The sequence below is a fragment of the Streptomyces sp. NPDC001717 genome (assembly GCF_042892775.1).
In the GTDB taxonomy this organism is placed as follows: Bacteria; Actinomycetota; Actinomycetes; order Streptomycetales; family Streptomycetaceae; genus Streptomyces.
Genome location: NZ_JBIAUK010000003.1, coordinates 1 through 56,116 on the forward strand (window position 1 = coordinate 1; position 56,116 = coordinate 56,116).

Sequence of the window (56,116 nt, forward strand, 5' to 3'; positions counted from 1 at the left end):
GCCGGAAGGGGGGGGGGGGGGGGGGGGCGGCCCCCCCCCCCCCCCCCCCCGGGGCGCCCCCCCCCCCCCCCCCCCGCGCCCGGGGGCCCCCCCCCCCGCCCGCCGGCCCCCCCCCCCCCCCCCCCCCCCCCCCCCCCCCCCCCCCGGTTCCCCGGCGCGGGAACCGGACGAGCCCAGGAGAGCAGACACCCCATGCAGTTCGGCATCTTCACCGTCGGGGACGTGACCCCCGACCCCACCAACGGTCGCACTCCGACCGAACGCGAGCGCATCAAGGCGATGGTCGCCATCGCGCTCAAGGCCGAGGAGGTCGGCCTGGACGTCTTCGCGACCGGCGAGCACCACAACCCGCCGTTCGTCCCCTCGTCGCCGACGACCATGCTCGGCTACATCGCCGCCCGCACCGAGAAACTGATCCTGTCCACGTCCACGACGCTGATCACCACGAACGACCCGGTGAAGATCGCCGAGGACTACGCGATGCTCCAGCACCTGGCCGACGGCCGGGTCGACCTCATGCTGGGCCGCGGCAACACCGGCCCGGTCTACCCGTGGTTCGGACAGGACATCCGCCAGGGCATCAACCTCGCCAAGGAGAACCACGCGCTGCTGCGCCGGCTGTGGCGCGAGGACGTCGTGGACTGGGAGGGCACGTTCCGTACGCCGCTCCAGGCCTTCACCTCGACACCGCGGCCCCTGGACGGCGTCCCGCCCTTCGTCTGGCACGGGTCCATCAGGTCCCCCGAGATCGCGGAGCAGGCCGCCTTCTACGGCGACGGCTTCTTCCACAACAACATCTTCTGGCCGGCCGACCACACCCGGCGCATGGTGCAGCTCTACCGGCGCCGGTTCGCGCACCACGGCCACGGCCGGCCGCAGGACGCCATCGTCGGCCTGGGCGGACAGGTCTTCATGCGCAAGAACTCCCAGGACGCCGTGCGGGAGTTCCGGCCCTACTTCGACAACGCGCCGGTCTACGGCCACGGCCCGTCGCTCGAGGACTTCACCGAGCAGACCCCGCTGACCGTGGGTTCCCCCCAGCAGGTCATCGACCGGACCCTGTCGTTCCGGGAGACCGTCGGCGACTACCAGCGCCAGCTGTTCCTGATGGACCACGCGGGCCTGCCCCTGAAGACCGTACTGGAGCAGCTCGACCTCCTCGGTGAAGAGGTCGTGCCCGTCCTGCGCAGGGAATTCGCCAAGGGCCGTCCGGCCGACGTGCCGCAGGCCCCCACGCACCCGTCCCTCCGAGCCGTCCGGGAGGTGTCCGCCGCATGAAGCTGATCGTCGTCTCCGCGGGCCTGAGCACCCCCTCCTCCACCCGCCTGCTCGCGGACCGGCTGGCCGAATCGGTCCGCGACGAACTCGCCGCCCGGGGGCGGGCACCGTCGACCGAGGTCGTGGAGCTGCGCGAACTGGCCGGCGACATCGCCCACCACCTCGTGACCGGATTTCCACCGCCGCGACTGAGCGCCGCGATCGACGCGGTGACGGCGGCCGACGGCCTGATCGTCGTGACTCCCGTGTTCGCGGCCTCCTACAGCGGTCTCTTCAAGTCCTTCTTCGACGTGATCGATCCGGACGCCCTCTCCGGGAAGCCGACCCTGATCGCGGCGACGGGCGGTACCGCCCGCCACTCCCTGGCCCTCGAGCACGCCGTGCGCCCGCTCTTCGCCTACCTCCGCGCCGTCGTCGTCCCCACCGCCGTGTTCGCGGCCTCCGAGGACTGGGGCTCGGGGGGAGACGAGTACACCGGCGGCCTGCCCGGCCGCGTCCGCCGGGCGGGCGCCGAGCTCGCCGCGCTCATGGCGGCGCGCCCGGTCGGCGAAGAGCCCGAGGACGACGTCACGGTCCTCGAACGGCAACTCGCCGACCTGCGCTTCGACTGAGGCGGGCCCGTGGGCCGGGCGACGGCGGGGTGGTGCACGTGGTTCATACTGTTCCGCCGTATGAGCGTGAACCGAGTGACGACGAGGACCGTGCCCGAAGACGCCGACGGTGTACGGACGCCGCTGCGCGGCAGGGACGCCGAACTGGCCTTCATCGAGGCGCGGCTCGACGCGCTCGACCGGGGCGAAGGCGGGATCGTCCGCGTCGGGGGCCCCGCCGGCATCGGCAGGTCCAGGATCCTCGCGGAGGCCGCGGCAGCCGCGAGGCGGCGCGGGACGAGGGTGTTCGAGGGAGCGGCGGACCCGGACGGACAGTTCGTGCCGCTCGGCCCGCTCCTCGACGGCGTGCTCGCCGGCACGGGGCAGCCGCGGTCCGGCGCCGTCCGTCTCCGGGACCTCGCCACGACACCCGGCCAGCGGTTCTGGCTGCTCCAGGAACTGGGCGACCGCTTGCGGGAGACCGCGCGAAAGGGCCCCCTGCTCGTCGTCCTCGACGACCTCCAGTGGTGCGACGACCTGACCCTCCTCACCTTCCACACCCTCGCGGCCGGACTCTCGTCGCACGCCATCCTCTGGCTGGTCGCCGTGCGCGGCGGCAGCGTGCCCTCGGTGGTGCGCACCACTCTGGACAGGATCCGGCAGGCGGGCGCACACGAGCTGGCGCTGGGAGCGCTGGGGGACCGGGCGACCACGCAGATCAGCGAGGACGTCCTGGGCGCCGCTCCCGGCCCGGACGTCCTGCGCGTCGCACGCCGCGCCGAGGGGGTGCCACAGCTGCTGATCGAGCTGATCGGCTCGCTGCGGGAGGACCAGTCGGTGACGATCGCGAACGGCACGGCCGGGCTGTCCGACGGACCCCCGGCCCCACGGGTGCTGCCCTCCGTCGTCCGCCGCCTCGACCAGCTGTCGGACGAGGCCCGGGAGTTGGTGCGGACGGCGGCCGCCACGGGCGGCCCCGTCACCGTCGCAGAACTCGCCGAACTGCTCGGCAGGTCCTCCGCGGCGCTCATCACGGCGGTCCAGGAATCCCTCGACGCCGATCTGCTCGCCGAAAGCGGCGACCGCCTCGCCTTCCGCCAGGACCTGATCCGCGAGTCGGTCGAAGCCGGTCTGCCCCTGCCCCTGCGCCAGGCCCTTCGCCGGCAGACCGCCGGACCGCCGCCGGGAGGCACGGCCGGCCCCGTCGACCGTCCCGGGCCGGCGGAAGGACCGGAGGGATGGGACGGAACCGTGGGGCCGGGAGACGCGGCGGAGGCCGACCGGCTGCGCACCGAAGCGGCGGAACTCGCGGCCACCGCTCCCGGACCCGCCGCGGACCGCAGCCTCAAGGCCCTGGAGCTCACCACCGCGGCCGCTCCGGAGCGGCCCCGGATCATCGCCGAGACGATCCCGCTGCTCTGGCAGACGGGCCGGGCCGCCCAGGCGCGTGAGCTGGGAGCCTCCGCCCTGGCGGCCGGCGGTCTCGGACCCGAGGACGAGGCGCTCCTACGCCTTGCCCTGGCACGCCTCGCCGTGCCGTTCGACTTCTCCGAGGCCGTCCGGCAGGCCCGCGCCGGCGCGGAACTGCCCGGGACGTCCGCGACCGTGAGGGGGCGGCTGCTCGCCATGCTCGCCGTCGGCCTGTCGATGTCGGGCGAGCACGCGGCGGCGGAGCAGGTCGCCGAGCAGGCGTGGGAGACCGCGGCGGCGGCGGGGGACCGCGCCGCCGAGGCCACGCTGACGACGGTCCGCTCCGCGGTCAGCTTCCACCGCATGGACCTGACCGAGGCGTTCCGGCAGGCCGAGCGGTCCGCCGCGCTGGCCGACGCCCTCGGGGTCAGCACCTCGCTGTGGGTTCCGGAGGCCCTGTGGTACGCCCTCCTGTCGAACACCACCGGACGCACCGCGGAGGCGCTCGCCGTCGCGGAGGAGGGCATCCGGATCACCGGGGACCAGGGCAGGACGGCCGCCACCCGCATGTGGCTCATGACCCGCTCCCGCATCCACCTGGAAACCGGACGGCTGGCGGACGCCCGGGCCGACGCCGAGGCCGCGTCCCCGGGGACCGACGATCCAGGCCCGGGCAACCTCGCCGACGTCACGCTCCGGTACGTGATGCTGCGCGTCGCCCTCCACACCGGCGACCGGCGGACCGCACGGGCGTACGCGGCGGAGGCGAGACGCATGCGCAGCGACGGCGCACCCGTCGTGCGGCACTTCGGCACCTGGATGCTCGCGCTGATGGCCGACTTCGAAGGCCGGCCCGACCGTGCCATGGCCGAACTCGACGAGGTGATGACGTCACCCGCCGCGTCCCGGCCCGCCTACGCCGGCCTGATCGACCCCGCCGACGCCCCGGTGCTCGTCCGTCTCGCGCTGCGCGCGGGCAGGCACGAACCGGCCGTGCAGGCGGTCGTTCTGGCGGAGGAGCGAGCCGTCCTCAACCCCGGGCTCACGTTCCTCGCCGCCACCGCCGCGCACGCCCGGGGGCTCCTCGACAACGACCTCGCCTCCCTCGTACGCGCCGTCCGGCTGTACGAGGACTGCCCTCGCGTGTTGGCCCGGGCGTCGGCGCTGGAGGACACCGGACGCAAGCTCGCGGCCACCCGTGGGCCCGAGGCGGTCCCGTACTTCGAGAGGGCCCTCGCGCTCTACGCGCGAGCCGGCGCCGAACGGGACGTCGCCCGCGTCCGTCGGCGCCTGCGGGCCGTCGGCGTCCGCCGCAGGCCCTCGACGCCCGGACTGTCCGATGCGTGGCCCGAGTTGACGGCCGCGGAGCTGCGGGTGGTACGGCTCGTGGCCCGAGGGCTGACCAACCAGCAGGCGGCCGAGCACCTCTCCCTCTCACCGCACACGGTGAGCTCGCACCTGCGCCGGGCCTTCGCCAAGCTGGACGTCACCTCGCGCGCCGAGCTGCCCCGGCTGGTCAAGCGCCGCGACAGCGGAGAGTAGTCGCTTCGTATCCCACGCGGGCGTCGTGGCAATGGACGATTCATGTGATGTGCCGACGTGGTCGTTTCCTCAGACTGATCAAGAACCGCGGAACGAAGAAGTCCGCGGGGAACGGTTGATCGAGAGAGGAACGACGCATGACCGCAAGGCTCCAGCGAGCCCGCCCCGGCAGCCCCGAGCTCCAGGCACTCGTCGACGAGCTCGCGGAGCGGCTCGGCCGGTCCGTCGCCGTCGACGACCCGCTGGTCCGCATGATCTGCACGAGCCGCCACTTCGGCGACGAGGACCCGGTCCGCATCGGCACCCTGTTGCAGGGCCGCGCCGACAACGCGGCCATCCGCCACGTCCTCGCCCAGGGCGTGACCCGGTGGTCCCGGGCCGGATTCATCGACGGCCGTGACGATCTCGGACTGCTGCCCCGTTACGTCGTGCCCCTGCGCGAGCGCGGGCACCTCCTCGGACTGCTCGTGGTGGTCGTGCCCGAGAAGACGCTCGCGGAGCACGAGACACGTGCCATCGCCCATGCCGCGGACGCCATGGCCGCCCAGATGTACGGAGAGCACATCGCCGCCGACACCCGCAAGGCCGACGAGCGCGACCTCGTCCTCGAACTCGTGGGCACCGACGTCGCCGCCCGCACCGCCGCACGTCGCCGGGGCAGGGAACTCGGACTGCTCGGAGCGGCCGAGCACGTCCTGGTCACCGTCGTCCGGCTGAGCTGCGCGGCCGAGCCGCGACAGTCCGAGGCGGCCCTGTGGGGATCCCTGGAGGGGTTCCGGCAGACGCGTTCGGCCCAGGGCCTCATCGCGATCGGCAGGGAGCGGGCGACCCTGCTCCAGCTCCGCGACCGCCCACCCGGCCCGGACGAGGTCGCCGCCCAGTCCGCCCGCATCCTCGACGAACTCCGCACCTTCCTGGGCCCGTCGGCGGATCCCGTGGTCGGCGTCGGCGGCCGCCACCCCGACCTGGACGGCGCGTGGACGTCGTACGAGCAGGCGCTCGTGGCGGCGCGCGCGGCACGCCGACTGCCCACCCTGAAGAGCGCCGGTGACTGGGAACTCCTCGGGGAACTCACCGTGCTGCTCCAACTCCCCGAGCACGTCCTGAACACGTCCCTGGTCCCGAAGTCGCTCCGCACCCTGACCGAGGGGCACGGCGGCGACCGCCTGCGGGACACCCTGCGCTGCTACCTCGAACACGCGGGATCGATTCCCAGGACCGCGGACACGCTGGGAATCCACCGCACCTCGCTCTACTACCGCCTGCGCCGGATCCAGGAGATCACCGGGCTCGACCTCGACGACGGCGCCAACCGGCTCACCCTGCACCTCGGCCTCAGGGTCGGGGAACTCCTCGCCCCGGGCGCCGGCGCAGCCGCCTGACCTCCTCCTCGCTTCGACAAAGCGAGGAGGATCCACGGCCCGATTCCTACAGCTCGCGGTGGTGCGGGCGACGGGCCCCATTCGAAGATGTTCGGGACGGGCGGGGGCGATCCACCGCCCGGCCGAGGCGCCGGCCAACGGGGCGTGGACGCCCCTCCGCCCTCCGCCCTCCGCCCTCCACCCGCACGAACCTACGGCCAGGAATCCCCATGCCGCTCACACTGATGTCACGTGGGCCCTCCTCCCGCTCGGGTTGGCTGGTCCAGGTGCTTTCCGAGATGCCGGACACGAACGACCGCAACCACGTCTATCTCGGCGTCCACGTCCGTGGGCCCGTCACCGTCGTCCACGAGCGCGCCAAGACCTTGTTGGAGCCGAACGACCTGGTCTTCTGCGACCCGGCCCGACGGCACCTCCTGCAGTTCGGCGAAGACTGCCGGATGATCTTCTTCTGGGTGCCCCGCTGCTATCTGGGCGTCACGGAGTCGGAACTGAACCGGGTGCTCGGCGTACCCGTACGCGGCGGGGAGGGGATCGGGGCGCTGGCGTCCGAGTTCCTGACCGGGCTCGCCACCAAGGCGGAGCTCCGCCGGTCCGCGATCGGGGACCGGCGTGCCCGGACGGCCGTACGTCTCCTCTCCGTCCTGGTCATGGAGCTCCTCGAAGCGGACACGACGGACGCGGCCGACGACGCGTCCGGGGTCAACGGGATGCTGTCCCGTATCCACGCCTACATCGAAGAACACCTGATGGACCCGGACCTCTCACCGGAGTCGATCGCACGCGCCCACCACATCTCCGTCCGGTACCTGCAGAAGCTCTTCCAGAACGACCGCAGCACGGTGAGCCAATGGGTGCGCCGGCGCAGGCTGGAGTTCTGCCGGCTCGAACTGGGCCGCTCCAACCGGAGGATCACCATGGCCGCGGTGGCCCACCGGTGGGGCTTCAGCAGCCCCTCGCACTTCAGCCGCACGTTCCGCGGGGCCTACGGCATGAGCCCCAGCGAATGGCAGGCGCTGGCGACCTCGGCCTTCACGCCGACGACGGCCGGTGCCCAGGACGAGCCGAGGCGCCGAGCCTCCTGTGCGCCGTCGTGACAGCGCGGATGCGCACACGTACGCGTGGTTCCACTCGCACGCCCCTACCGTGGGCGACCGTCGCACCGACCTCCTGCCGCCGTGGCGGGCGCCGAGGGGCCGGTGGCCCGTGGCGGGCCGGGCGCCCGCATCCGCCCGGGAGGGGTCAGCCCCCTGTGTGCTGGTGGAGAGCGGCCGCCAGGAGATGGGAGTCGAGCAGGGAGACGTCCGCCGTCCTGTCCGCCCGTGCGTAGCCGGCCAGCATCCGCTTGGTCAGGACGAGTGCTTCGGGCGAGCGTCGGACGAGGGGCCTGGTCCAGGAGTCGATCACCTTGTCCAGCTGGTCGAGCGGGGCGGTCCGGTGCAGCAGACCGATGCGGTGGGCCGTGTCGGCGTCGAAGACGTCGCAGGTGAGCATGAGCTCGCGAATCCTGGAGGCGCCGACCTCGGAGACCAGGCGTCCCATCGCCCCGCCCCACGCCGGCGGCAGCCCTATGCCGACCTCGGGCATGCGAAAGCGGCTGGTGTCGGCACCGGCGCGCAGATCGCAGAAGGAGGCGAGGGCGAGACCCGCGCCGATGACGCGCCCGTGCAGCCGGGCGATGGTGACCGCGTTGGTGTTCTCCAGGGCCTGGCACAGGCGGTGCGCCTTGTCGGCGATGCGGCGCAGGCCCACTCCGGACGGATCGGCGGCCAATGCCTCCTGGTACTCGCCCCGATCGGCACCCAGGCAGAAGTCCGTACCCAGCGACGACAGCGTCAGGATCCGGACGTCGGGTCTCTCGTGGAGGTCGTCGAGCAGGGTGATCAAGTCGTCGAGGACCGTGGTGTCCAGCGTGTCGTCCTGCCCCCAGGGGTTGAGGCTGACGTGCAGGACGGGACCGTCCTGCTCGGCACGGATCGCCTTGGGCGCGGTCCGGGTGCGTACGGGGGAGGGGGTGCATTCGGTCATGCGACTGCCACGTCCAGGTTCAGGAGGCGCCGGAACGCCACACGGGGCGCCATCGACGGGGGGCGTACGAGGGTGAGGCGGGGAAGGCGCCGGATCATCCGGCGGAGCAGGGTCTGGGCTTCGAGGCGGGCCAGCGGCGCGCCGAGGCAGTAGTGGATGCCGCCGCTGAAGGCGAGGTGGCCGGGCACGCGTGCGGGGTCGAACCGGTCCGGGTCGCCGTGCCTGGCGGGGTCCCGGTGCGCCGCCGCGACCATGAGGTGGACCATCTCGTCGCGGCGGATCTCGAAGCCTCCCAGCACGGTGTCCTGCGAGGCGACCCGGCTGATCACGTGGGTGGGCGGGTCGTAGCGAAGCGTTTCTTCCACGAACCCGGGTACGAGATCCGGGTCGTCGGCGACCATGTCCCAGCGCTCCGGGCTCTCGACGAGCCGCAGCGTCATCGTCGAGAGGAGGGTCGCGGTGGTCTCCAGGGCGGCCAGCACGACGAACAGGACCAGGAAGTAGACCGCCTCGTCGGCCTTGTCCCGGTCGGGCTCGATCGCGTCCCACGCCCGGATCCACCCGGTGATGGGGTCGTTCCCGGGGTGGGAGCGCCGGTCGCGCACCAGCTCCGTGAAATAGGTGCGGAGTTCGGCGGTGGCCGCGTCCGACAGGGCCAGCTGGCTGGCCGACGGCAGCAGCTCCTGGGTGAAGACCTGATCGTGCGTCAACTCGCGCAGCATGGGCCAGTCGGCCCGCGGCAGTCCGAGCCATTCACCTATGGTGGCGACGGGCAGCTCCTCGCAGACGAGCTCCGAGAAGTCCGCCTCGCCGGTGCGTATTCGCTCGGTGAAGGCGTCGAGGAGCCGATCCGCGGTCCGTTCCACGGTGTGGCCGATGCGCTCCACGGTGGACCGGTCGAAGGTGCCCGCCGCCCGGCGCACCCTGGTGTGGTCCGGGGCGTTGAGCGCGGCGAGGGTGTGGCTCATCTCGCGCGAGGAGGGCGCGTTCCAGCGCGTCCCGGGCCCCTGGCGCTCCCGCCACTCCCTGTCGGGCTCCAGCCATTGACGGCTGCGCAGCACCTGGTCGCAGGCGGCGAAGCCCGTCACGGCGAAGCCGCCCCAGGGGGCGAGGACCACCTCACCCCGCGAGAGGAGCTCGGCGTATATCGGGAAGGGGTCGGCCTGCCCTCTTGCCGTCCGCAGACGGGAGAAGAGGGAGGCGGACGCCCGGCGGTCGTATGACGGAGTTGTGGCAACCCCCATGATGGCGGCTCCTTTCTGAGGACCAGCCGCCATGCCTACCCACATGATCGTTAGCGCATCCACTACCACTGAGTAATCAGGAGGTTACTAGAATCACATTCGGCTCACTCGCCCCTGGTCCAGGCCAGGAAGCGGCTGAACAGGCCGCCCTTGGGCTGCGGCGCGGCTCCGGTGTTCGTGCGCGAGGGGCCGGCGGTGGGCGAGGAGACCGCCGCCTGCTGCTGCGAGGTCGGGCCCGGGTTCGCTCCGGCCGGCTTGGACGCCTGGGGGGCGACCCTCGGGGTGAAGCGGATCGGGAGCGTGACCAGCGTGCGGCTCCACGGGCTCGGCGCCCAGGTCAGCGTCTTGAACGGGACGCGCATCTCCACGTCGAGCAGCTGGTTGAGCAGCGTCTCCACGGCGGTCACGGTGATCATGAAAGCCGGGTCCTTGGCGGGACAGGCGTGCGGGCCCGCTCCGAAGGCCAGGTGCGCCTTGGCGCTGAGCTGTTCGCGGTGCTCGGTCAGCTTCGGGTCCGTGTTGGCCGCGGCGAACGAGATGAGGACCGGGTCGTTGGCGCGTACCACCCTGTTGCCGAGCTCGATGTCGTGCGTCGGGTAGTGGGCCGCGTAGTTGGCGATCGGCGCGTAGTTCCACAGGGTCTGGGAGACCGCGTCCTCGACCGGGAGGCCGACCTGCCAGTCCTCTCCGAGGTACAGGGCGCTGCTGGTGCCGATGGCCGCGGCCAGCGGCGCGGTGCCGCCGGAGAGCAGGGTCACCAGCTGGTGCAGCACCTCCTCGTCGCTCAGCTGCGCCGGGTGCTCCATCAGACGCGTCGTCAGGTCGTCCTTCGGACGGCGCCGCTTGAGGGCGATCAGCTCGGTGAGCGCCCCGCCGAGCACCTCGTCGGCGCCGGGCGTCCCCTCGAAGATGCCGCTGATCCCGGCGATCACGCGGTCGCCGATCTCGGGCGGGCAGCCGAACAGTTCGCTGAAGACCAGCAGGGGCAGCGGCTGGGCGTACTCGGCCATCAGCTCCGCCTGGCCGCGGATGTCGGTACTGAACTGGCTGATCAGGTAGTTGGCGGACTGCTGCGTCTGCCGGATGAGCTGGTGCTCGTTGACGGTCGCGAGAGCGTCGGTCACCGCCCCGCGCAGCCGGGCGTGTGCCGCACCGTCGCTGAAGAGGGCGTTGGGGCGGTAGCCCAGCATGGGAAGCGCCGGGCTGTCGGCCGGGACGCGCCCTTCGCCCAGGGCGTTCCAGCGGCGGGAGTCGCGCACGAAGGAGGCGGGGTTCTGCAGGACGTACAGGGCGGCGTCGTAGCTGGTGACGAGCTCGGCCTGGACGTCGGGGGCGATGTCCACGGGCGCACTGGGTCCGAAGTGGCGCAGCTGCGCGTAGTGGCTGTCGGGGTCGGCTCCGAACGAGGGACCGTACAGCTGGACGTTCCCGTGCGCGGGGCAGCCGGGAGGTATCTCCATGGGGTCAAGTGGCTGTTGCATTCCTGCGCTCCTAGCCGAGTTGGGACATGAGGTGTTTCACGAGGGTGATGAGGGCCTGCGCCGAGGAGTTCTCGTCCCGTACGTCGCACTCCACGACAGGGGTTTCGGCGGTGAGGTTCAGTGCTTCGCGCACCTCGTCGAGCGGGTAGTGCGTGGTGCCCTCGAAGTGGTTCACGGCGATGGCGTACGTCAGGCCGAAGCGCTCGACGAGGTCCAGGACGGGGAAGGACTCGTGCAGCCGCTCCGGGTCGACCAGGACGAGCGCGCCCAGCGCGCCCCGGGAGAGCTCCTCCCACATCTCCTTGAAGCGCTCCTGGCCGGGCGTACCGAAGAGGTAGAGCACCAGGGTGTCGCTGAGGGTCAGCCGGCCGAAGTCCATGGCGACGGTGGTGGTCGTCTTGTCGGGCGTGCCCGACAGGTCATCGAAGCCCACGCTGGCCTCGGTGATCTCTTCCTCGGTCCGCAGGGGCTCGATCTCGGAGAGGCTGCCGATGCAGGTGGTCTTGCCGACCCCGAAGTGCCCCACAATGAGGATCTTCACCGCGTGGGAGACATCTGGATCCAGGTACACGCGTTTACGCTCCGAATCGATTCTTCAGGCCTTCGAGCACGGCGCTGACCAGTTCTCTGTCGACACGTTCGGCGCGCGGTATCGGTGTCCTCGTGAGGATGAGGCCGTCGTCCTCCAGCTGCGCCAGCAGGATGCGGACGATGCCCAGGGGCAGGTGCGTGTGCCCCGCCACCTCGGCCACGGACAGGAATCCGTCCGCGACCAGGTCCATGACCTGCCCCGCTTCCGGGGACAGCGTGCGCGCCGCGATCGGTCCGTTCTCCGCCCCCGTCGCCGTCACGAGCGTCGTGTGCTCGTACTGGTGGTCCGGGGGCAGCGCCCGCCCGTTCGTGATCACGAACAGGGGGACTAACGGAGACGTCAGTTCCAGCTCTTCGTCCTGTCCGGGCACGTCAGGCATGTCCTGTTCCCTTCGCCGGTGTCGCCGCCGCGGTCAGTCTGGGAACCACCGAGTGCAGCCGGGTGGTGAACTCCTCGATGTCACACGCCTGTTCGGCGGCGGCGGCCAGGAAGGCGTCGGGGCCGGCGGCCAGGAGGAAGATCCAGCCGTGCTCGAACTCGATGACCGTCTGACGCCATTCCGTGTCCTCGGCGACCCCCGCGAACTGGGAGGTGACCCGGCTGTAGGCGTGGATGCCCGTCATGGCCGCGGAGATCGTGTCCGCCAGGTCGCGGCTCATCCCGCTGGTCGCCCCGCGGGGAAGGCCGTCCGATCCCAGCAGCACCGCGTGCCGGGCACCCTTGACCTCGGACACCACCCGGTCGAGCTCGCCGAGGACGAACTTCGCGTCCCCGGGGTTCTGCTGCCGGGGCTCGTTCCCCCGCGCGCCTCCGGCGTCCTCGTGGCCCACGCGCGGCGGCGACGTGAGGTTGTTGCCCAGCCGGGCCACGAGCCGGTGCATGCGGAAGGAGATCTGCTGCATGTCCACGTCGGGCGCGGCCGCGGCGGCGAGGTACGAGCCCTGCCCCGCCCCGATCAGGAAGTTCCAGCCGTGCGAGAACTCGATGATGGTCTGGTTCCACTGCCGGTCCTTCTCCGGTCCGGCGAAGTGGGCCGTCGCCCGGCTGAGCGACTGCATTCCGGCCATGGCGGCGGAGATGGTGCGCACATCGTTCTCGGCCAGGCCTTCCGTCGCACCGCGAGGGAGGCCGTCCGCGGACAGCAGGACGGCGTGACGTGCGCGGGGCACGTTGTGCACGATGTCCTCTAGCATCCACGACAGGTCTGCGGTCATGCGTCTTCGGGCCCTTCGAACGAGGTGGCGTCAAGGTTGCGGCCGGAGAGCGTGCCGCGCTGGAAGGCCCCCAGGCTGCGCCCGGAGGCGCGGCCCGTCTCTTCCGGGCTCCGTGGCGCCGCCCAGGTGGTGTCGGGACGGGTATCGGGACGAGGGTCGGGATCGGGGACGCTGGCGATGGGCGCCTGGCGCGCGCCGCGCTTGGGAAGGCCGTGCATCGTACGCGCCGGGGCACTGTGGGGCGCGCTCTGAGGGGCGCTGTGGGGCCGACTCTCGGGCGCACTGTGGGGCCGGCTCTCGGGGGCGCGCCGGATGTTGCTGACCGGAGCCTCCTGAACGGGCGGTATCTCCTCCATGGTCCACAGCTCCTCGGGCAAGAGGACGACGGCCCTGACGCCGCCGTACCGGGAGACTCCGGTGACGTCCACCTTGAAGCCGTGCTGACGCGCGATCAGGCCGATCACCGGAAAACCGAACTTGGGCTGCGTACCGAGCTGCGACAGGCGGGGCGCGATTTCCCCGGAGAGCAGTGCGGTCGCCCGCTGCCGGTCCTCGTCGTTCATGCTGACGCCGGCGTCGTCGATGACGATGCACAGGTTGTTCTGGACGCGCTGGAACGTCACCTCGATCGGCGCGTCGTGCTGCGAGAAGCTGGCGGCGTTGTCGAGCAGCTCCGCCACGGCGAGCGCGACGGGCGCGACCGCGGACGCCTTGAGGGCGAGACCGGTCTGCTGCATGATCGCGACCCGGTGGAAGTTGCGGATCTGACCCTGGGCGCTGCGCACCACGTCGTAGACGCTGGCGGGCCGGTTGCGCCGGCCGAGCGGCGCACCGCACATGACGGCGATGCCCTGGGCCTTGCGCGCCATCTGGGCGTTGGCGTGGTTGACGTCCAACAGGTCGCTGAGGACGGCGTGTCCACCGTACTTGCGCTGGATGCCGTCCAGCAGCGTCGTCTGCTCGGCGGCGAGGCTCTGGAGGAGACTGGCGGCGCCCTTGAGGACGGACTTGGTGTTCTCCTCCGCCGCTTCCTTGGCCTCGCGGAGCGTGGCGTCCTGCTCGCTGCGGAACCTCTGCAGCTCGGCGCGCGACGCGTGCAGGTGACTGTCCGCCGCGAGCAGCTGATGCCTCAGTTCCGCCTCGGTGTGCTCCTTCTTCGCCTCCAGCGCTCTGTTGCGGGCGACGAGTGCCACGACCGCGGCGACGGCTATCGCCGCAACCGCAACCAAGCACCACACAAGTGCGTCTCGATTCATGGAAACCTTTCCCGGCGCATGGCGTGCGGACGGCTGCAGATACACCTCGCGAGGCCCCGCAACACAGCTGATCGGCGCGGTTCACCCGCTGATACGCGGAGAACGTGACGCCGATCACAATCAGCATCTGCGTGAAAATAGATCAAGATCACAGATGCCGGGATGCTATCACCGGATCTTCGCTCCCTCGGACGCCTGCCGCGGCTCCGCTTCCGCCCAACCAGGCCGCCACAGCAGCGGGTTGACATGGGGTCTTGCCGCCCCGCATCCGCCATCGGCACCCCTCTCTTTGTTGATCTGTCAAGCAGTTCTTCACGAGAGGATCGGCAATTCCTCACATCGCTCCGAGAGTTCGTCAACCGAACCCCGGGCGGCCCTCGTCGGCAGGTTGCGGCGGCGCGTCCACGGCACCCAGTTCATCGGTTCCGGGCGGGTGTTGACCTTTGCGTCGAATCGGGAGGAGTCGCGCTCGGCCGCATCGGCCCGGGCGGGTTCGAGAATGGCTCGATCAGATCAGGTGGCCTGAATTCGATCGCGTGGTGCGCGGACATTCGCATAACGGGCGAAGTTCACGTGCGCGGTCATTCGAATCCCTCTGGGGTCGGAATGCGCATTCTCCCCGCATTCTCCCCGGCCAATCAGCCTCGTCGGCGCCGACGCGGGGATCCGACTGGTCGACACGGTCGGCGACGAGGCGGGCGACGCCCTCGGCGCGCCGTGACAGGACCTCGGGCCCCGCCGGGCATGGCGGCTGTCCTCACCGTCCGCGATGTGACCCGGCGCCGTCCGGCTCGCCGGACGCCGCCGATCGGGAGCCCGCGTTGTGCGCGAAAGGGGTGAGCTTTCGCTTACAGCCAGTCTCGATGCTTGAAAATGAGGTACAAACTTACGCAAACCATCCCCATCAACCCTACCGCGAAGGGGTATCCGAAGCTCCAGCCCAGTTCCGGCATGGAATCGAAGTTCATGCCGTAGATGGTGCCAACGAGCGTGGGTGCAAAGAGAATTGCGGCCCAGGCCGAGATCTTCTTGATCTCCTCGTTCTGTTCGAAGCCGGCCTCCGCCAGGGCGCGCATTTCGGCGTTCTGTTGTTGGGAGACCAGGGTGGCGTTCACCGTCAGGATTTCCGTGAGGGCCTGGCGGAAGCCGTCGACGCGTTCGCTGGTGTGCGTGACGTGGTCCGCCACGTCGCGGAGGTAGCGCTGGAGTTCCTCGTCCGTGCCGTACTTCGCGAAGCCCGCCATCAGGCCGTGCAGCATGCCGACCAGGGGGCGGGTGGCTCGCTGGAACTCGACCATTTCGCGGGAGAGTTCGTAGATGCGGCGGGAGACCGCGGGGTCGCCGCGGAAGACCTCCGTCTCGATCTCGTCGATGTCGGTCTGGACTCCCTCGACGACGGGGGCGTAGCCGTCGACGACCGCGTCGAGGATCGCGTACAGGGCGGCCTCCGGGCCCAGGCGGAGGAGCTCCGGGGTCTCCTCCATGCGGTGGCGGACCGTGGAGAGGTCCGGGGCGCCGCCGTGGCGGACCGTGATCAGGAAGTCCGGGCCGACGAAGACGTGGAGTTCGCCGAAGTCGACCTCCTCCTGGGCGTCCAGGTAGCGGGCCGCGCGCAGGACGACGAAGAGGGTGTCGCCGTACCGCTCCAGCTTCGGGCGCTGGTGGGCTTCGAGGGCGTCCTCGACGGCGAGCTCGTGGAGGTTGAACTCGGCCGCGAGGGAGTGGAGTTCGGGCTCGGTCGGGCGGTGCAGGCCGATCCAGGCCATGCCGCCGGGCTCCTCGCGCAGCCGGCGGAAGGTGTCGGCCAGGGTGGTGGGGGAGGCCACGCGGCGGCCGTCGCGGTAGACGGCCGAGTCGATCACGCTGCGGTGGTTCGGCGGAGCGGGTGCGGGCGGGTCCGGCTGCGGGGAGGTCGGCGACCCCGGCGGGGGCGTGGTCGGGGCGGCAGGGCGGCGCCGGCCCGTCCGCTTCGCGGCGGACGGCGAGGGGCGACGGGCTGGGCGCTCCGACATCGCAGTTCTGCTCCCGGTCGGACGTGTGTTTCTGGGTTTGCGGGCAATGGGCAGGATATAGGGCATAAGGCGTGAGAGGTGGGGCGGGCGGGGGATCCGGGTTGCGGACAGTAGGTGTCCGCAAGGGGGGCTAGCTTGCTGTCATGGCCTCCAGGACAGCACTTCCCGTACTCGACACCCGCGCTCTGAACCGTGCCACGCTCGCCCGCCAGTTGCTGCTCGGCCGCGTCGAGATGTCCGCGCGCGACGCCGTCGCGCACCTCCTCGGGCTGCAGGCGCAGAACGTGAAGCCCCCGTACTTCCAGCTCCACGCCCGCCTCGCCGGATTCCGGCCCGCCGAGCTGGCCGGGCTGATGGAGTCCCGAGAGGTGGTCCGCATGGTCACCATGCGTTCCACCATCCACACCCACACGGCGGACGACGCCCTGACCCTGCGCCCGCTGGTCCAGCCCGCCCGGGACAGGGAGGTCAACTACTTCCGGAAGGGGCTCGTGGGGGTGGACCTGGACCGGCTCGCCGGGCTGGCCCGCGCGTTCGTCGAGAGCGAGCCGCGCACCATGGCCGAGATCCGGGAGGAGCTGCTCAAGGAGTGGCCCGACGCCGACCCGCAGTCCCTGTCCGTCGCCGCCCGCTGCAGGCTGCCGCTGGTCCAGGTCACGCCGCGGGGGGTGTGGGGCAGGGCAGGGCAGGTTCGGCTCACCACGGTCGAGAACTGGCTGGGGCGGCCCGCCGCCGAGCCGCAGCCCGCGGACGACGTCGTGCTGCGCTACCTCGCCGCCTTCGGGCCCGCCTCCGTCAAGGACATGCAGACCTGGGCCGGGCTGACGCGGCTGCGCCCGGCCTTCGAGCGGCTGCGGCCCGGTCTGGTCGCCTTCCGGGACGAGAACGGCGTGGAGCTGTTCGATCTGCCCGATGCGCCCCGGCCCGCGGCGGACACGCCCGCCCCGCCCCGCTTCCTGCCCGAGTTCGACAACCTGCTGCTCTCGCACGCCGACCGCGGCCGAGTGATCACCCCCGAAGGCAAGGGGCGCTCCTGGACCGGGAACCAGGCGCACTGCGTGCTGCTCGTCGACGGGTTCCTCGCCGGGCTCTGGAAGCTGGACGGCGGGCTGCTCACCGTGGAGCTGTTCGACGAGAAGCCGTCCAGGGAGCGCCGGGCGGAGATCGTCGCCGAGGGGGAGTCCCTGATCGCGGAGATGACCGACGGGATGGGGTCCGGCGTGCGGTTCGCGTCAATCCGGGGCTGACGGGGCCCTGGTGGCGGTTCCCCCGTACGCGGCACGATGCCTGCCAGGACGGCTGTCATTCGTTATCAATGACAGTCGAGTGGTTTGTTTGTGTCGTTGCTCCGATACGCAGGAGAGAGCCATGCGGATTCCGATGACCGTCGCGGACTTCCTCGACCGGGCCGAACTGGGGTTCTCCTCCAGCCCCGGCGTGGTCGACGAGCCCGACCAGCCCGCCCCGCCCGTGCCCGTCTCGACGTACGGGCGGCTGGGCGACCGGGTCCGGGCCTGGCAGGCCGGCTTCGACCGGCTCGGTGTCGGGGAGGGCGAGCGGGTGGCGGTGGTCAGCCACAACTCGTCGCGGCTGCTGGAGCTGCTGTTCGCGGTGCCGATGAGCGGCCGGATCTGCGTGCCGGTCAACTTCCGCCTCAAGCCCGAGGAGATCGAGTACGTCGTACGGCAGAGCGGCGCCTCGGTCCTGCTGGTCGACCCGGAGCTGGACGAGGCCCTCGCCGGCGTCAAGGCGCGCCACCGGTTCGTGCTCGGTGCGCAGACGGAGAACGAGCTGATGCGTTTCGGCGTCGAACCCCGTCCCTGGTCGAGGCCGGACGAGGACGCCACCGCGACGATCAACTACACCTCGGGCACCACCGCCCGACCCAAGGGCGTACAGCTCACCCATCGCAACATCTGGGTCAACGGCCTGACCTTCGGGCTGCACACCCGCGTGTGGGAGCGCGACGTGTACATGCACACGCTGCCGATGTTCCACTGCAACGGCTGGGGAATGCCGTACGTGATGGCCGGCCTCGGCGTGAAGCAGGTCGTGCTGCGCAAGGTCGACGGCACCGAGATCCTCCGCCGGGTGGACGAGCACGGCGTGACGCTCATGTGCGGCGCGCCCGCGGTCTGGAACGCGGTGCTCGACGCGGCGGCCGGCTGGGAGGGCGAGATCCCCGGCCGTGACCGCGTACGGATCGTCTGCGCGGGGGCCCCGCCGCCGAGCAAGATGATCCAGCGGGTGGACGAGGTGCTGGGCTGGGAGTTCACGCAGATCTACGGCCTGACCGAGACCTCCCCGCTGCTCACCTTCAACCGCGCCCGGCCGGCCGACGCGGATCTGCCGGCGGAGGAGCGGGCGCACAAGCTGTCCCGCGCGGGACTGCCCGCGCTCGGGGTCAAGCTGAGGGTCTCGGAGGGCGGCGAGGTCCTGGCCAGGTCGAACGTCGTGCTCGACGGGTACTGGGACAAGCCCGAGGAGACCTCGGCAGCCCTGGAGGGAGGCTGGTTCCACACCGGCGACGGAGGCACGGTCGACGAGACGGACGGGCACCTGACGATCTCGGACCGCAAGAAGGACGTGATCATCACGGGTGGTGAGAACGTCTCGTCGATCGAGGTGGAGGACACGATCTTCAGCCACCCGGCGGTCGCCGAGGTCGCCGTCATCGGCGTGCCGCACGAGAAGTGGGGCGAGACGATCAAGGCCCTGGTGGTCCTCGCCGAAGGCGCGACGGCGGACGAGGCCGAGATCATCGCGCACTGCAAGCAGCGGATGGCCGGCTACAAGGCGCCGACGTCGGTCGAGTTCCGCGCCGCCATCCCGCGGACGGCCACTGGCAAGATCCAGAAGTTCAAGCTGCGGGAGCCGTACTGGACCGACCTCGATCGGGGGGTCAACTGACCGCGGGATCGACCGACCGCGGGATTGCCTGAGGAGCGGGAGGCGGGCTCGGCGGGAGGCGGGCGCCCTGCGTCGGCTCCCGGGGCCGCCCTCGGCCGGTCCGCGCGCGGGTGGAGCTCACCGCGACCGACCCCGTCGGCCTGCGGTGATGCGCCACGGGCAGGCGGGTCAGGCCGGCAGGTTCGCCTCGATCGCGGCGATGACCTCGGGAGCCTCGGGCTCGGTGCGCGGGCGGAAGCGCGCCACGACCTCACCGGCGGGGGAGATCAGGAACTTCTCGAAGTTCCACTGGATGTCCCCCGCCTCGCCGTCCGCGTCCGCGAACTTCACGAGCTCCTGGAAGAGCGGGTGCCGGTTCTCGCCGTTGACCTCGGACTTCTCCAGCATCGGGAAGGTGACGCCGAAGCCCGCCGCGCAGAACGTCTGGATGTCCTCGGCGGTGCCGGGCTCCTGCTCGCCGAACTGGTTGCAGGGCACGCCGATGACGGTGAAGCCCTTCGCCTCGTACGTGAACTGCAGACGGGCCAGCCCCGAGTACTGCGGGGTGAGCCCGCACTGCGAGGCGGTGTTCACCAGCAGGATCGCCTTGCCCTGGTGGGCCCCCAGGGTGGTGGGCTCGTCGCTCAGGGTGGTCAGCGGGATGTCGTACAGGCTCATCGGGTTCTCCTCGGCAGGAAGGAACGACTCAAGGGGATCACGGTGATCGAGGCGATCGAGGTGATCGAGGCGATCACGGTGATCAAGGGGAAAGGCTAAGCTCCCGCGCCGACCAGCTCGTCCGCCGGGTCGTTCACCGGCTGCGGCATGCCCGTGAGGTCCATGACGAACAGCGGTATGCCCAGATCGTCCGCACGGGCACGGGCCGCCTCCGTATAGCCGGCGAGCGCGAAGTAGACGCTGGTCGCGGACGCCGTGAGTCCGTTCAGCCATACGCACTCCACCGCCCGCAGCCCGGCCGGAGCGGTGGTCGGGTCGACCTGTGCGACCAGGCCCGGCGCCCGCAGGTCCACGGCCGCCGAGGGGATCGGGCGCCCGTCGGGCTGTCGTACGTCCTGGAAGCCGAGCCAGCGCAGGTAGAGCGCGGCCGTGGCCACCGCGTCCCGGGCCGTACGGATGGTCACCGGGCGGAAGGCGGGTCGCGGCACCCGGACCGCGCCGGCCGCGGGCGGCGGTGCGTCCGGTGCGTCCGGTGCGTCCGGTGCATACGGTGCGTCCGGCCAGTCCGCAGCCGCCGGCCCCCGCCCCGCGTCGGCGCCCGAGGGCGGCGTCTGCGCCCCGTCCCGCGCACGTCCGCCCCGCCCGTCCGGCCGCCGGACCGGGTCCGTGCCTTCCGCCGGGTGCACCGGCAGCCGCACCACCGTGCCGCACGAACCGCACCCCAGCTCCGGGTACGGCCACTCGCTCTCCCTGCCGCAGGCCTCGCACCGCACCGTCACCCAGGTGTCCGACCAGGTGCGGTGGGTCAGCGGCAGCGGCGGCGCCGTCAGGTCCAGCGGCGGATGGACCGGGCTCCCGCAGGCGCAGGGGAAGACCGGTGCGGTGTAGCCGTTCTCGCGCAGGCACGCCGGACAGCGCACCGGTACCGCTTCCGCCATGAGACCTGGACCCCCTCCGTCGCTGTGCGTAGGTCCATGCTCCACCACCGGCGACCGCGGGGGCGGGAGACGGGCCATTTCCGGTCGCCGGCTCGGTCATTTGTGTAAGTCACCGAGCGAGACGCGGCTTTTGGTGGCATCCGTGCAGCCCCGCCGCCTTGACGTCGCGAGAGCCGCCGCTTAGCTTGTTCCGTATAGCAGAACAAAACTTCCGGATGACGGAAAAGCCTGACCGCCACACCCGCAGGAGAACCTGATGCCTCGTATGACAGCCGCCGCTGCTGCAGTTGAGATCCTCAAGCTTGAGGGTGTCGAACAAGCGTTCGGCGTGCCCGGTGCTGCGATCAACCCGTTCTACCGCGAGCTGAAGAACGTGGGCGGCATCGCGCACACCCTGGCCCGCCACGTCGAGGGCGCCTCGCACATGGCGGAGGGTTACACCCGCGCCCAGGCCGGCAACATCGGCGTCTGCATCGGTACCTCGGGCCCGGCCGGCACCGACATGATCACCGGCCTGTACTCCGCCATCGCGGACTCGATCCCGATCCTCTGCATCACCGGTCAGGCTCCGGTCTCGAAGCTCCACAAGGAGGACTTCCAGGCCGTCGACATCGCGACGATCGCCAAGCCCGTCACCAAGGCCGCCACCACGGTCCTCGAGGCCGCGCAGGTCCCCGGTGTCTTCCAGCAGGCCTTCCACCTGATGCGCTCCGGCCGTCCGGGCCCGGTCCTCATCGACCTGCCGATCGACGTCCAGCTGACCGAGATCGAGTTCGACCCCGAGACCTACACCCCGCTGCCGGTCTACAAGCCGCAGGCGAGCCGCGCCCAGGCCGAGAAGGCCCTGGGCTTCCTCCTCGAGGCCGAGCGTCCGCTGATCGTCGCCGGTGGCGGCATCATCAACGCCGACGCCTCCGACCTGCTGGTCGAGTTCGCCGAGCTGACCGGCATCCCGGTCATCTCCACCCTGATGGGCTGGGGCACCATCCCGGACGACCACGAGCTGGCCGCCGGCATGGTCGGTGTGCAGACCGCCCACCGCTACGGTAACGCGACCTTCCTCGAGTCGGACACCGTCATCGGTATCGGTAACCGCTGGGCAAACCGTCACACCGGTTACAACCTGGACGCCTACACCAAGGGCCGCAAGTTCGTCCACGTCGACATCGAGCCCACCCAGCTGGGCAAGATCTTCGCCCCGGACTTCGGCATCGCCTCCGACGCCAAGGTCGCCCTGGAGCTCTTCATCGAGGTCGCCAAGGAGTGGAAGGCCGAGGGCAAGCTCCCCGACTTCTCCGCCTGGGCCGCCTCCGCGCAGGAGCGCAAGGCCACCCTGCAGCGCCGTACGCACTTCGAGAACATCCCCATGAAGCCGCAGCGCGTCTACGAGGAGATGAACAAGGCGTTCGGCCCGGAGACCCGCTACGTCACGACCATCGGTCTCTCCCAGATCGCGGCCGCGCAGTTCCTGCACGTCTACAAGCCGCGCCACTGGGTCAACTGCGGCCAGGCCGGCCCGCTCGGCTGGACCATCCCGGCCGCCATCGGTGCCGCCACCGCGCAGCCCGACGTCCCGGTCGTCGCCCTCTCCGGTGACTACGACTTCCAGTTCATGATCGAGGAGCTGGCGGTCGCCGCCCAGCACAAGGTCCCCTACGTCCACGTCCTCGTGAACAACGCCTACCTGGGTCTGATCCGCCAGGCGCAGGGCGGCCTCGGCATCAACTTCGAGGTCAACCTCGAGTTCGAGAACATCAACACCCCGGAGATCGGCGTCTACGGCGTCGACCACGTCAAGGTCGCCGAGGGCCTGGGCGTCAAGGCCATCCGCGTCACCGACCCGGACAAGCTGGGCGAGGCCTTCGAAGAGGCCAAGAAGCTGGCCCAGGAGTTCCAGGTCCCGGTCGTCGTCGAGGCCATCCTGGAGCGCGTCACCAACATCGCGATGAGCAAGACGGTCGACATGAGCGACGTCACCGAGTTCGAAGAGCTCGCGACCGAGCCGGGCCACGCCCCGACCGCGATCAAGTCCCTCCAGGTCTGATCACCCCGCACCACCCAGCGGCCCCCGCTCCTCCTTCCGGAGGGGCGGGGGCCGTTCGCGTCGTCCCCACGGTGCGCGGGACACCGCTTCCCGGCGCACCGCGAGTGCTCTGCGGGGCCCAGGGGGCCTACGGGAACCGGGCGGGTAGGGGAACGGCGCTCAGCACCATGGGGCCGTCCGCCGCCGCGACCACGAACTCCACCGACGCCTCGGGCTCCGGCTCCGGCTCCGGCGCGTGCGTCGGCACCTCGATGACCTCGTACGCCGTCGCGAACGGCGTGTGCCGCAGCTCGTCGGAGGTGAGGAGGGTTCCGTTGCCGTCGAGGGGACCGCCGGCGATGTCCTCGGCGAGCTCGGCGACCAAGCCGGCCCGGACCACGGCCGGGTACATCCGCGAGGCGTACTCCCCGAACTTCGCTGCGGCCGGCCCCCGCAGCCGCACCTGTTCCTCGGCGGCCGCCGGCAGGCTCCGGACCTCCGTCGGCAGCGCTCGGAACGCCTGAAGATCCATCCGGTCATTCAACCAGGGGCCCATCGCCGCGCGGAAGCCGGCCGGTCCGCCTGACACCCGGTCATCGTGCCAAGCGGGCAACGGTGTTGTGTGAAACCTGACAATCTGAACGGACACCGATCCGCCCGGGAGGACTCGCCATGACCGAAGCTCTGATCGACGCCGTCGACGCGGGTGGCGCGGGTGGCGACGGTGCCGATCGGGATGCCGTCGAGCACGAGCGGGCCGAGTTGCGGGAGTTCATCAAAGGGCTGAGCGCGGACGACATCAAGTCGGGCGGCTGGTTCACCAAGCTCCTGGCCCAGGGCCTGAGTTCCTACACCGACAGGGTCGACTGGCAGTACTTCCAGGAGCGGTACGAGGGGGTGCCCGCGGACGCCGTCGTCGATCAGAGGATCAAGATGGCGGCCCGGTACGCCGCGCTCGAAGGCGGACTCTCGGCCGGAGCCTACTCGGCGGCCATCGCCGCCACCCTCGGAACCCTGGGTGGTGCCGCGACGGCGACCGTCCCGGCCGCCGTCGCGACCATGATGGTCGACGTCGCGTTCATCACCCGGCTCCAGCTCCGCCTGGCCCACGACATCGCGGTCCTCTACAGGGTCCCGCTCGACCTGTCCGACCCGGACGACATGTGGAAGCTCATCCGCGTGGCCTTCACGATCAAGAGCGGCGAAGTGGTCCGGGAGGGCGTGGTCAAGGCGGTGCCGGCCGTCGTGCGGCCGCTGATCAAGCGCTTCTACTCGGGAGCGGTGCTCCACACGGCGAAGGGACTCCCCGTCGTCGGCAAGTACCTCCTGCAGCGCAACGTCATCAAGATCGGCATCCCCATGGTCGGCGTCCCCGTCGCGGTGGTGCTGAACCGCTACACGACCCTGGTCGCGGGACGGCACGCGCAGGACGTCTTCCGGAACGAGGCCCGGGTGATCGAACTCGCCGAGGGGCTGTGCACGCGGAGTCGGCACCCGCAATCGATGCTGTGGGTCGCGTGGCTCGTCGTCGCGGCGGACGGGAAGATCACCGACGACGAGGCGTTGTTGATGCGGCATCTGGTGAGGCTGGCCCGGGAGCGGCACCAGGTGGTCGACGAACGGTTCGCTCGCCTCGTCGACATGGATCCCGCCGAGGTGTGGCGACGCCTGGACGCCGAGCCGGGGGACCTGAGCGACGTCATCGACGTGGCAGAGCGGGTGGCCGCGGTGGACGGTGCCGTCAACGCGCGCGAGAAGGCCGTCATCTGCGAGCTCCGGGATCGCTGCCGAAGGAGCTGACCGCAGCCCACGGCCCGGCCCACCCAGAGGCAAAGGGGCGTGCGGGAACGACAAAGCGCCGAGTCACGGGACCGTCCGTGACTCGGCGCTCTGGTTGTTACCGCCCGACGGTGCGAGGCTGGCGCGACAGGACGTTCGCACCGCCGGGCGGAGTAGGAGGCTCCTTCGCCTCGTGCGGGGGACTCTGTGCGTAGCCCCCGTACGAAGGGAAGGAGTTGGCTGGGACCGTGGCGAACGGCGACGAGAACTCCGGCTTCGTCTCCCTCAGGTCAAGAGACGGGCCTCGGAACCCATTACCACCGCACTGGCTCGCACGCTCGCCACGGTCCTCGTCCTGCCCTCACCGCGTACCACCCCTCATCCGGGTAAGCGGGTCGGGCTCGGTACCCGGGGCCTGACCTCCCGTCAGACCCCCGGTACAGCTGTGCGGCTCTCAGGCGTCGCGCAGGGCGCGGACGGCCTCCTCGACGCGCTTGCCGTAGTCGGCGTCGGCGGCGTGGAAGTGAGCCAGGTTCTTCTCGATGACGTCCTCGAGGGTGACCTGAGACAGGCCGCCGGCGATGTTCGCCACCAGACGCTGCTTCTCGGCCTCCGACATCAGGCGGTAGAGCTCACCGGCCTGGAAGAAGTCGTCGTCCTTGGTGTGGGCCGGCGCGGCGTGGGTGCCCGTGTAGCCGGAGACGGCCTTCGGGGCGCCGAGCGCGAGACCGGTCTCGGCCGGACCCTGGTACGAGTTGGGCTCGTAGTTCTTGTCGTGGCGCGAGCCGTTGCGCAGCGCCATGACGCCGTCGCGGCCGTAGTTCTCCGCCTTCGTCGCCTTCGGGGCGTTGACCGGCAGCTGGGTGTGGTTCACACCGAGGCGGTAACGCTGGGCGTCGGCGTACGCGAACAGACGGCCCTGGAGCATCTTGTCCGGCGAAGCGGTGATGCCCGGAACGAAGTTGTTCGGGGAGAAGGCGGACTGCTCGACCTCGGCGAAGACGTTGTCCGGGTTGCGGTCGAGGACCAGACGGCCCACGCGCTGCAGCGGGTAGTCGCTGTGCGGCCACACCTTGGTGAGGTCGAACGGGTTGAAGCGGTAGTCCGCGGCCTCGGCGGCGGGCATGATCTGCACGTACAGGGTCCACGAGGGGTTCACACCGCGCTCGATGGCCTGCAGCAGGTCGGTCTGGTGCGAGTTGGCGTCGGAACCGACGATCTCGGCGGCCTGCTCGCCCGAGAGGCAGCGGATGCCCTGGTTCGTCTTGAAGTGGTACTTGACGAAGAAGGCCTCGCCCGACTCGTTGGTCCACTGGTACGTGTGGGAGCCGTAGCCGTTCATGTGACGGTACGACGCGGGGATGCCGCGGTCACCCATCAGCCAGGTGATCTGGTGCGTCGCCTCGGGGGCGTGCGCCCAGAAGTCCCAGACGTTGTCCGGCTCCTGCTTGCCCGTGAAGGGGTCGCGCTTCTGGGAGTGGATGAAGTCGGGGAACTTGATCGGGTCCTTGATGAAGAACACCGGGGTGTTGTTGCCGACGAGGTCGTAGTTGCCCTCTTCGGTGTAGAACTTGAGCGCGAAGCCGCGCGGGTCGCGGACGGCGTCCGCGCCACCGAGCGAGTCCGCCACGGTGGAGAACCGCAGGAAGGTCTCGGTCTTCTTGCCGACCGTGTTCAGGAACGCGGCGCTGGTGTACGCGGTGACGTCGTCGGTCACCTCGAAGTAGCCGTACGCGGCGGAACCGCGGGCGTGCACCACGCGCTCCGGGATGCGCTCCCGGTTGAAGCGGGCAAGCTTCTCGATCAGCTGCTGGTCCTGGACCAGCAGGGGGCCACCGACGCCGGCGGTGGCGGAGTTCTGATTGTCGGCGACCGGGGCGCCGGACTCGGTCGTCAGCGTGCGCTTCGACATGGTGACCTTCCGTACGGGTAACTGCTGACGGAAAGTGTCTTCCGCCATGCGGAGCCTAATTTCGGCATGAACTAAACGTCAACAGTTTGTTGAACAAAGTTGAGGAGAGGTAATCCGGACGGCGTCGGCACTTGGGCGCGACAGGACAGGTGTCAGCACCGACGCCATCCGGAAACTCAGGTCCCCCTAAGGGGAGGGGTGCTCTGGAAGATCAGAGCTGGGCGCCGGAGAGGCGCTCGACCGCACGGAGCAGGGCGGAGTGGTCCAGGCCACCGTCACCCTGGGCGCGCAGCGAGGCGACCAGCTGGGCGACGACCGCGCCGACCGGGAGGGCCGCACCGACGTTGCGGGCGGCGTCGGTGACGATGCCCATGTCCTTGTGGTGCAGGTCGATCCGGAAACCGGGCTTGAAGTCGCGGTTCAGGAAGTTGTCCTTCTTGCGGGTCAGGACCGTGGAGCCGGCCAGACCGCCGTTGAGGACGTCCAGGGCGGCCTGGAGGTTCACGCCGGACTTCTCGAGGAAGACGACGGCCTCGGCGCACGCCTGGATGTTCACCGCGACGATGAGCTGGTTGGCGGCCTTCACCGTCTGGCCGGAGCCGTGCGGGCCGCACAGGACGATGACCTTGCCGAGGGCCTCGAGGATCGGCAGCGCGGCGTCGAAGTCGGCCTGCTCGCCACCCACCATGATCGACAGGACGGCCTCGATGGCGCCGGCCTCGCCACCGGACACCGGGGCGTCGATGACGCGGATGCCCTTGGCGGCGGCGTTCTTCGCCAGGTCGATGGAGGTCTGCGGGGTGATCGACGACATGTCGATGATGAGCGCGCCGGACTTGGCGTTCTCCAGGATGCCGTTCTCACCGTAGGAGATGGCCTCGACCTGCGGGGAGGCGGGCACCATCGTGATGATGACGTCGGCGTCGGCCACGGCCTCGGCGATCGAGCCGGCCGCGGTGCCGCCGGCGGCGGCCAGACGGTCCAGCTTGTCCTGCTCCAGGGTGAAACCGGTGACCGAGTAGCCGGCCTTCAGGAGGTTCTCGGCCATGGGGGAGCCCATGATGCCGAGACCGATCCACGCGATCTTGGGGAGGTTGCTCATGATGAGGTCCTTCTCTTAATGCTTCGTACGAAAAGTGCGAGAGGTGCCTGGCCGATCGCCCGGACTTCGTCCTCTTACTTGGCGGCGCGGGCCTCGGCCGGCAGCCACTCGAAGGACGCGGCGGCGTCGGCCGCCTTGTACTCCAGGCCCACGTAACCCTGGTAACCGGCCTTCTTCAGCTGGTCGAGCAGGTCTTCGAGGGGCAGCTCTCCGGTGCCGGGGGCACCGCGTCCGGGCTTGTCCGCGATCTGGACGTGCCCGGTCTTGGCGGCGTACTTTTCGATGACCTCGGAGAGGTCCTCATCGTTCATCGCCAGGTGGTACAGGTCGAGGAGGAACTTGGCGTTGCCGAGGCCGGTGGCCTCGTTCACCTTGTCCACCACCTCGATGCCGGCCGGGGCGCTCACCAGCGGGTAGAGCGGCGACTCGGGCTTGTTGAGGGTCTCGATCAGGAGGATCGCGCCCACGCGGTCCGCGGCCTGGGCCGCGACGACCAGGTTCTTCAGGGCCAGCTCGTCCTGGACGGCCGGGTCCACGCCTTCGACGCGGTTGCCGTACAGGGCGTTCAGCGCCTTGCAGCCGACCGAGGCGGCGAAGTCCGCCGCCACGTTGATGTTGGCGTTGAAGCGCTCCGACTCCTCACCGGGAACCGAGACCGCACCGCGGTCCGGGCCCGGCAGCCGGCCGGCGTAGAAGTTCAGGCCCACCAGCTGAGTGCCGGCGTCCTCAAGAGCCTTCTTGAGGGCGTCCAGCTCTTCCTGGGCGGGGGTGGGGGTCTCGATCCAGGGCCACCACAGCTCGACCGCCGTGAAGCCCGCCGCGGCGGCAGCCGCGGGACGCTCCAGGAGCGGGAGTTCCGTGAAGAGGATCGAAAGGTTCACATCGAAGCGCTGGTCCGTGTATCCCATGAGGGGTGTGCGCTCCTTCCGTATTGCGGAAGTTAGTTTCTGCTTGATGGAAGACTGCATGGGCTTGCGCGGGGATGTCAAGTGCGGACTCCCGAAAAATCCTGACCGGGAGGTAGCTTGACCGCGTGCGATTGAGAGTGGAGTTCACGACCGAGCCCTTCGACCTCGAAGAGGCTCCTGCCCATGCCGTGGCGGCCCGCGAGGTCATCCAGAAGGCCCAGCTGGAGGCGGTGGACGTCGGCCCGTTCGGCAACACCGCCGAGGGTGAGGCCGAGCGCGTGCTGGACGCCGTGCGCGCGCTGCTGCGCGATTCCCTGGAGGCCGGCGCGACGCGCGTCTCGCTCCAGGTCAACGTGATCGGGGAGGAGACGCCATGACCGAGCCCCGCGACCACCCCTTCGTCACCGCGGTCAAGCCGCTGATCGACGCGATGGGCGGCGAGCTGATGGATCCGGCCCTCGCGGAGCCCGACGACGTCGTGCTGACCTGGGAGGGTCAGGAGCTGCTCGCCGTGCGTCTGCCCCAGCTCTCGGACTCGCTGGACCACATCCTGGCCGCCTTGGAGCGCCGTCACGGCGTACCGTTGTCGCAGCTCGACCGGAAGTCCAAGCAGGACGTCGTACGCATACTGGAGGCGCGGGGCGCCTTCTCCGTGCGGCACGGTGTGGAAACGGTCGCGGGCGCACTGGGCGTAAGCCGATTCACGGTCTACAACTACCTGAACCGGGATGCCGGGGCTCAAAAGGGATCCGGCAAAAACAGCCAAACGTGAACGTGAACTCACCCACAGTGACGAGCCGCCGCCCAATTCACCCGGGCGGCGGCTTTTGTGTACGCGAAGTTTCAACAAAGTGTTGACGCCGTGTTGTCGAGGGCGTTAGCTATGCGGAGCCCGTCAAGCAACAACAGGCCACGGAGGCCTACCGTGACTTCGAGTCCGACCCCGGGTCTCACCCGGTTCAACGCCTTGGATGACAGCGCGGCCACGGCCGAGCTGCACGAGGTGTGCGCCAGTTCGGCATGGGGGAGCAAGATGCTCGCCCAGCGCCCCTTCGCCACCGCCGATTCCCTGTTCTCCGCGAACGAAGCCGCCATGGCGGAGCTCACCGCGGACGACCTGGGCGAGGCCATGGGAGGCCACGCGCCGATCGGCCGGCCGAAGCCGGGAGACCCGACCTCCGCCCGCGAGCAGCGTGGCATGGCCGGTGCCTCGGAGGAGCTCAAGAACGAGCTCCTCGAACTGAACCTGGCCTACCAGGAGAAGTTCGGCCACGTCTTCCTCATCTGCGCCACCGGTGCGACCGGTGAGTTCATGCGGGACGCGGTCAAGGTCCGGATCGACAACTCGCCGGAACAGGAGCGAGAGATCGCCCGTGGTGAGCTCGTCAAGATCAACAAGATCCGCCTGACCCGACTCGTCGAACTCGTAGAAGAAGGAGCGTGAGCATGAGCACCGAAACCACCGCGTCGGTGTCCACGCACATCCTGGACACCAGCATCGGAAAGCCCGCCGAGGGCGTCGCCATCTCCCTGTCGGCCCGCACGGGTCCGGGCGGCGAGTGGGCGGCCCTGGGTGGCTCCGCCACCGATGCGGACGGGCGCTGCAAGGACCTGCCGGCCCTGCCGGAGGGCACCACACACGTGCGTCTCGACTTCGAGACCGAGACGTACTTTTCCAAGAAGCAAGCCGCCGAGGCGCAGCAGGACGCCCCCCGCGTAAGGGACAGCAGTACGTTTTTCCCCGAGGTCACCATCACCTTCGCGGTGAACCCGGGCGAGCACTACCACGTACCGCTGCTGCTCAACCCGTTCGGCTACTCCGTTTACCGAGGGAGCTAGCATGGCCACGATTCTGGGCCAGAACCAGTACGGCAAAGCAGAGAACCGCGTAGTCAAGATCACGCGGGACGGCGACACCCACCACATCAAGGACCTGAACGTCTCGGTCGCCCTCTCCGGCGACATGGACGACGTCCACTACAACGGTTCGAACGCCAACTGCCTTCCGACCGACACCACCAAGAACACGGTGTACGCGTTCGCCAAGGAATACGGCATCGAGTCGGCCGAGCAGTTCGGCATCCACCTGGCGCGTTGGTTCGTCACCAGCCAGGAGCCGATCAAGCGCGCGCGCATCCGGATCGAGGAGTACGCCTGGGACCGGATCGCCACGTCCGACGCCAACTCCAAGTTCATCGGCGCCGATGAGGTGAACCACTCCTTCGTCCGCAAGGGCATGGAGACCCGCGTCACCCAGATCACGTACGACGGTCAGAACTGGGAGGTCATCTCCGGCCTCAAGGACCTGATCGTCATGAACTCCACGAACTCCGAGTTCTGGGGTTACGTGAAGGACAAGTACACGACCCTGCAGGAGGCGTACGACCGCATCCTGGCCACCCAGGTGTCGGGTCGCTGGCGCTTCAACTGGTCGGACGACGAGCAGCGGATGCCCAACTGGGAGAAGTCCTACACCGAGGTCAAGAAGCACATGCTCCAGGCCTTCGCGGAGACCTACTCCCTCTCGCTGCAGCAGACCCTCTACCAGATGGGTTCGCGCATCATCAACCACCGCTCGGAGATCGACGAGGTCCGCTTCTCGCTCCCGAACAAGCACCACTTCCTGGTTGACCTTGAGCCCTTCGGCCTCAAGAACGACAATGAGGTGTACTTCGCCGCAGACCGTCCTTACGGTCTCATCGAGGCCACGATCCTCCGCGACGGTGTGGATGCCCGCATTCCCGTGGACATGACCAACCTCTAAGGGTCCGGTCGAAGCTCGGCACGTGCCGTCCCGGGGCTCCGCAGTAGCCCCGGGACAGCGCGACACTCTTCAACTTCATGATCGAGATCATGAATCGGCACCCGGTAGCAACATATGGGGCGGCAGTACTGTCAGCTGCCAAGGCCCCCGGCTCCGGCACTCAAATCCCCTGGGTTTTGCCGTGCCCGCATCGCCACTGAAACAGGGAAGTCCCATGGCAGCATCTTCCGCGATCGACGCCTCCGCAGAGCGGATCGTCATCGAAAACTGTGCGATTGCAACCGTCGACGCCAACGACACCGAGTACGCCTCGGGTCACGTGGTCGTAGCGGGTAACAAGATCGAGTTCATCGGTGCGGGCAGTGCCCCCGAGAACCTCGACAACGTAGTCCGTCGTATCGACGGCACCGGGCACCTCGTGACCCCCGGTCTGGTCAACACGCACCACCACTTCTACCAGTGGATCACCCGCGGCCTGGCCACCGACCACAACCTGTTCAACTGGCTCGTGGCGCTCTACCCGACCTGGGCGCTCATCGACGAGCAGATGACGTACACGGCCGCGCAGGGCTCCCTCGCCGCGATGGCCAGGGGTGGCGTCACCACTGCGATGGACCACCACTACGTCTTCCCCAAGGGTTCCGGCGACCTCTCCGGGTCGATCATCCGCGCCGCCTCCGAGATGGGCGTCCGCTTCACCCTCGGCCGCGGTTCCATGGACCGCAGCGTGAAGGACGGCGGCCTGCCGCCGGACCACGCCGTCGAGACCCTCGAAGGCGCGCTCGCCGACACCGAGGCGACCGTGAAGAAGCACCACGACGCCTCCTTCGACTCGATGACCCAGGTCGCCGTCGCGCCGTGCTCCCCCTTCTCGGTCTCGACCGAGCTGCTGAAGCAGGGCGCCGAGCTGGCACGCCGCCTGGGTGTGCGCATGCACACGCACGGTTCGGAGACCGTCGAGGAAGAGCAGTTCTGCAAGGAACTCTTCGGCATGGGCCCGACCGACTACTTCGAGTCCACCGGCTGGCTCGGCGAGGACGTGTGGATGGCCCACAGCGTCCACATGAACGACTCCGACATCGCGGCCTTCGCCCGTACGAAGACCGGTGTCGCGCACTGCCCCTCCTCCAACGCCCGTCTGGCCGCCGGCATCGCCCGCGTCCCGGACATGCTCGCCGCCGGTGTTCCGGTCGGCCTCGGCGTGGACGGCACCGCCTCCAACGAGTCCGGTGAACTGCACACCGAGCTGCGCAACGCGCTCCTGATCAACCGCCTGAACCCGATCCACCGCGAGCGCGCCCTGAACGCGCGCCAGGCCCTGCGCCTGGGTACGTACGGTGGCGCCCAGGTCCTCGGCCGCGCCGACAACATCGGTTCGCTGGAGGTCGGCAAGTGCGCCGACCTGGTGCTGTGGAACCTGAGCACGTTCCTCCACTCCTCGATCGCCGACCCGGTGACCGCGCTGGTCTTCGGTGCGGCCGCCCCGGTGACGGCCTCGTTCGTCAACGGGAAGCAGATCGTCGAGGACAACCGACTCCTCTTCGCCGACGAGGACGCCATCGCCGCGTCCACGCGGGAAGAGGCCCAGCGCCTCGCGCGGATCACCGCGCAGGCCTGACCCCACGGAGTCCGGCCGGGGGGGACGGCCCCCGGCCGGTCGCCGCGGACCCGAGCGGGGTCCGCGGCAGCCGTTCCCGGGAGCGCCCGAGGATTTTCCTCGGGCGCCCCCGGGGGCGGTGAAACCTGCCATCCGGCATCTCCACACAGCGTTGCCTCACGGCTCCGCCACGCGTGGGAACAGCAGCAGAACCGTTTTGGGCGAACCGTTCCGCCGTCGTTTCCGCACCCCTTGGGAAAAGCATTCGCACCACCACAACTCCATACAGGCTCGACTCGCACAGCTTTCGCACCACCTCCCTGAACCCATGTCCTTGGCGACGTGTCTAAATAACGACCGGAGGAAGCCGTGGCCCTGCCGCCCAGGTTTCGCAAAGAAGCAGTCGCAGTACCAGAGGGCTCCGGGGACAAACACCCGGTCGATGAGACCCTTCCCCCGCTCAAGATGGTCACCAGCGGGCTCCAGCACGTGGCGGCCATGTACGCGGGTGTCGTCGCCCCGCCCATGATCGTCGGCCCCGCCGTCGGCCTCTCGGCAACGGAGACCGCCTTCCTGATGGGCGCGTCCCTCTTCACCGCCGGCCTCGCCACCCTGCTCCAGACCCTCGGGTTCTGGAAGATCGGCGCCAAGCTCCCCTTCGTCAACGGCGTCTCCTTCGCCGGTGTCACCCCCATGATCGCGATAGGCAAGGGGGAGGGGGACAACGCGATCCCCGTCATCTTCGGCGCGATCATCGTCGCCGGAATCCTCGGATTCTTCGCCGCGCCCTACTTCGGCAAGCTCGTCCGCTTCTTCCCGCCGGTCGTCACGGGCACGGTCATCACCCTGATCGGCGTCTCGCTCCTGCCCGTCGCCTTCAACTGGTCGCAGGGCGGGAACCGCACCGCCGCCGACTACGGCTCGATGAAGAACATCGGCATGGCCGCGCTCACCCTCGTCATCGTCCTGCTGATGCGCAAGTTCCTGCGCGGCTTCCTCCAGCAGATCTCCATCCTGCTCGGCCTGGTCGCCGGCACGCTGATCGCGCTCCCGCTCGGCATGACCAATTTCGACGCCGTCAAGAACGCCTCGGTCGTCGGGTTCCCGACCCCGTTCCACTTCGGCGCCCCGCAGTTCCAGGTCGCCGCGATCATCTCGATGTGCATCGTCATGCTCGTCTGCATGACCGAGTCCACCGCCGACATCCTGGCGCTCGGCAAGATCGTCGGTCGTCCGGCGGACTCGAAGACCATCGAGGGGGGCCTGCGCGCCGACACCCTCGGCAGTGCGCTCAGCCCGCTCTTCAACGGGTTCATGTGCAGCGCCTTCGCCCAGAACATCGGGCTCGTCGCCATGACCAAGGTGCGCAGCCGGTTCGTCGTCGCCGCCGGCGGCGGGATCCTGATCCTGCTCGGCCTCTGTCCGATGGCGGCCTCCGTCATCGGCGTGGTCCCGCTGCCCGTCCTCGGCGGCGCCGGCATCGTCCTCTTCGGATCGGTCGCCGCCAGCGGAATCCAGACCCTGGCCGGGGCCGCCATGGAGAAGGGCGAGAACGCCCTGATCGTCGCCGCCTCCGTGGGCATCGGCCTGATCCCGATCGCCGCGCCGAACTTCTACCACGCCTTCCCGAAGGACCTCCTCGTCGTCCTCGACTCCGGCATCAGCACCGGTTGCGTCGTGGCGATCCTGCTCAACCTGGGCTTCAACCACCTCGGTGCCAAGAAGGACGCCGCCCTGGCCTCGGGTCCGGAACCGGTGCCCGTGCACTGACCCGGCCCGGCCCCGTACGAACCGTTCACGGCTGTGCGCACGTCACCCACTGCGGGTGTGGCGTGCGCACAGCCGTGTCCGCCCTCCCGGGCCGTCTCTTTCGGATCTTGCCTGACCCGCGCTGCCCGGCAAGATCCAAAAGAGACGACCCGGGCCCCTCAGACCGTCCGGGAGGAGTCCGGTGCCGGGTCCGACCAGATGTCCGGCGGGACCGTCCGGATCCGGCGGCCCTCGTGGTCCAACTCCTGCGCCTCGCACTTGCGTACGTACAGCGACACGGCCGAGTCCGTGATCCGCAGCCCGGGCAGCCGCCTGGTGAGGTCGGAGGTGTAGCGCGAGAGGTCCTCCAGCGTGCGCAGCCGCGCGCTGATCACGAAGTTCCAGCGCCCGCTCACGGACATGCACATACGCGTTTCGCGCAGTCCCGCGGCCGCCGCCGCGCAGTCCGCCACCTCGTACTCGGCCACCTCCGCCCACACCGTCGCCGCGACCGGCCACCCCGACAGCCCCGACGCGAGCGCACTGCTGAAGCGCAGGCCCTGCCCCGCCTCCAGCCGTGCCAGGCGCCGGCGCAGGGTCGACTCGCTCATGGCGAACTCCCTGGCCAGCGAGGCCACGCTGCGCCGCGCGTCGGAGGCCAGGGCCAGGACGAGCGGCCTCTCCTCCGCCGCGATCGAGGCCGTGGCCGACGGGGCCGCCGAGAACGGTCCGCCCGGCGGGCGGCGGGTCCGGCCGGTCCGCCCGGTCAGCCGGTCGCTCTGCGCCGGGGTCAACTGGTCCAGGCGCCAGCGGTCGGGGGCGTAGTGCACGGCCGTGACCACCGAGGACCGGGTCGAGACCACCCCGGGGATCAGCTGCACCCGGAAGGACAGGTACCGGTACAGCGCGTGCAGGTCCGGCACCGCCACGAAGACCAGCAGGTCACGGCCACCGGTGAGGTGCTCCACGCCCAGGGCGTGCGGATCGCCGGCGAGTGCGGCGCCCACCGCCGGAGAGGTGCCCGCCGTGCAGGTGACCTCCACCCAGGCCATCCGGGGAGGCGTGCTGCCCGTGCGCAGACCGATACCGCTGATCCATGCCTCGCCGGACTCCGTCAGCCGCTCCCAGCGGCGTGCGAGGGTGTCCGGGCGGGCGCCGAGCACCGGTCCCAACCGCTCCCAACTGGCGCGCGGGGCGAGCTGCAGCGCGTGGACGAGCGCCCGGTCCAAGTCGTCCATGGCGGAAATGGCCGAATTCATCATCCTCACCTGGTGGATCTCCCGGTAGCCGTTCGGTCATCCGGACTTTCGGCCGATCATCTCTCTTCCTGCATTGAACAGCTCACCCGGGCTGTCGCAGGCGTATTCAGGACATCGGGGGAGGATCTGTGGGGGAGGCCGGCTCGGGCATGCGCCAGACGGTGCCCGCGGAGCTGTCCAGCTTCATCGGCCGGGAACGGGAGCTGGCCGCCGTCGCGAAACTGCTCGCGGTCGAACGCCTGGTCACCCTCACCGGCCCGGCCGGCATCGGCAAGACCCGGCTCGCCGTGCGCACCGTACGTTCCCTGACCAGCAGCGACGGCATCGACGTGTGCTGGGCCGAGCCGGTCCGGCTGGATCCGACGCGGCTGCCGGAGCTGGAGGCCGGGCTGGCGGCCGCGCTCACGGGTCGCGAGGTGCTGCTGGTGCTCGACGGCTGCGAGCAACTCCCCGAGCAGGCCCGGGGCCTGGCCGGGCGGCTGCTCGCCGAGCTTCCCGGGCTGCGGATTCTGGCCACCTCACAGCGCCGCCTGTGGCTGCGCGGGGAGGTCGAGGTGGCCGTCCCGCCGCTGTCGCTGCCGCCGGGGCCCGTGGCGGCCGGCGGGCCCACCGGACCCGCGCGCCGGATGCCGGTGGCCGAGATCGCAGGGTACGCGGCCGTACGGCTCTTCGAGGAACGGGCCAGGGGCGCCGACCCCTTCTTCGGGCTGACCGAACGCAACGCCGCGGACGTGGCGGCCCTGTGCCGGGCCCTGGACGGGATCCCGGGCGCGCTGGAGCTCGCCGCCGGACGCTCCCACCAGTACGCCCCCGACCAGGCGCTGCGGCGGCTGGCCGCGGACCCGCTGACCTTCCTCGCGGGCGGCGCGGGGCGGGGCACCCGGGTCGACGCGGAGCGCTCGTACCGGCTGGCGCCGCCCGCCGAGCGGTTGGTGCGGGAGCGGCTCTCCGTGTTCGCCGGCTCCTTCGACCTGGCGGCCGCCGCGGAGGTGTGCGGCTTCGGCGTGCTCACCCGGGAGGGCGCCGCCGAGGTGCTGCGGGACCTCGTCCCCGGTCTGCTCGTCGACGGCGGGCCGGGCCGCTACCGGTTGCCGCTCTCCGTACGAGCCCACGCGGCCCGGCGGCTCGCGCACGGCCCGGCCGGGGACGGGGCGACGGCGGCCCGGCGGCACCACGAGCGCTGCCGGGTGCTGGCGGAGAAGGCGGCGCAGCTGTGGCGGGACGGGGCGCAGCGGGAGGCTCGGGAACTGGCCCTGCGGGAGCTGCCGGAGCTGCGGGCGGCGATGAACCCGCTGTCCGCGACCGGCCCGGCCGCCGCCCTGGAGATCGCCGTGTCGCTGTGGTTCCTGTGGTCCGCGTGCGGGCTGACGGAGGAGGGTCGGCGCCATGTGGAACGCGCCCTCGCCCTGCATCCGGCGCCGCGACCGGCCCGCGCGCTGTGGCTGGCCGCCTGGCTGGTGGCGAGCCGCGGCGAGGCGTCCGCGGCGGACCCGCTGCTGGTCGAGGCGTGGAGTGCGGCCGTGCAGGAGGGGGAGGACACCTGCCTCGCCTACCTCGCGCACGTGCGGGGCACGGTCGCGCTGTGGGAGGAGCGGTACGAGGACGCCGCCGGCGAGTTCCTGGAGGGTCTGGAACTGCTGCCGGAGGTAGCGGAGTTCGGGCCCGGCCGGGAGGCGTTGCGAGCCGCGCACACCATGGCGCTCGCCCACACCGACCCGTCGTCGGTCCCGGCCGAGGACACCCCGCCCGGGCGCCCGCCCGGCCCGCCCCCGGGGCCGACGGGCCGTTCCGCCGATCCGTGGGCGCGTGCCTGGAGTGACTTCGCCCGTGCCGTGGTCCACCGCCGGGAGGGCCACGAGGCCGCGGCCCGGGCCGCCCTGTTGCGCGCCCTGCGGGCCCTGATCGCCCTCGGCGACGGCGTGGGCCAGGCCTTCGCGGCGGAATCGCTCGCCGAACTGGAGGCGGACCGGGGACGGTACGCGGAGGCCGCGCGACTGCTCGGCTGCGTCTCCCGCACCCGCCCGGCCGCCGCCCCGGCCCCCCGGGCCGAACGGGTCCTGCGCGCCCGGCTCGCCCCGGAGGCCTTCCGCTCGGCCCTCCGCGAGGGCGCCCGCACACCGCTGCTCAGCCTGCTCCCGGACCCCTGAGCGTCGGGGCGTCGGGGCGTCGGGCGTCGGGCGTCGGGCCTCGGGGCCTCGGGGCCTCGGTCGTCAGGGCGTCCAGAGCATCAGATTGCTCATCAGTTCGGCCTGCTCCACGGCGTCGTCGAGCGCGTGGTGCGTGTGCCGGCGCGAGGAGTGCAGTTCGCGCGGCATCCGGCCCTTGACCGCGGCCCGCAGCGGCACCCGCGCCTTCGTCGCGTACAGGGTCTTCATGTCCAGGCAGCCGGAGTGCCCGAAGGGGCTGTCCCCGCCGAACCGCATCAGGTACCACTACAGGAAGGTCCAGTCGAAGGAGGCCGGATAGCCGCACATCACGGGCTGCGCGCCCGCCTCCGCCGACACCTCGCGCACCCAGGCGCGGAACGCGTCCATGGCGGCCGCCGGGTCCTCGCCCTCGCGGACGAGCCGGTCGCGGTCCAGTCCGCTGACTGCGAGCGCCTCGGGCACGTACGCGTCGCTGATCGGACGCAGCTCCCGGTAGAAGGTGAGCCGCTCGGGATCGGCGGCCGTATACGAGTCGCCGTCCTGCCGGCCGGCGACCGCCGCTCCGAAGCTGATCATCGAATACGGTCCGGGAATGGGTCCGTCGGCCTCGATGTCGACGGAGACGTACAGACTGGGACGTGCGTTGCGAACTGCCATGCGCGAGAGCATGCCGGCCGAGCCCCCGGGCGATCACCCCATTTCCCGGTCGACGGCGGTGGGACCCGGGAGCAGACTGGGAAGAGGGGCGCGCGGCGGATCGAGGTAGGGATCATGTTCGAGGACACCAAGGCGTTCAGCGGCTTCTCCGTCGACGACCTGGGTCGGGCCAAGGAGTTCTACGGAGGCACGCTCGGGCTCCGCGTCACCGAGGACGAGCCGCGGATGCCGCTCCTGACGCTGCACCTCGCCGGCGGCACGAAGGTGATGGTCTACGCGAAGGACGACCACGAGCCCGCGACCTTCACGATCCTCAACTTCGCCGTGGCCGACGTCGAGGAGGCGGTCGACGAACTCACCGCGAAGGGCGTCCGCTTCGAGCGCTACGAGGGGTTCGAGGCCGATGCCAAGGGCATCGTCCGCCAGGACGACGGGCCCGCCGCCATCGCCTGGTTCAAGGACCCGGCGGGCAACGTCCTGTCCGTGCTCAGCGAGTCGATGTAGGAGCGGGGCCGCGGCCGCCGGACCGCGGCCCCGCCGTCTGCCTACGGGGCCGGGGTCAGGTACATCCCCGTCTCGTCGGCGCCCGCGGTGTTCTTGCAGCCGACGCTCGAAGCGGCGGGTTGGGCGAGCGCCAGGGCGAGGCAGCGACCCGCCGCCAACTGGCCGTAGAAGTTCGGGTGCATGGACTCCTGGACCAGGCCCTGGGTCTCGCTGCTGTCGATCCAGCGCGCCCACTCGCTCGTCTTCGCCGAGGCCGGCACCGTCGAGCTCACCGGCTTGCTCGCCTTCGCGCACACCTCGCGCCCCTGGAGCATGTCGCGCAGGTCCAGGAACTGCACGCCCTTGGCCGCGGCGACCCCCTTGATGCGGTTCGCGATCTGCGGCACGAGGGAGTCCCGCGCCCAGTCCGAGTCCCGGTTCCAGAAGGGACAGCCGCCGCTGTTGAGCCGGCTCCAGTCGCTCTGCGTGTACCGGTTCTCCGCGCCGCGCGGGATCGGCGACGGGTAGGACTGCAGCACGATCCGGTACGAGGAGTCGGCGTAGCCGGCCGCCCGCATCACGGCCCGGATCTCGTCGACGGACTTGCCGACCCCGGCCATCGCCGCGTCGATCTTCCCGTCGACCACGGCCTGCTGGTCGTCGTAGCAGTACGAGTTCCAGAGGACGAAGTCGTACGCGCACTCCTTGATGATGTCGGCGAAGCCCAGGTCGTTCCCGCCGACGGACAGCGCGATCACCTTGACGTCGTGGCTCGCGGCCACCGCGGCGAGCTGATCGGCCTGCGGGGCCTCGCCCTTGAAGGGGACACCGCCGTTGGCCGCCCGGAAGACGTTCTGCGAGACCGCCCCGGAGCAGGCGAGGTTCACGGCCACGTCGGCCACCCCACCGGCGCTGCGCACCTCGGCGGAGTCCGACCGGTGACACCCGCCGGCGGTCGTCCCGTACACCTTGGCGGGGTCGTACGTGCTGCCACTGACCCAGGCCCGGTCGGTGCCGCCCCGGCTGCCGGTGTTGGTGAGGCTGTTGCCCTTCCAGCGCCCGGCCTCGCCGGAGATGTAGCTGTCGCCCATGGACACCACGGCGGTGGGGCCGCTCCCGGTGCTCGCGGCGGAGGTCCCCGCCCCGCCTGCCAGCAGCGCCCCGACGGCAAGCGGCAGGACCATCCCGGCCCCGGTCAGTCGTCGCACCCGACGGCGGGCCCGGTCCTTGCTTGCGGTGCGGAATCCGATCACTGCGGAACTCCTGCGTTCGGCCATGCCGAAGTCGGCAACGACTCCGCTGCATGGCTGGGAAGTGGGGGTACCGCCGGCCGGTGGCAACCGGAAAGGTGCCACGGGCCCGCTTGTTACCGCTAGGTACAAGCACGTTACGAACGAGTAACGACCGATCGGTCGTTCGGTGCTTCCGGCCACTCTGGCCGAATCAAGTCCCGTACGTTTCAGGCCTTCTGACGAGTCGTCCGATCATGTCGGGTCGGTGTGTAACAATGTCGTCCCTCCCGGCCGCGGGCACCGGTGAGAGCGAGGGGGACACCGCACATGACCCACAGGGTTGTCGCTGCCATCGACTTCGGCACGCACGGCTCGGGATTCGCCTGGGCGGTCCTCCCGGCCGGCGCGGACATCCCCGGCGAGCGTCAGATCGACTATCCGGACCAGTGGGACGACGCTCCCGTCACCTACCCGAAGAACCTCTCCGCGCTCTTCCTCGACCCCGACGGAGCCGACCGGCACTGGGGGTACTCCGCCCGCCGCGCCGGCGCCGCCGGCGAGCCGGGACGCCTGGAGCACGGCTTCAAGATGTGGCTGCGCACCGAGGACCGCGAGCCGGGCCGGAGCCCGGGCAACGGACTCGTCGGCACCCCCGAGCAGGCCGTCCCGCTCATCGCCGCCTACCTGCGCAGACTGCGTGAGGCGGCCCTGGAGCGGATCGTGACGGGCGGCGGGTTCCTGGAGTCGGACATCCGCTGGTGCCTGACCGTCCCCGCCATCTGGGAGCCCGAGGAACGCAACCTGATGCGCGAGGCCGCCGGCCAGGCCGGCTTCCCCGCGCACGACCGCGGCCGGCTGCTCCTGGTGACCGAGCCGGAGGCCGCGACCGTCTACTGCGCCCAGGACGCCGCCGGGATCGGCGGCCTCGGCTCGCTGGCCACCCTGGTCGTCGACTGCGGCGGCGGCACGGTGGACATCGCCGCCTACCGCTCCCGGACCGACGGCTCCCTGGAGCAGCTGCACCCGCCGAAGGGCGGAAAGCTGGGCTCCAACTACATCAACCGCCGCTTCCAGGTCCAAGTGCTCGCCCCACGGCTCGGCCAGGAGGCGTTCAAGGCCCTGGAGGCCGCCCCCGCCCAGCTCCTGGAGCTGATGGACGCCTTCGAACGGGTCAAGACCTCCTTCCGCGGCGACGGCGACAGCGTGGTACGGATCCCCATCTCCCTCAAGGCCAGCCGGATCATCGACCCGCACGGCGGATCCGAACGCCTCGCCGCGGAGCAGCAGGGGGTCGACGACCACATCGTCATCGAGCCGGACGTCATGCGGGGCCTCTTCCAGGGCACGATCGACCCGCTGGTCCAACTGGTGAGCACCGAGATCCACAAGCTGCTCGCCGATCCCGCCGTCGCCGCCGACGGGCTGCGCGTGGTCCTGGTCGGCGGGTTCGCCCAGTCGCCCTACGTCCAGAGCCGGCTCGGCCAGCACATCGAGAAGGAGTTCCCGGGCGGGGTCCAGCTCATGATCCCGCCCAACCCGTCCCGGGCGGTGCTCGGCGGGGCCGTGCACTACGCGTGCCGCCCCGAGGTCGTGCACTCCCGACGGGCGGCCAACACGTACGCCGTCGAGATCTCCGCGCGCCGCAAGTTCGGCGGCGTGCTGCGGGAGTCAGGCGCCCTGCGCGAGCTGACCATCACCAAGGTCAAGGGCAAGGGCGCCTACCGCGACGGGGTCCTCGACCCCCTCGTCCTCATGGGGGACTCGGTACAGGTCGGGAGCGAACTCACCTACTCCCTCGCCCCGCTCAGCAGCGACCAGCGCGAACTGCGCGTCGCCCTGTACGCCGTACCGCAGGTGAGCGACCTCACCGTCAAGACGCCCGGGGCCCGGCTCCTCGGCTCGGTCGTCGTCGATCTCTCGGAGTCGCTCCACCGCGCGGTGGAGCAGCGCGCGGTGGACCTGTACTTCACCTTCGGCGGCACGGAGATCGGCGTGGCCGTGGTCAACCCCCGCACCCAGGCACGCCGCGACACCGTCGTCGAGTTCGTCGGAGTACCCGAGTAGGCAGTACGAGAAGAGGAACGCCAGATGGAGCGATCGGAACCGGACCGAGGACTGCCCGCCGCACCGGGTGCGTGGTCCGCCGGCAGTCCTCCCACGCCGTCCGCGCTGCCGCCCGTGCCCGCACGGCTGCCCCCGGCCGGCCCACCGGGGCGCGCCGAGGAGCAGCAGGACGATCCCCGCCGGGGGTTCCTGCCGTGGAAGGTGTTCCAGGAGGTACGGGTGCTGCGGGCGGAGGTCGAGTCGCTGCGGGCCGAGATCGGCGCCCTGCGCACCGAGGGGGAGGACCGCCGTGACCGGCTCGACAAGCTCTACGAGGTGGTGCACGGGCTGCGGGCCGACCGGACCACCGAACTGGAGAGCGCCCACAACGAGACGGCCCGGGAGTACGCCGCGCTGCGCGGCCGGATCGTCGGCCGCTGCGCGGACGCCGTGGAGGCGGGGACGGACGAGCTGTACGACCGGCACGAGCGGTGGGAGACCCACGTGCGGCTGACCGCCGCGATGTTCCGCACCGTCTTCGGCGAGCACCCCGCCGCCGAGGCGGACTGGCACCACACCGCCGCCCGGGTGCTGGGAGCCGAGGGGAAACTCGGCCCGGTCACGGACCTGCACACGAACGCCGCGGAACTGCGCGCGCGGATCGCCGAACTCGGCGGGGTCCACCGATGGAACTTCGAACTGCGCCTGGGCCGGCACCTGGACACCGGCCTGCACGAGCTCTGGCCCAGGGCCGACGAACGCGAACCGCTCACCCTGTGCGTCGCCCCCGCCTACCACGTCGTCGGCCGCACCCCGCACGTCCTGCCCCTCGTCCACACCGCGATCGGCCGCGTATGACCTCCGACCGCGCCCTGGACGGGAGCGTCCTCGACGGCCGCTACCGACTGGAACGGCTGCTCGGGCGGGGCGGCATGGGCGAGGTCTGGCAGGCCTCCGACCTCTCCGACGGTGCCACCGTCGCCGTGAAGACCCTCCTCGGCCAGACCCTGGACTCGCCGGAGGCGCGCGCCCGCTTCCGGCGCGAGGCGCGCACCGCCGAGCGCGTCGTCAGCCGCTACACCGTGCGCCTGCTCGGCTCCGGTTCGGACGCCGGAGTCGACTACCTCGTCATGGAGTACGTACGGGGACGCAGCCTGGAGAGGGAACTCGCGCAGCGATTCGTCGCCGACCGGACCCGGGGCTGGGCCGTGTCCGTCCTGCGCGGGATCGTCCAGGGCATCGTCGACGTGCACACCGCCGACGTCGTGCACCGGGACATCAAACCCTCGAACGTCATGCTGACCGACGACGGCCACGTCAAGGTCTGCGACTTCGGCATCGCCAAACTCGTCGGGAACGAACTGGTCACCCAGCTCACCGCCCCCGGCCAGATCCTCGGCAGCGCCCCCTACATGCCCCCGGAGCAGTGGACCGGCGGCACGGTCACCTTCCAGGGCGACCTCTACGCCTTCGGATGCCTGGCGTACGAACTGCTCACGGGGGAGCGCCCCTTCGGCACCCACGACTCCAGGGAGGCCTACCGCCTGGCCCACCTGCAACACCGGCCCGAGCGGCTGTCGGTCCTGCGCCCCGATCTGCCGGCCGCCCTGGACCTGCTGGTGTCCGCGCTGCTGGAGAAGCGCCCCGGGGACCGGCCCGCCTCCGCCGAACTCGCCGCCGTCGTGCTGGACGTGCCGCCCCTGGAGGCCTGGGGCCCGGTGCGGGCCAGGCAGCGGCTCGCCGCCCACGACGCGGAGACCGACAGGATGCTGCGCGACGCGGAGCACATCTGGCTCTCCAACCGGCCCGAGGCGGGGCTCGCCGCGTGCCGGGAGGTGGTGCGCCGCAGGACCCTGGTGAACGGTCCGCACGCGGACGCGACCCTGCGCGCCCGCAGGGTGGAGGCCGACTGCCTGTGGACCCTGGGGGACCTGACCGAGGCGCTGGCGCTCAGCGAGGAACTCGCCGAGCAGCGGGTCGCGGTGCTGGGCCCGTACAACGACGAGGCGATCCTCTCGCTGTGGGCCTGGGCGAGGCGGCTGGGATACCTGGGGCGGTTCCCGGAGGCGGTGGTACCGCTGACGCGGATCGTCGAGGCGCGCCTGGACACCCACGGGAGCTACTCCCCGGAGTACCAGCGGGCGGCCCACGAGCTCGCGCTCTGCCTGTCGGCCTGCGGCCGCGGCCCCGAGGCGGTCCCGCTGCTGTGGGACGTGATCGCCGGGCGGACGGACCTGCTCGGGCCGGAGGCTCCGGAGACCCTGGAGAGCCGCCTTCTGCTGGGTGCCATCCTGCTGGAGGGCGACGACGCGGGGGAGGCCTTCACCCTGCTCGAACCCCTGGAGGCGGCGCTCGACCGGGGCTGGGTGCCCACCCAGCGACCACCGGAGTACGTGCGGGCGCTGATCGCCAACGCCAGGTTGCGCGCGAAGCGCAAGCGCTGACCCGCGGACACGGCTCCGCCCCCGCGCCGGAGGGCGGCGGGGGCGGAGCCGTTCACGCGCGGCTGCTGTGCGAGGGTCAGCCGGCGAGCTGGTCGTACGCGGGGAGGGTCAGGAAGTCCGCGTAGTCGGCGTCCAGGGAGACCTGGAGGAAGAGGTCGTGGGCCTGCTGCCACTTGCCGGAGGTGAAGGCGTCCTCGCCGACCTCGGTGCGGATGGCGGCCAGTTCCTCGGTCGCGATCTTGCGGGTCAGGTCGGCCGTGGCCGTCTCGCCGTTCTCGAAGACGACACCGGCGTTGATCCACTGCCAGATCTGCGAGCGCGAGATCTCCGCGGTGGCGGCGTCCTCCATCAGGCCGAAGATGCCGACGGCGCCGAGGCCGCGCAGCCAGGCTTCGATGTAGCGGATGCCGACCTGGACCGCGTTGCGCAGGCCGTCGTAGGTGGGCTTCGCGTCCAGGGAGTCGATGGCGATGAGCTCGCCCGGGGCCACCGAGACGTCCTCGCGCAGACGGTCCTTCTGGTTCGGCTTCTCGCCGAGCACCGCGTCGAAGGAGGCCATCGCGATCGGGACCAGGTCCGGGTGGGCGACCCAGGAGCCGTCGAAGCCGTCGCCCGCCTCGCGGTCCTTGTCGGCCTTGACCTTGGCGAAGGCGATCTTGTTGATCTCGGCGTCCTTGCGGGACGGGATGAAGGCCGCCATGCCGCCGATGGCGTGCGCGCCGCGCTTGTGGCAGGTGCGGACCAGCAGCTCGGTGTACGCCCGCATGAACGGGGCGGTCATCGTCACCGCGTTGCGGTCCGGCAGGACGAACTTCTCGCCGCCGTCGCGGAAGTTCTTGACGATGGAGAAGAGGTAGTCCCAGCGCCCGGCGTTCAGGCCCGCCGCGTGGTCGCGCAGCTCGTAGAGGATCTCCTCCATCTCGTACGCGGCGGTGATCGTCTCGATGAGGACGGTCGCGCGGACGGTGCCCTGCGGGATGCCGACGTAGTCCTGGGCGAAGACGAAGATCTCGTTCCAGAGGCGCGCCTCCAGGTGCGACTCCGTCTTCGGCAGGTAGAAGTACGGGCCCTTGCCGAGGTCGATCAGGCGCTGCGCGTTGTGGAAGAAGTAGAGGCCGAAGTCGACCAGCGAGCCGGAGGCCGGGGCGCCTTCGAACTGGAGGTGGCGCTCCTGGAGGTGCCAGCCGCGCGGGCGCATCACGACGGTCGCCAGCTCGGCGGCGGGCTTGAGGGCGTAGGCCTTGCCGGTGCGGGCGTCGGTGAAGTCGATGCGGCGCTCGTAGGCGTCGATCAGGTTGAGCTGGCCGAGGACGACGTTCTCCCAGGTGGGGGCCGAGGCGTCCTCGAAGTCGGCGAGCCAGACCTTGGCGCCCGAGTTGAGGGCGTTGATGGTCATCTTGCGGTCGGTCGGACCGGTGATCTCCACACGGCGGTCGTTCAGCGCGGCCGGGGCCGGGGCGACCTTCCAGTCTCCCTCGCGGACCTGTGCGGTGTCCGGGAGGAAGTCGAGGGTGGAGGTCCGGGCGATCTCGGCACGACGCTCGGCGCGGCGGGCCAGGAGCTCGGCGCGGCGGGGGGCGAACCGCCGGTGGAGCTCCGCCACGAAGGCGAGAGCCGCCTCGGTCAGGACCTCGTCCTGCCGGGGCAGGGGCTCGGCATCGACGATGGCCAGCGGGGACGGCGCTGGTGCGGACATATCTGTCACTCCTTCAGCGGCGGTGCCTGGCGGCCGCGGGGGAATGCTCGCGCTGGACGGCACGCAGTGTCGTCGGGTGTGGAGAGTTCCGGCATACGGTCGCGGGCGCCGAATGTGGTTCAGGGCGCTTCTGACCAGTGGATAGTAATTTCCTCATGGTGGAAGTTCAATGGTTTGTTGATGTCGAGATTCTCTGAGTCGACAGATTCCACTTCCTCGTGGCCCTCAGTGCCATCTCCGTCACACCGTGCTCAGGAGAGACGGGCCAGGTCGGGCGGCGTGTCGATGTCGAAGGCCTCGGCCACGTCCGCGCACTCGACGAGGACGAGCTCCCCGGAATGTCGCGCGAGGTGCACCCGCGCGCCCTTGTCGCCCGTCGCCGTCGCCGCGATGTCCGCCCAGCGATCCGCGCCGAAGAGCACGGGATGGCCGCGCTCCCCGTCGTACGCCGCGGCGGCCAGGCTCGCCGGAGAGCGGTACGCCTCCCGGACCCGGGCGGCGGCGGCCGGACCGATCCCGGGCTGGTCCACCAGCGAGACCAGGGCCGCGCTCGCGCCCGTACCTGCCAGCGAGGCCAGGCCGGCCCGCAGGGAGGAGCCCATCCCCTCCGCCCAGTCCGGGTTGTCCACGACCGTGCAGCCGGCCAGGTCGGCGCGCTCGCGGACCTCGGCGGCCGAGGCGCCCAGCACCACGTGCACCGGGCCGCAGCCCGCCTCGCGCAGCACCCGTACGGCGTTCTCGACCAGCGGGCGGCCGCGGTAGGGGAGCAGCGCCTTGGGGCGGCCGCCGAGGCGCCGGCCGCCGCCGGCCGCCAGGAGCAGCCCCGCGATCACCGGGAGACCGGCGTGGGCAGCGGAGTCGGAGTCTGTGACGGTGTCGGCCTGCATGTCTCCGATTCTCGCCCCTGGGGCGAAGCCCGGCGCCGCTTCAGGACACCCAGTACGGAGGCCAGCGCGGCGCCGACGCGCAGCGGTTCGGAGATCCGGTTCTCGGCACGGGCCAGCAGGGCGCGTTCGTCACGGTCGGTCAGCATCGGGGCTTCTCCTTGCCAATCGGGGGCCAATACGGCGAGTCTGGTCCTCGATTGGCCTGGTCGGCAGAGCCAATCAGGGGAGGTTGGCATGGCAAACGGGCGAGTCGTCCACACAGCGGACAGGACGATCGGCAGCCGCCAGCTCGCGGCCCTGCTCCCCGCCGAGGTCCTGGCCCGCCCCGGCTACCGGTCGCTCGCCGACGCGATCCGCACCCTGATCCTCGACGGGCGCATCGCCCTGCACGTGCGGCTGCCCGCCGAACGCGAGCTCGCCGAGGCCGTCGGCGCCAGCCGGGCCACCGTCACCGGTGCCTACGACCTGCTGCGCGAGAGCGGCTACGTACGCAGCCGGCGCGGCGCCGGCACCTGGACCGAACTCCCCGACGGCCACCTCCCCGTCGGATCCCCCGCGATCGTCGGGACGGGCGCGCGCGCCGACGGCGACTCCGGCGTGGACCTCGCCATCGCCGCCATGGGCGCCCCCGAGGGCAGCCTCGCCGAGGCCTTCGCCTGGGCCGCGCCGAGGCTGTCCCGGCTCGCCCGCAGCCCCGGCTACCACCCCTACGGCCTGCCCGACCTGCGGGCCGCCGTCGCCGACCGGTTCACCCGGCGCGGGCTGCCCACGCGGCCCGAGCAGATCCTGGTCACGGCCGGGGCGCAGCAGGCCTTCGCGCTGGTCGTGAGCCTCCTGTGCCGGCCCGGCGACCGGGTCGTCACCGAGAACCCGACCTACGCCAACGCCCTCGACGCCCTGCGCCACGCACGGGTGCGCACCGGCTCCATAGCCGTCTCCGACGCGGGCTGGGACATGGAGATCGCCGAGTCCACCCTGCGTCAGACCGTGCCGCGGCTCGCCTACGCGATCCCCGACTTCCAGAACCCGACGGGCAACCTCATGCCGCCGGAGCAGCGGCTGCGGCTGCTCGCGGCGACCCGGTCCACCGGGACCTGGCTGGTGGTCGACGAGACCATCGCCGACATCGCGCTCGACGTCCCCGCGCCCCCGCCGTTGGCCTCGCTCGCCCCGCGCGGCGGCGCCGACCACGTGATCACCATCGGCTCGCTGAGCAAGACCCACTGGGGTGGCCTGCGGGTCGGCTGGATCCGGGCCACCGCCAAGATGATCACCGAGCTGACGGCCGTGCGGGTATCGGCGGACATGACCGGCTCGGTCCTCGACCAGTTGGTCGCGCTCCCGCTGATGGCCGGCCTCGACCGGTCCCTGCCCGCGCGCCTGGCGGAGCTGCGCACGCGGCGCGACGCGCTCGTAGGCTCCCTCCAGCGGCACACCCCCGAGTGGTCCTGGCAGCTCCCGCCGGGCGGCCTCTCCCTGTGGGTGGACCTCGGGGAACCGGTCAGCTCCTCCCTGGCCGAGCGGGCCGCGGCGGCCGGCGTCCACATCGGCCGGGGCGCCCGCTTCGGCGTGGACCCGGGCACCTTCGAACACCGGCTCCGCATCCCGTACACCCTCCCGGCGGACCTCCTGGACGAGGGAGTGCGCCGCCTCGCGACCGCCTTCCACGACGGGGTCCCCCTGGCCCCGGCGGTGGAACGGCCGCACTGGGTGGCGTAGCGCTCAGGTACGGGGCCGGAAGTACGCGTTCGCCGCCGGGCGGAACATCAGGGCCACGGCGGCGAGCACCGCCCCCACGTGCACGGCCCGGCTCGCGCCGAACACCCCGTCGAGGGCGCCCGCCTGCGACAGCGCCGCCGACAGTGAACCGCCGTCGGCGAGGTAGCCGAGCGGCTGCATGACCATCGAGGCCGTACCGAGGACCCCGAGACCGAGCGCGAGGGTGATCCGGGCCCAACGGGCGCCGCCCCGCATCCGCCGCGCGATCAGCACGGCGGCGGTGAAGACGGTGAGCCGGACGGCCAGGCCCACGCCGATCTCCCCGGCGGAGGCGGTCCCGTCGGCCACCATCCGGCCGATCGCGAGCACGGTCTCGAAGGCCCCGGCGGCCACGGCCGTGAGCCAGAGCGCGTAGGCGGTGCGGATCGGCGCCGGGGGAGTGCCTGTGAGCCGGTGACGCGTGGGCGTGGGTGTGGCGGACATCGGTACCGTCGCTTTCCTGCCGCTGTTCCGGGGTGTGCTTCGAACACCTCGAATCCTGGCGCTGCCCAGCGGCCCGCACCCGCCTGCAGACCGGCCTATCCGTACTGGGGCCGGCCCCCGGTGTGGGAAGGGGCGGGGTGGGAAAGGGCTCCGCGCGGCGGCCCCGGCAGCGGCTACGGCGTGCGGATCAGGCGGCGGGTCGCGGCGGCGGCCACGGCCGAGGTGCGGGAGTCCACGCCGAGCTTGGCGTAGATGTGCACCAGGTGGGACTTGACCGTGGCCTGGCTCAGGAACAGCTTCTTCGAGATCTGCTGGTTCGACAGCCCGTCCGCGACCAGCTGCAACACCTCCAGCTCCCGCTTCGTCAGCGCCTCCGCCGGCGTCCGCATCCGGTCCATCAGCCGCAGCGCCACCGCCGGGGCCAGCGCCGACTGCCCCGCCGCGGCCGTGCGGACCGCCGCCGCCAGCTCCTCCGGCGGGGCGTCCTTGAGCAGGTAGCCCGAGGCTCCCGCCTCCACCGCGGCCAGGATGTCCGCGTCCGTGTCGTACGTGGTCAGCACCAGGACCCGCGGGGCACCCGGGCGGGCCGTGATCAGGGCCGTCGCCGCGGAGCCGTGCATGCCGGGCCCGAACTGGAGGTCCATGAGGACCACGTCCACCGGCTCGGCGGCCGCCAGTTCCACGGCCCGCTCGGCGGTCGAGGCCTCGGCGACCACCGCGAAGTCCGGTTCGGTGTCCAGTACCGCGCGCAGCCCGGCCCGGACCACCGGGTGGTCGTCGGCGAGCAGCAGCCGGATCGTCATCGGGACGCCTCCAGGGGCAGGGGCAGGGTGACGGCCACGGCGGTGCCCTGGCCCGGATCGGATTCCACGGTGAACAGCCCGCCCAGCGTCTCGGCGCGCGAGCGCATCGCGGGCAGTCCGAAGCCCCCGTCGCCCGAGCCCGATCCCGAGGCGGCACAGGAGGCGTCGAAGCCCTGCCCGTCGTCGACGATGTCCAGGGTGACCGAGGCGTCCATGAAGGTCAGCGTGATCTCGGCGCGGTCCGCGCGCGCGTGCCGCACCACGTTGGCCAGTGCCGACTGGGCGATCCTCAGCAGGGCCACCTCGTACGGGGTCGGCAGCTCGCGCGGGCTGCCGCTCAGCGAGAACCGCACCCGGGGCCCCGGCGCCCCCGCGCACAGCCGTTCCAGCGCCGCGGCGAGCGACCCGTGCTCCAGGTCCGGCGGGGTCAGGGCCCGTACGAAGCGCCGCGCCTCGGCGAGGTTCTCCTGCGCGGCCTCCCGCGCCCGGGCGATGTGCGCCAGTGCGGCCGCCTGCCCACCGGTGACCTCGGCCCCGTCCTCGGCGGCCGCGGGGACGGCCGCCGAACCCTCGGACAGGGCCCGCTCCGCCGCCCGCAGCAGCAGCTGGATGGAGGACAGGCCCTGCGCGAGGGTGTCGTGGATCTCCCGGGCGAGCCGCTCCCGCTCGGCCATGATCCCGGCGCCCCGCTCGGCCGCGGCCAGCTCGGCCCGGGTCGCGATGAGCTCCTCGATCAGTTCCCGGCGTCGCTCGCTCTCCCGGTACAGCGCCTGGTAGCCCAGTACGGTCGCCACCGCCACCGCGCCGCCCAGCAGCGGCCCCAGGAAGGCCCCGGGGGTCACCGCGCCGCTGTGCCCGAGGAAGCCGCCGATGGCCGCGCAGGCGGTCACCGCGACGGCCGTGACGCCCCAGCGCAGCGGCAGCAGGTGCAGCTCCAGGAAGTACAGCGGGAAGGCGATCCACAGCCCGTCGGGCGAGACCACGAGCAGGGCGGCCCAGACGGCGGCCAGCGCGGCCAGCCACACCGCCGCCGCCCGCGGCGAACGGTGCACCGAGGGGGCCCGTACGCCGGCCGCGTACACGGCGGCCAGCAGCACGCAGACGGCGATCACCCAGCCGGCCCGAGGCGTCGAGTCGGCGACGGCGCGCCCGGCGGCCAGCGCGAGCAGCCCGAGGAGCAGCGCGTGCAGGCACAGCCGCAGGACGCGGGAGACGGGGGTGAGGGGGCGGGGTGCGGGGGGATTCAGAACAGCCATGGGCCTACCAGCCTAAAGCGGGCGTCGGCGCCCCCGGTCAACCGAAAGTTTGATGTCCGAGTGCGTCCTTCGATCCCGGGAACGCTCCCGTGGCGCGATGCCCCGGGCCCACCCGGAAGACCAAGGTGGGGGACATGTTCGTCGCATGGAGAGATCTACGGTTCGCCAAGGGCCGCTTCGCCCTCATGGGCTCGGTCGTGTTGCTGATCACGCTGCTGGTCGGCCTGTTGTCCGGGCTCACCTCCGGCCTGGCCCGGGAGAACATCTCGGCCATCACGGGTCTGCCCGCCGGCCGGCTGGCCTTCGCCGCGCCCTCCGGGGACCAGAAGGTGTCGTTCACCAACTCCCAGGTGCCCGAGAGCGCCTGGGAGGCCTGGCGGAAGCAGCCCGGGGTGAGCTCCGCGGAGCCGCTCGGCATCCGCACCACCAACGCCGTCGCGGGCGACCGCACCGCCGGCGTCTCCGTCTTCGGCGTGGACCCGGCGGGCCGGCTCGCCCCGAGCGGCGCCCGGCCCACCCAGGGGCAGGTGGTCCTCACCGAGAAGGCCGCGAAGGAACTCGGCGGACTCGCCGCGGGCGCCAAGCTCAGGATCGGCCCGCTGGAACTGACCGTGACAGGGGTTTCCGGCACCGCCGCCTTCAGCCACACCCCGGTCGTGTGGGCGGACCTGGCCGACTGGCAGCGCATCGGGAACCCCGGCACCTCCACCACCCCCGTCGCCACCGTCGTCGCCGTCACCGCGGACGGGAGCACGGACCTCGCCGCCGCGGACAAGGCGGCCGGGACCAAGGCCATGACCGTGGACGAGGCGCTGAGCGCCATCGGCTCGTACACCTCCGAGAACGGCTCGCTCCAGCTGATGCGCGGCTTCCTCTTCGCGATCTCCGCGCTCGTCATAGGAGCCTTCTTCACGGTGTGGACGATCCAGCGCAGCGGCGACATCGCCGTCCTGAAGGCACTGGGTGCCTCCACGCCCTACCTGTTGAAGGACGCCCTCGGACAGGCCGTGGTCATGCTCGCCGTCGGCACCGGGCTGGGCACCGCCCTCGCCGCCGGCTTCGGCGCCCTGATCAGCGGCGGGGACGTGCCCTTCGTCCTCGACGCCGCCACCGTGCTGGTCCCCGCCGCGATCATGATCGTGCTCGGTGCGCTCGGCGCCGCCCTCTCCATCCGGCGGATCACCGCCGTAGACCCGCTGACCGCCCTCGGGAGCGCCCGATGACCCTCCTCGTCCACGACGTCACGCTCACCTACCCCGACGGCGACGGCAGGCTCACCGCCCTCGACTCGGTGGGCCTGGAGGTCCCCCCGGGCACCCTGACCGCGGTCATCGGGCCCTCCGGCTCCGGCAAGTCCAGCCTGCTCGCGGTGGCCGCCACCCTGGTCACCCCCGACTCCGGTCGGGTCGTGGTCGCCGGTACGGACATCACCGGGCTCGGCCCGGCCGAGAAGGCGGCACTGCGCCGGGAGAAGATCGGCATCGTCTTCCAGCAGCCGAACCTGCTCGCCTCGCTCACCGCGGCCGAACAGCTCCAGGTGATGACCCACCTCTCGGGCGGTCCCACCCGCGCCGCGCGCCGTCGCGCGCTGGAGCTGCTGGACGCGGTGGGGCTGGCCGACAAGGCCGACAAGCGCCCCCACCAGCTCTCCGGCGGCCAGCGCCAGCGGATCAACATCGCCCGCGCCCTGATGAACGAGCCGGCCGTGCTGCTGGTCGACGAGCCGACCAGCGCCCTGGACCACGAGCGCGGCGCGGCCGTCCTCGACCTGCTGGTCACCCTGACCCGGGAGCGTTCCACGGCCACCGTGCTGGTCACGCACGACCACGCGCACCTGGACCGGATGGACCGCACGGCGACCATGACGGACGGCCGCCTGACCCGGGGTGCCGAGCCGGTACCGGCCGCCTGAGGCGCCTCCCGGCGCCCCGAGCGGGCACGCGAAGGCCCCGGCCCCCCTCGAAGCGGGGGAGCCGGGGCCTTCGTGCGTACGGAACCGGCCGCTACGCGGGGTTCTGGTTCGCGAGGGCGACCGAGAGCTCCTCGGCCACGCCCTGCAGGATCGGCACGAACGACTCGGCGACGGCCTCCGTGACGCGCCCCGCGGGACCCGAGATGGAGATCGCCGCGGCGGTCGGCGAGTTCGGCACGGAGACCGCGAGGCAGCGGACTCCTATCTCCTGCTCGTTGTCGTCGACCGCGTAGCCGACGTTGCGGACCTGCTCCAGGGCCTCCAGGAAGCCCTCGGGCGTGGTGATGGTCTTCTCGGTCGCGGCCGGCATCCCGGTGCGCGCCAGCAGGGCCCGCACCTCGTCGGCGGGGGTGTAGGCGAGGAGCGCCTTGCCCACGCCGGTGGAGTGCGGCAGCACCCGGCGGCCGACCTCGGTGAACATGCGCATCGAGTGCTTGGACGGCACCTGGGCGACGTAGACGATCTCGTCCCCGTCGAGCAGCGCCATGTTGGCCGTCTCGCCGGTCTCCTCGACCAGGCGCGCCAGGTAGGGGCGGGCCCAGGTGCCCAGCAGGCGCGACGCGGACTCGCCGAGGCGGATCAGACGCGGCCCGAGGGAGTAACGTCGGTTGGGCTGCTGGCGGACGTAGCCACACGCCACGAGGGTGCGCATGAGACGGTGGATCGTCGGCAGCGGCAGTCCGCTGGCGGCGGAGAGCTCGCTGAGACCGACTTCGCCCCCTGCGTCGGCCATGCGTTCGAGCAGATCGAAGGCGCGCTCGAGGGACTGGACGCCACCGCCGGCGGCGGTGGTCTTGGCGGAAGCGTCGGTGGTGCTGGCGCTGGACGTCGGCACGGCGCGGTCCTTTCGGTGCTGGCAGGCAAGGAAGCAGCCTACCGGTCAGTCGGCGTCGGCCCTAGACCAGGGGCGATGCCGTCTCCGCCGGTCAGAGGCGGTATGTCCGGGGGCGGACGTCCTCGCGAAGTTACCTGCCCGACTCCCGGTGGTGGTAGCTACATTCTGTATAGCGAAATCTTAATTCCATCCTGTGGAAACATCCAATTGCGGGTGCTGGTGTGTCAGTGGTCCCTCCGGGCGCTCTTGACTGGTTCCCCATCGCCCCGCAGACTCCGTCAACAGAACGTTGAATTTCGCTCTGTGGAAGTAGATGGGGAGGTTCCGGTGTCCGACGTGGCTGTGGAACTGGTACTGCGCTCGACGCGCGTCATCACCCCCGAGGGGACGCGCGCCGCCTCGGTGGCCGTCGCCGGCGGGAAGATCACGGCCGTGCTGCCGCACGACGCCGAGGTACCGGCCGGAGCCCGGCTGGAGGACTTCGGCGACGACGTCCTGCTCCCCGGCCTGGTCGACACCCACGTCCACGTGAACGACCCGGGCCGCACCGAGTGGGAAGGCTTCTGGACGGCCACCCGCGCCGCCGCGGCCGGTGGCATCACCACGATCCTGGACATGCCGCTCAACTCCCTGCCGCCCACCACCACGGTCGACAACCTCCGCGTCAAGCAGGAGGTCGCCCGCACCAAGGCGCACATCGACGTCGGCTTCTGGGGCGGAGCCCTGCCGGACAACGTCAAGGACCTGGCGCCGCTGCACGACGCCGGCGTCTACGGCTTCAAGTGCTTCCTGTCGCCCTCCGGCGTGGACGAGTTCCCGCTGCTGGACCAGGAGCAGCTGGCCACGTCGCTCGCCGAGATCACCGGCTTCGGCGGCCTGCTGATCGTGCACGCGGAGGACCCGCACCACCTGGAGTCCGCCCCGCAGAACCCGGGCCCCAAGTACGCCGACTTCCTGGCCTCCCGCCCCCAGGACGCCGAGAACACCGCGATCCAGAACCTGATCGACCAGGCCAAGCGGCTGAACGCCCGCGTCCACGTCCTGCACCTGTCCTCCGCCTCCGCGCTGCCGCTGATCGCCGCGGCCAAGGCCGAGGGCGTGCAGATCACGGTCGAGTCCTGCCCGCACTTCCTCACCCTCACCGCCGAGGAAGTCCCGGACGGCGCCACCGAGTTCAAGTGCTGCCCGCCCATCCGCGAGGCCGCGAACCAGGACGTCCTGTGGGACGCGCTCGCCGACGGCACGATCGACTGCATCGTCTCCGACCACTCGCCCTCCACCGCGGACCTCAAGACCGGCGACTTCGCCACCGCGTGGGGCGGCATCTCCTCCCTCCAGCTGGGCCTCCCCGCGATCTGGACCGAGGCGCGCAAGCGCGGACGCACCCTCGAGGACGTCGTCCGCTGGATGTCCGCCGCCCCGGCCGCCCTCGCTGGGCTGGCGCAGAAGGGCGCGATCGAGGTCGGCCGCGACGCCGACTTCGCCGTCGTGGCCCCCGAAGAAACGTTCACCGTGGACCCGGCCGAGCTCCACCACCGCAACCAGGTGACGGCGTACGCGGGCAAGACCCTGCACGGCGTCGTCAAGTCCACCTGGCTGCGCGGCACCCAGATCGCCGACCACGGCACTCCGACCGAGCCCACGGGCCTCCTCCTCGAAAGGCAGAACTGACAGTGGCGATTCCTTCCTTCACCGGTAACGCGAACCCGTACGGAGGCGGCGACCCGTACGCGGACTACCGCACCGCGGACTTCCCGTTCACCCAGTACGCGAACCTCGCCGCCCGTGAGCTGGGCGCCGGTGTCATCGCCGCCAACGACGAGTTCTTCGCC

51 protein-coding genes (1 of these 51 cut by a window edge) are annotated in these 56,116 nt (G+C 71.1%); 26 read left to right on the plus strand and 25 right to left on the minus strand.

Translation table 11 applies throughout. The features are described from left to right. Positions 1-192: 192 nt before the first annotated feature. From ACFYZL_RS07360 to ACFYZL_RS07380, 5 genes are all read left to right on the plus strand, one after another. Positions 193-1,278, plus strand: coding sequence for an LLM class flavin-dependent oxidoreductase (locus ACFYZL_RS07360; RefSeq protein ID WP_384747347.1), 1,086 nt, complete (start codon positions 193-195; stop codon positions 1,276-1,278). Next, positions 1,275-1,889, plus strand: a complete 615-nt coding sequence (locus ACFYZL_RS07365; protein WP_384747345.1) for an FMN reductase — start codon at positions 1,275-1,277, stop codon at positions 1,887-1,889. Before ACFYZL_RS07360 ends, ACFYZL_RS07365 begins: the two co-directional genes overlap by 4 nt. A 60-nt stretch (positions 1,890-1,949) precedes the next feature. Continuing rightward, complete coding sequence (locus ACFYZL_RS07370) at positions 1,950-4,820, plus strand: AAA family ATPase (protein WP_384747342.1); 2,871 nt, start codon at positions 1,950-1,952, stop codon at positions 4,818-4,820. A 137-nt stretch (positions 4,821-4,957) separates the two neighbouring features. Beyond that, on the plus strand, positions 4,958-6,202 hold the full coding sequence (locus ACFYZL_RS07375) for a PucR family transcriptional regulator (RefSeq protein WP_388676965.1): 1,245 nt from the start codon (positions 4,958-4,960) through the stop codon (positions 6,200-6,202). Between the two features lie 278 nt (positions 6,203-6,480). After that, positions 6,481-7,299: a helix-turn-helix domain-containing protein gene (locus ACFYZL_RS07380; protein ID WP_384747337.1), complete on the plus strand. Its 819-nt coding sequence runs from the start codon at positions 6,481-6,483 to the stop codon at positions 7,297-7,299. A gap of 145 nt (positions 7,300-7,444) precedes the next feature. Here ACFYZL_RS07380 and ACFYZL_RS07385 read toward each other — a convergent pair whose 3' ends face one another. The 8 genes from ACFYZL_RS07385 to ACFYZL_RS07420 all read right to left on the minus strand — a co-directional run bounded on the left by ACFYZL_RS07385 (position 7,445) and on the right by ACFYZL_RS07420 (position 16,029). Beyond that, entirely contained in the window at positions 7,445-8,230 is a 786-nt protein-coding gene (locus ACFYZL_RS07385; protein ID WP_384747334.1) for an enoyl-CoA hydratase/isomerase family protein, read from the minus strand. After that, complete coding sequence (locus ACFYZL_RS07390; protein WP_384747331.1) at positions 8,227-9,474, minus strand: cytochrome P450; 1,248 nt, start codon at positions 9,472-9,474, stop codon at positions 8,227-8,229. Before ACFYZL_RS07390 ends, ACFYZL_RS07385 begins: the two co-directional genes overlap by 4 nt. Before the next feature lie 104 nt (positions 9,475-9,578). Then, entirely contained in the window at positions 9,579-10,955 is a 1,377-nt protein-coding gene (locus tag ACFYZL_RS07395; RefSeq protein ID WP_388676970.1) for a cytochrome P450, read from the minus strand. Between the two features lie 10 nt (positions 10,956-10,965). After that, on the minus strand, positions 10,966-11,526 hold the full coding sequence (locus ACFYZL_RS07400) for an ATP/GTP-binding protein (protein ID WP_073908861.1): 561 nt from the start codon (positions 11,524-11,526) through the stop codon (positions 10,966-10,968). Positions 11,527-11,530: 4 nt separating this feature from the next. After that, the gene (locus tag ACFYZL_RS07405; RefSeq protein WP_384747326.1) at positions 11,531-11,926 is read right to left on the minus strand and encodes a DUF742 domain-containing protein; all 396 of its coding nucleotides are present in this window, start codon (positions 11,924-11,926) and stop codon (positions 11,531-11,533) included. Next, the gene (locus ACFYZL_RS07410; RefSeq protein ID WP_384747323.1) at positions 11,919-12,740 is read right to left on the minus strand and encodes a roadblock/LC7 domain-containing protein; all 822 of its coding nucleotides are present in this window, start codon (positions 12,738-12,740) and stop codon (positions 11,919-11,921) included. The genes ACFYZL_RS07405 and ACFYZL_RS07410 overlap by 8 nt, the downstream gene beginning before the upstream one ends. A 17-nt stretch (positions 12,741-12,757) precedes the next feature. Then, a complete protein-coding gene (locus ACFYZL_RS07415) occupies positions 12,758-14,017 on the minus strand; it encodes an ATP-binding protein (RefSeq protein ID WP_388676975.1) in 1,260 nt (419 codons plus the stop codon). Between the two features lie 848 nt (positions 14,018-14,865). After that, complete coding sequence (locus tag ACFYZL_RS07420) at positions 14,866-16,029, minus strand: magnesium and cobalt transport protein CorA (RefSeq protein WP_388676978.1); 1,164 nt, start codon at positions 16,027-16,029, stop codon at positions 14,866-14,868. A 143-nt stretch (positions 16,030-16,172) separates the two neighbouring features. On the opposite strand from ACFYZL_RS07420, the gene ACFYZL_RS07425 reads away from it, so the two are divergent. Next, complete coding sequence (locus ACFYZL_RS07425; protein ID WP_384747305.1) at positions 16,173-17,276, plus strand: winged helix DNA-binding domain-containing protein; 1,104 nt, start codon at positions 16,173-16,175, stop codon at positions 17,274-17,276. A gap of 121 nt (positions 17,277-17,397) precedes the next feature. Continuing rightward, a complete protein-coding gene (locus tag ACFYZL_RS07430) occupies positions 17,398-18,939 on the plus strand; it encodes an AMP-binding protein (protein ID WP_388676981.1) in 1,542 nt (513 codons plus the stop codon). 168 nt (positions 18,940-19,107) lie between these two features. Here the strand turns inward: ACFYZL_RS07430 and ACFYZL_RS07435 are convergent, their stop codons facing one another. Both ACFYZL_RS07435 and ACFYZL_RS07440 read right to left on the minus strand, forming a co-directional pair. Further along, a complete protein-coding gene (locus tag ACFYZL_RS07435; protein ID WP_384747299.1) occupies positions 19,108-19,596 on the minus strand; it encodes a glutathione peroxidase in 489 nt (162 codons plus the stop codon). Between the two features lie 95 nt (positions 19,597-19,691). After that, positions 19,692-20,534, minus strand: a complete 843-nt coding sequence (locus ACFYZL_RS07440; protein ID WP_388676984.1) for a hypothetical protein — start codon at positions 20,532-20,534, stop codon at positions 19,692-19,694. A gap of 256 nt (positions 20,535-20,790) precedes the next feature. On the opposite strand from ACFYZL_RS07440, the gene gcl reads away from it, so the two are divergent. Next, positions 20,791-22,578 carry a glyoxylate carboligase gene (gene gcl / locus ACFYZL_RS07445; RefSeq protein ID WP_384747293.1) on the plus strand — a complete coding sequence of 596 codons (1,788 nt, stop codon included), beginning with the start codon at positions 20,791-20,793 and terminating at the stop codon, positions 22,576-22,578. A 127-nt stretch (positions 22,579-22,705) separates the two neighbouring features. Here the strand turns inward: gcl and ACFYZL_RS07450 are convergent, their stop codons facing one another. Beyond that, on the minus strand, positions 22,706-23,089 hold the full coding sequence (locus tag ACFYZL_RS07450; RefSeq protein WP_388676987.1) for a hypothetical protein: 384 nt from the start codon (positions 23,087-23,089) through the stop codon (positions 22,706-22,708). A 140-nt stretch (positions 23,090-23,229) separates the two neighbouring features. On the opposite strand from ACFYZL_RS07450, the gene ACFYZL_RS07455 reads away from it, so the two are divergent. Beyond that, positions 23,230-24,357, plus strand: coding sequence for a hypothetical protein (locus ACFYZL_RS07455; protein ID WP_384747287.1), 1,128 nt, complete (start codon positions 23,230-23,232; stop codon positions 24,355-24,357). Between the two features lie 433 nt (positions 24,358-24,790). On the opposite strand, the gene ACFYZL_RS07460 is transcribed toward ACFYZL_RS07455, so the two are convergent. The 3 genes from ACFYZL_RS07460 to ACFYZL_RS07470 all read right to left on the minus strand — a co-directional run bounded on the left by ACFYZL_RS07460 (position 24,791) and on the right by ACFYZL_RS07470 (position 28,258). Beyond that, a complete protein-coding gene (locus ACFYZL_RS07460; RefSeq protein WP_384592809.1) occupies positions 24,791-26,248 on the minus strand; it encodes a catalase in 1,458 nt (485 codons plus the stop codon). A 211-nt stretch (positions 26,249-26,459) separates the two neighbouring features. After that, complete coding sequence (locus ACFYZL_RS07465; RefSeq protein WP_384747284.1) at positions 26,460-27,350, minus strand: 2-hydroxy-3-oxopropionate reductase; 891 nt, start codon at positions 27,348-27,350, stop codon at positions 26,460-26,462. Between the two features lie 74 nt (positions 27,351-27,424). Beyond that, positions 27,425-28,258: a TIM barrel protein gene (locus ACFYZL_RS07470; protein ID WP_384747281.1), complete on the minus strand. Its 834-nt coding sequence runs from the start codon at positions 28,256-28,258 to the stop codon at positions 27,425-27,427. 125 nt (positions 28,259-28,383) lie between these two features. Here ACFYZL_RS07470 and ACFYZL_RS07475 point away from each other — a divergent pair, with 125 nt between their 5' ends. The 7 genes from ACFYZL_RS07475 to ACFYZL_RS07505 all read left to right on the plus strand — a co-directional run bounded on the left by ACFYZL_RS07475 (position 28,384) and on the right by ACFYZL_RS07505 (position 34,389). Continuing rightward, positions 28,384-28,635, plus strand: a complete 252-nt coding sequence (locus ACFYZL_RS07475) for a thiamine-binding protein (protein ID WP_384747280.1) — start codon at positions 28,384-28,386, stop codon at positions 28,633-28,635. Further along, positions 28,632-29,030 carry a helix-turn-helix domain-containing protein gene (locus ACFYZL_RS07480; protein WP_384747277.1) on the plus strand — a complete coding sequence of 133 codons (399 nt, stop codon included), beginning with the start codon at positions 28,632-28,634 and terminating at the stop codon, positions 29,028-29,030. Before ACFYZL_RS07475 ends, ACFYZL_RS07480 begins: the two co-directional genes overlap by 4 nt. 153 nt (positions 29,031-29,183) lie before the next feature. Next, positions 29,184-29,702, plus strand: coding sequence for a 2-oxo-4-hydroxy-4-carboxy-5-ureidoimidazoline decarboxylase (gene uraD, locus ACFYZL_RS07485; protein WP_384747275.1), 519 nt, complete (start codon positions 29,184-29,186; stop codon positions 29,700-29,702). 2 nt (positions 29,703-29,704) lie between these two features. After that, positions 29,705-30,097: a hydroxyisourate hydrolase gene (gene uraH, locus ACFYZL_RS07490; protein WP_388676994.1), complete on the plus strand. Its 393-nt coding sequence runs from the start codon at positions 29,705-29,707 to the stop codon at positions 30,095-30,097. 1 nt (position 30,098) lies between these two features. Further along, positions 30,099-31,022: a factor-independent urate hydroxylase gene (gene pucL / locus ACFYZL_RS07495; protein WP_384747269.1), complete on the plus strand. Its 924-nt coding sequence runs from the start codon at positions 30,099-30,101 to the stop codon at positions 31,020-31,022. 214 nt (positions 31,023-31,236) lie between these two features. Continuing rightward, positions 31,237-32,640, plus strand: coding sequence for an 8-oxoguanine deaminase (locus ACFYZL_RS07500; protein ID WP_388676998.1), 1,404 nt, complete (start codon positions 31,237-31,239; stop codon positions 32,638-32,640). Positions 32,641-32,988: 348 nt separating this feature from the next. Next, complete coding sequence (locus ACFYZL_RS07505; protein ID WP_384756709.1) at positions 32,989-34,389, plus strand: nucleobase:cation symporter-2 family protein; 1,401 nt, start codon at positions 32,989-32,991, stop codon at positions 34,387-34,389. A 158-nt stretch (positions 34,390-34,547) separates the two neighbouring features. Here ACFYZL_RS07505 and ACFYZL_RS07510 read toward each other — a convergent pair whose 3' ends face one another. After that, positions 34,548-35,606 (minus strand): Lrp/AsnC family transcriptional regulator, encoded by a 1,059-nt coding sequence (locus ACFYZL_RS07510; RefSeq protein WP_384756706.1) that lies wholly within the window; start codon positions 35,604-35,606, stop codon positions 34,548-34,550. A gap of 170 nt (positions 35,607-35,776) precedes the next feature. On the opposite strand from ACFYZL_RS07510, the gene ACFYZL_RS07515 reads away from it, so the two are divergent. Further along, on the plus strand, positions 35,777-37,774 hold the full coding sequence (locus tag ACFYZL_RS07515) for an ATP-binding protein (RefSeq protein WP_384756703.1): 1,998 nt from the start codon (positions 35,777-35,779) through the stop codon (positions 37,772-37,774). Between the two features lie 63 nt (positions 37,775-37,837). On the opposite strand, the gene ACFYZL_RS07520 is transcribed toward ACFYZL_RS07515, so the two are convergent. Next, positions 37,838-38,050, minus strand: a complete 213-nt coding sequence (locus ACFYZL_RS07520; RefSeq protein ID WP_388677001.1) for a hypothetical protein — start codon at positions 38,048-38,050, stop codon at positions 37,838-37,840. Between the two features lie 9 nt (positions 38,051-38,059). After that, on the minus strand, positions 38,060-38,431 hold the full coding sequence (locus ACFYZL_RS07525) for a hypothetical protein (protein WP_388677004.1): 372 nt from the start codon (positions 38,429-38,431) through the stop codon (positions 38,060-38,062). A gap of 114 nt (positions 38,432-38,545) precedes the next feature. Here ACFYZL_RS07525 and ACFYZL_RS07530 point away from each other — a divergent pair, with 114 nt between their 5' ends. Then, positions 38,546-38,935: a VOC family protein gene (locus ACFYZL_RS07530; RefSeq protein ID WP_384756697.1), complete on the plus strand. Its 390-nt coding sequence runs from the start codon at positions 38,546-38,548 to the stop codon at positions 38,933-38,935. Between the two features lie 41 nt (positions 38,936-38,976). Here ACFYZL_RS07530 and ACFYZL_RS07535 read toward each other — a convergent pair whose 3' ends face one another. After that, positions 38,977-40,098, minus strand: coding sequence for a GDSL-type esterase/lipase family protein (locus ACFYZL_RS07535; protein ID WP_388677589.1), 1,122 nt, complete (start codon positions 40,096-40,098; stop codon positions 38,977-38,979). 375 nt (positions 40,099-40,473) lie between these two features. On the opposite strand from ACFYZL_RS07535, the gene ACFYZL_RS07540 reads away from it, so the two are divergent. From ACFYZL_RS07540 to ACFYZL_RS07550, 3 genes are read left to right on the plus strand one after another with little or no spacing between them, the layout of a single operon-like run. Next, positions 40,474-42,210 carry an Hsp70 family protein gene (locus ACFYZL_RS07540; RefSeq protein ID WP_384756694.1) on the plus strand — a complete coding sequence of 579 codons (1,737 nt, stop codon included), beginning with the start codon at positions 40,474-40,476 and terminating at the stop codon, positions 42,208-42,210. Positions 42,211-42,234: 24 nt separating this feature from the next. Continuing rightward, positions 42,235-43,047 carry a hypothetical protein gene (locus ACFYZL_RS07545; RefSeq protein ID WP_384756692.1) on the plus strand — a complete coding sequence of 271 codons (813 nt, stop codon included), beginning with the start codon at positions 42,235-42,237 and terminating at the stop codon, positions 43,045-43,047. Next, the gene (locus ACFYZL_RS07550) at positions 43,044-44,633 is read left to right on the plus strand and encodes a protein kinase (RefSeq protein ID WP_384756689.1); all 1,590 of its coding nucleotides are present in this window, start codon (positions 43,044-43,046) and stop codon (positions 44,631-44,633) included. The genes ACFYZL_RS07545 and ACFYZL_RS07550 overlap by 4 nt, the downstream gene beginning before the upstream one ends. A gap of 76 nt (positions 44,634-44,709) precedes the next feature. Here ACFYZL_RS07550 and aceB read toward each other — a convergent pair whose 3' ends face one another. From aceB to ACFYZL_RS07565, 3 genes are all read right to left on the minus strand, one after another. Next, positions 44,710-46,329, minus strand: coding sequence for a malate synthase A (gene aceB, locus ACFYZL_RS07555; protein ID WP_384756486.1), 1,620 nt, complete (start codon positions 46,327-46,329; stop codon positions 44,710-44,712). A 251-nt stretch (positions 46,330-46,580) separates the two neighbouring features. Beyond that, positions 46,581-47,216, minus strand: coding sequence for an NTP transferase domain-containing protein (locus ACFYZL_RS07560; protein WP_384756483.1), 636 nt, complete (start codon positions 47,214-47,216; stop codon positions 46,581-46,583). After that, entirely contained in the window at positions 47,159-47,362 is a 204-nt protein-coding gene (locus ACFYZL_RS07565; protein ID WP_384756480.1) for a hypothetical protein, read from the minus strand. Before ACFYZL_RS07565 ends, ACFYZL_RS07560 begins: the two co-directional genes overlap by 58 nt. A gap of 88 nt (positions 47,363-47,450) precedes the next feature. Between ACFYZL_RS07565 and ACFYZL_RS07570 the strand changes: the two genes are divergently transcribed. Further along, positions 47,451-48,935 (plus strand): PLP-dependent aminotransferase family protein, encoded by a 1,485-nt coding sequence (locus tag ACFYZL_RS07570; protein WP_384756477.1) that lies wholly within the window; start codon positions 47,451-47,453, stop codon positions 48,933-48,935. Between the two features lie 3 nt (positions 48,936-48,938). On the opposite strand, the gene ACFYZL_RS07575 is transcribed toward ACFYZL_RS07570, so the two are convergent. From ACFYZL_RS07575 to ACFYZL_RS07585, 3 genes are all read right to left on the minus strand, one after another. Then, positions 48,939-49,418 carry a hypothetical protein gene (locus ACFYZL_RS07575; protein WP_384756475.1) on the minus strand — a complete coding sequence of 160 codons (480 nt, stop codon included), beginning with the start codon at positions 49,416-49,418 and terminating at the stop codon, positions 48,939-48,941. Between the two features lie 173 nt (positions 49,419-49,591). Then, on the minus strand, positions 49,592-50,221 hold the full coding sequence (locus ACFYZL_RS07580) for a response regulator (protein ID WP_384578182.1): 630 nt from the start codon (positions 50,219-50,221) through the stop codon (positions 49,592-49,594). Continuing rightward, on the minus strand, positions 50,218-51,477 hold the full coding sequence (locus ACFYZL_RS07585) for a sensor histidine kinase (RefSeq protein ID WP_388677012.1): 1,260 nt from the start codon (positions 51,475-51,477) through the stop codon (positions 50,218-50,220). Before ACFYZL_RS07585 ends, ACFYZL_RS07580 begins: the two co-directional genes overlap by 4 nt. Positions 51,478-51,611: 134 nt before the next feature. Here ACFYZL_RS07585 and ACFYZL_RS07590 point away from each other — a divergent pair, with 134 nt between their 5' ends. Together ACFYZL_RS07590 and ACFYZL_RS07595 are read left to right on the plus strand one after the other, a co-directional pair. Then, entirely contained in the window at positions 51,612-52,700 is a 1,089-nt protein-coding gene (locus tag ACFYZL_RS07590) for an ABC transporter permease (protein WP_388677015.1), read from the plus strand. Continuing rightward, positions 52,697-53,389, plus strand: a complete 693-nt coding sequence (locus ACFYZL_RS07595) for an ABC transporter ATP-binding protein (RefSeq protein ID WP_384756463.1) — start codon at positions 52,697-52,699, stop codon at positions 53,387-53,389. The genes ACFYZL_RS07590 and ACFYZL_RS07595 overlap by 4 nt, the downstream gene beginning before the upstream one ends. A 91-nt stretch (positions 53,390-53,480) precedes the next feature. Here ACFYZL_RS07595 and ACFYZL_RS07600 read toward each other — a convergent pair whose 3' ends face one another. Further along, entirely contained in the window at positions 53,481-54,284 is an 804-nt protein-coding gene (locus ACFYZL_RS07600) for an IclR family transcriptional regulator (RefSeq protein ID WP_384756461.1), read from the minus strand. A 336-nt stretch (positions 54,285-54,620) separates the two neighbouring features. On the opposite strand from ACFYZL_RS07600, the gene allB reads away from it, so the two are divergent. Both allB and alc read left to right on the plus strand, forming a co-directional pair. Further along, the gene (allB, locus tag ACFYZL_RS07605; RefSeq protein WP_384756489.1) at positions 54,621-55,955 is read left to right on the plus strand and encodes an allantoinase AllB; all 1,335 of its coding nucleotides are present in this window, start codon (positions 54,621-54,623) and stop codon (positions 55,953-55,955) included. A 2-nt stretch (positions 55,956-55,957) separates the two neighbouring features. Continuing rightward, positions 55,958-56,116, plus strand: the beginning of a protein-coding gene (gene alc / locus ACFYZL_RS07610) for an allantoicase (protein ID WP_384578177.1). Its footprint extends 960 nt past the window's final position; 159 of the gene's 1,119 nt are visible here — the first part of the coding sequence; the start codon lies at positions 55,958-55,960; its stop codon lies off the right edge, out of view.

Coding starts and splice junctions, on each gene's coding strand:
- ACFYZL_RS07450 (WP_388676987.1), bottom strand. CDS start 23,089: ATGGATCTTCAGGCGTTCCGAGCGCTGCCGACGGAGGTCCGGAGCCTG.
- ACFYZL_RS07375 (WP_388676965.1), top strand. CDS start 4,958: ATGACCGCAAGGCTCCAGCGAGCCCGCCCCGGCAGCCCCGAGCTCCAG.
- ACFYZL_RS07540 (WP_384756694.1), top strand. CDS start 40,474: ATGACCCACAGGGTTGTCGCTGCCATCGACTTCGGCACGCACGGCTCG.
- aceB (WP_384756486.1), bottom strand. CDS start 46,329: ATGTCCGCACCAGCGCCGTCCCCGCTGGCCATCGTCGATGCCGAGCCC.
- ACFYZL_RS07560 (WP_384756483.1), bottom strand. CDS start 47,216: ATGCAGGCCGACACCGTCACAGACTCCGACTCCGCTGCCCACGCCGGT.
- ACFYZL_RS07455 (WP_384747287.1), top strand. CDS start 23,230: ATGACCGAAGCTCTGATCGACGCCGTCGACGCGGGTGGCGCGGGTGGC.
- ACFYZL_RS07480 (WP_384747277.1), top strand. CDS start 28,632: ATGACCGAGCCCCGCGACCACCCCTTCGTCACCGCGGTCAAGCCGCTG.
- ACFYZL_RS07370 (WP_384747342.1), top strand. CDS start 1,950: ATGAGCGTGAACCGAGTGACGACGAGGACCGTGCCCGAAGACGCCGAC.
- ACFYZL_RS07380 (WP_384747337.1), top strand. CDS start 6,481: ATGCCGGACACGAACGACCGCAACCACGTCTATCTCGGCGTCCACGTC.
- ACFYZL_RS07395 (WP_388676970.1), bottom strand. CDS start 10,955: ATGCAACAGCCACTTGACCCCATGGAGATACCTCCCGGCTGCCCCGCG.
- ACFYZL_RS07545 (WP_384756692.1), top strand. CDS start 42,235: ATGGAGCGATCGGAACCGGACCGAGGACTGCCCGCCGCACCGGGTGCG.
- ACFYZL_RS07425 (WP_384747305.1), top strand. CDS start 16,173: ATGGCCTCCAGGACAGCACTTCCCGTACTCGACACCCGCGCTCTGAAC.
- ACFYZL_RS07385 (WP_384747334.1), bottom strand. CDS start 8,230: ATGACCGAATGCACCCCCTCCCCCGTACGCACCCGGACCGCGCCCAAG.
- ACFYZL_RS07460 (WP_384592809.1), bottom strand. CDS start 26,248: ATGTCGAAGCGCACGCTGACGACCGAGTCCGGCGCCCCGGTCGCCGAC.
- ACFYZL_RS07430 (WP_388676981.1), top strand. CDS start 17,398: ATGCGGATTCCGATGACCGTCGCGGACTTCCTCGACCGGGCCGAACTG.
- ACFYZL_RS07575 (WP_384756475.1), bottom strand. CDS start 49,418: ATGTCCGCCACACCCACGCCCACGCGTCACCGGCTCACAGGCACTCCC.
- ACFYZL_RS07405 (WP_384747326.1), bottom strand. CDS start 11,926: ATGCCTGACGTGCCCGGACAGGACGAAGAGCTGGAACTGACGTCTCCG.
- gcl (WP_384747293.1), top strand. CDS start 20,791: ATGCCTCGTATGACAGCCGCCGCTGCTGCAGTTGAGATCCTCAAGCTT.
- ACFYZL_RS07435 (WP_384747299.1), bottom strand. CDS start 19,596: ATGAGCCTGTACGACATCCCGCTGACCACCCTGAGCGACGAGCCCACC.
- pucL (WP_384747269.1), top strand. CDS start 30,099: ATGGCCACGATTCTGGGCCAGAACCAGTACGGCAAAGCAGAGAACCGC.
- ACFYZL_RS07360 (WP_384747347.1), top strand. CDS start 193: ATGCAGTTCGGCATCTTCACCGTCGGGGACGTGACCCCCGACCCCACC.
- ACFYZL_RS07470 (WP_384747281.1), bottom strand. CDS start 28,258: ATGGGATACACGGACCAGCGCTTCGATGTGAACCTTTCGATCCTCTTC.
- ACFYZL_RS07410 (WP_384747323.1), bottom strand. CDS start 12,740: ATGCTAGAGGACATCGTGCACAACGTGCCCCGCGCACGTCACGCCGTC.
- ACFYZL_RS07570 (WP_384756477.1), top strand. CDS start 47,451: ATGGCAAACGGGCGAGTCGTCCACACAGCGGACAGGACGATCGGCAGC.
- ACFYZL_RS07510 (WP_384756706.1), bottom strand. CDS start 35,606: ATGGACGACTTGGACCGGGCGCTCGTCCACGCGCTGCAGCTCGCCCCG.
- ACFYZL_RS07520 (WP_388677001.1), bottom strand. CDS start 38,050: ATGCGGTTCGGCGGGGACAGCCCCTTCGGGCACTCCGGCTGCCTGGAC.
- ACFYZL_RS07515 (WP_384756703.1), top strand. CDS start 35,777: ATGCGCCAGACGGTGCCCGCGGAGCTGTCCAGCTTCATCGGCCGGGAA.
- ACFYZL_RS07585 (WP_388677012.1), bottom strand. CDS start 51,477: ATGGCTGTTCTGAATCCCCCCGCACCCCGCCCCCTCACCCCCGTCTCC.
- ACFYZL_RS07525 (WP_388677004.1), bottom strand. CDS start 38,431: ATGGCAGTTCGCAACGCACGTCCCAGTCTGTACGTCTCCGTCGACATC.
- ACFYZL_RS07595 (WP_384756463.1), top strand. CDS start 52,697: ATGACCCTCCTCGTCCACGACGTCACGCTCACCTACCCCGACGGCGAC.
- ACFYZL_RS07420 (WP_388676978.1), bottom strand. CDS start 16,029: ATGTCGGAGCGCCCAGCCCGTCGCCCCTCGCCGTCCGCCGCGAAGCGG.
- ACFYZL_RS07440 (WP_388676984.1), bottom strand. CDS start 20,534: ATGGCGGAAGCGGTACCGGTGCGCTGTCCGGCGTGCCTGCGCGAGAAC.
- ACFYZL_RS07530 (WP_384756697.1), top strand. CDS start 38,546: ATGTTCGAGGACACCAAGGCGTTCAGCGGCTTCTCCGTCGACGACCTG.
- ACFYZL_RS07565 (WP_384756480.1), bottom strand. CDS start 47,362: ATGCTGACCGACCGTGACGAACGCGCCCTGCTGGCCCGTGCCGAGAAC.
- ACFYZL_RS07415 (WP_388676975.1), bottom strand. CDS start 14,017: ATGAATCGAGACGCACTTGTGTGGTGCTTGGTTGCGGTTGCGGCGATA.
- ACFYZL_RS07535 (WP_388677589.1), bottom strand. CDS start 40,098: ATGGTCCTGCCGCTTGCCGTCGGGGCGCTGCTGGCAGGCGGGGCGGGG.
- ACFYZL_RS07550 (WP_384756689.1), top strand. CDS start 43,044: ATGACCTCCGACCGCGCCCTGGACGGGAGCGTCCTCGACGGCCGCTAC.
- ACFYZL_RS07465 (WP_384747284.1), bottom strand. CDS start 27,350: ATGAGCAACCTCCCCAAGATCGCGTGGATCGGTCTCGGCATCATGGGC.
- ACFYZL_RS07500 (WP_388676998.1), top strand. CDS start 31,237: ATGGCAGCATCTTCCGCGATCGACGCCTCCGCAGAGCGGATCGTCATC.
- ACFYZL_RS07590 (WP_388677015.1), top strand. CDS start 51,612: ATGTTCGTCGCATGGAGAGATCTACGGTTCGCCAAGGGCCGCTTCGCC.
- ACFYZL_RS07365 (WP_384747345.1), top strand. CDS start 1,275: ATGAAGCTGATCGTCGTCTCCGCGGGCCTGAGCACCCCCTCCTCCACC.
- uraH (WP_388676994.1), top strand. CDS start 29,705: ATGAGCACCGAAACCACCGCGTCGGTGTCCACGCACATCCTGGACACC.
- ACFYZL_RS07580 (WP_384578182.1), bottom strand. CDS start 50,221: ATGACGATCCGGCTGCTGCTCGCCGACGACCACCCGGTGGTCCGGGCC.
- ACFYZL_RS07390 (WP_384747331.1), bottom strand. CDS start 9,474: ATGGGGGTTGCCACAACTCCGTCATACGACCGCCGGGCGTCCGCCTCC.